Here is a 56,643-nt window from a genome sequence, read left to right on the forward strand (position 1 = left end):
ATGGGCTTCGTACCGTCGCTGTTTCTGGTGTCGCTGGTGGCGGCCTTCGCATCTTCGCGGATGAAGGTGCCGCTGGCGTTGGTGCTTGCGGTCGCGATAACCCTCTTCTCGGTCATTGTCTTCAGCTATGCGCTTGGCTTGCCGTTCGAGCGGTTCGGCCCTTGGGTTCGGTTCTAGGAGGCGGCGATGGATCTTGTCAGCAATCTCGCCTTGGGTTTCAGCACCGCGGCCTCACCAGAAAACCTTCTTTTCTGCCTCATCGGTGTGCTGCTGGGTACGTTGATCGGTGTCTTGCCAGGGATCGGGGCGACTGCGACGATCGCCATGCTGTTGCCGATCACCTTCCAGCTGGAGCCTGTCTCCTCGCTGATCATGCTGGCGGGCATCTACTACGGGGCACAGTATGGCGGCTCGACCACGGCGATCCTCATCAACATGCCCGGCGAGTCCTCCTCGGCGGTGACGGCGATTGACGGCTATCAGATGGCCCGTCGCGGCCGGGCAGGAGCGGCACTGTCGATTGCGGCGCTCGGCTCTTTCTTTGCCGGCACCGTCTCGACCTTCCTCGTCGCGATCTTCGCAATCCCCCTCACCGCACTTGCCCTGAAATTCGGTGCCGCCGAATACTTCTCACTGATGATCGTCGGCCTGGTGTCCTCGGTTGCCCTCGCCCACGGCTCGATTGTCAAAGCTCTCGCCATGGTCGCGCTAGGCCTGCTGCTTGGACTGGTCGGTACGGATATCTATACGGGAACGCCCCGCTTTACCCTCGGCATTCGCGAATATGCCGACGGACTGAATTTCGTTGCCGTTGCCGTTGGCGTGTTCGGTGTTGCGGAAATCCTGCGCAACCTGGAGGGAGAGAAGACCCGCACGGTGCTGATGGCCAAGGTTAGCGGCCTCTGGCCGACGCGCGAGGACTTCAGGCGGATGATCGCCCCGGTTCTGCGTGGCACGGCGATTGGCTCAGCACTCGGGATCCTGCCGGGTGGCGGCGCCATCCTTGCCGCCTTTGCCTCCTACACAGTGGAGAAGCGCATCTCCGACCGCCCGCAGGAGTTCGGTCACGGCGCCATCGCCGGTGTGGCCGGGCCGGAATCGGCCAACAACGCCGGTGCTCAGACCTCATTCATTCCGTTGCTGACGCTGGGCATTCCGGCAAATCCGGTGATGGCGCTGATGGTCGGCGCCATGATCATCCAGGGGATCGTGCCGGGTCCGAATGTGGCCACCGAGCAGCCGGCGCTGTTTTGGGGGATCATCGCATCCATGTGGATCGGCAACCTGATGCTGGTTGTGCTCAACCTGCCCCTGATCGGCCTTTGGGTTAAATTGCTGACAATTCCCTATTACGTACTTTTCCCGATTATCATGGCCTTCTGCTCGATCGGGGTCTACAGCGTTAACAGCAATGTCTACGACCTCTACGCGGTCGCCTTTTTCGGGTTAGCCGGCTACCTGTTGGTCAAATTGCGCTGCGAGCCGGCACCGTTGCTCCTGGGGTTCGTGCTGGGACCATTGCTGGAGGAAAATCTCCGGCGTGCGATGATCCTGTCGCGCGGCGATCCGATGACGTTTGTCACACGTCCAATCAGCGCCATTTTGCTTCTGATCGCCCTTGCCGTCCTGCTGGTGGTGTTCCTGCCTTCGGTGAAGGCGAAGCGTGAGGAGGTTTTCCAGGAAGAAGACTGAACCAACGAAATAGCATCGCGCCGACAAACAGACCGCAACGAGGAGGAATAAGGATGACGAAACTGAACCTGACCCGACGCAGCACGCTTGCTGCGGGCCTTGCTGTGGCCGCGGCGTTGGTCGCCGCATCACCATCGCGAGCGGCAGATTTTCCTGATCGGCAGGTGACGATGGTCGTCCCGTTTGCAGCCGGCGGATCGACTGACGTCGTTGCCCGCATCCTCGCGCAGAAGATGTCCGAGGATCTGGGCCAGCAGGTGATCGTGCAGAACGTCGCAGGCGCAGGCGGAAATCTCGGCGCAGGCAATGTTGCGCGCGCCGATGCTGACGGCTACACGATTCTGATGGGGACCGTCGCGACCCACGCGCTCAATCCGTTGATCCTGAAGTCAACCCCATACGATCCTGAAAGGGATTTTGCGCCGATCTCGCTGTTGGTCGTCGTTCCGAACGTTCTCGTCGTCAATCCCGAATTGCCGGCCAAAACGATCGCCGAACTGGTGGCGCTCCTCAAGGCCAATCCAGGCACATATAGTTATGCCTCCTCCGGCAATGGTACGCCGCTGCATCTATCCGGTGAGCTTTTCAAGGCAATGGCGGGAGTGGAAATGGAGCACATCCCGTACAAGGGGTCAGGCCCGGCGCTGAACGATGTCCTCGGCAATCAGGTTCCGATCATGTTTGACAACCTGCCGTCCTCGTCTGGCCACATCAAGAGCGGCACGCTGCGTGCACTTGCGGTCACCACCAAGGAACGCGCGCCATCCTTCCCCGATGTGCCGACCGTTGCCGAGACTGTTCCCGGCTACGAAACCTATACCTGGAACGCATTGTTCGCTCCCGCCGGCACCCCCGCGGATGTCGTAGCCCGTCTGAACTCGGCAGCCAACAAGGCGCTCGCCGATCCTGAAGTGGGCAAGCGAATGACCGAGTTCAGTGCCGTTATCGTGGGTTCCACACCGGAAGAGCTCGCTGCCCACGTCAAGGCGGAGATTGCCAAGTGGACACCTGTCGTGCGTGACGCCAAGATCGAGCTCGAATAGCCATCGCGAATCTTTTACGCCGTCTGCACAACGCGAACTGAATGTCGTGCGTTGGAAATCCGTCGCTTGTTGCTCGAAGGGTCGGAACTCCGAAAAGATCGTCGGTTGGCTGGTACTCTGCTCAGCGAATACCATTCTTCAGGCGTGCGTCAGCTTTGCGACCCAAAAGCAAACGCCACACCTGAGGGTTGGGACGGCGCCTTTGCCGACCGCCTGGAACATTTTATGGGGCTCAATACCGGCTAAACGTCGGCGGTTCGCGCAGGCAAGCACAATCGGTCAAAGTGCCTGAAGGCGCCGCTAGGAATTCCTTTCTGTTGCCGGAGTGGCGCGCTTGTTAACCTGAAAAATGAACTTGGAACACTCATGACAACCGTTACCAGTATATCGTCTACGATGACGGCCTCGTTCCTTGGTTCGCTGGTTGAAGTCGTAGAGGCTTTCACGATTATCCTGGCGGTTGGCGTGACGCAGGGTTGGCGGCCGGCTTTCCTCGGCACCGGCTTGGCGCTGGCGGTCCTGGCGATCCTTGTGCTCACGCTTGGACCACTTCTTGGGATGATTCCGATCGGGCTCATGCAGTTTGTGATCGGGACGTTGCTCATTCTGTTCGGAATGCGATGGCTACGGAAGGCGATCCTCAGGGCATCGGGCTTTATTGCTTTGCATGATGAGGAGAAAGCCTTCGCCCAAGAGACGAACAAACTTCGCATGCAGACCTCCGATCGCCGCGCAAATCTACTGGCTGCCATCACCGCCTTTAAGGCGGTTCTCCTCGAGGGGGTCGAGGTCGTGTTTATTGTCATTGCGACTGGCGCGGGCCGAGGAATGATCGGCTATGCAAGTGTTGGCGCCGTGGCGGCTTGTCTATTGGTTCTTGTCGTCGGTTTCGCTGTGCACAAACCCCTGTCGACTGTCCCGGAAAACAGCCTCAAGTTTGCTGTGGGAGTGCTCCTGAGTGCATTCGGAATTTTTTGGGCGGGCGAGGGGATCGGCGCGGAATGGCCGGGAGACGATCTGGCGCTGCTGCCAATCCTTTTGGTGCTCATCCTGGCCTCTTTCGCGTTGGTAAGAACGCTCCAACGCTATCATGCCTCTCACGTCAGGCAGGTCGTCAGATGAAAATCCTGAGGATGGCCATAAAAGAAATCGTCGGCATGTTCATCGATGACGGTGCCCTGGCGCTTCTGACGATCGCGCTGATCGCGTGCATCGGGTTAATGGTGAAGATCGAGGTGATCGGAGGACTGACAGGCGCCTGCCTGCTTTTCCTGGGATGCGTGTTTATTCTTGCTGAAAGTGTTGCTCGGGCGGCTCGACGCAAGGTGAAGGGGATGGTCCACACCCAAAGCCTCGATAGAAACCATGCGCCTGAGAGTGCGCGTCTACCTTGATTTTTAAGGAGACCCCGCTACGCGCCGCCTCTCCACTGTCAATCGTTGGTATCGGGATGCGTTGCTGCCTTCAGATCGGCAAGGCCACGATTGGCGTCCTTGTTGCCCGTCGCAGCCGCAGCCGTGAATATCCGCTCAGCGTCGCCGTACATACTCATACTCAAATAGGCATATCCGCGCAGCACCATCAGGTCGATCGGCTCCTGCCGGAGTTGTGCACGCTGATCGAGGTATATCAGGGTCTCGCGATAGCGCTTGGCGCCGAAGGCGGCGACGGCTCTGTCGGCCAAGATCGCGACCTGCAGTTCGGCCGCACGCTGTTGTGTCTGCGGCGCCTTCGTGGCCGCGACGGCGGCGTTGTTGGACAGACCGGCGCGTAAATACGCGAGGCTTTGGCCATAGGCTGCGTCTTCGCGTGTCTTGCGGTTCGGACTGGCCAGCGCCGCCTCGAACGCCTTTGCTGCCTCCATGGGGCGATTGATGTCCATCAGGCACCAGCCACGCGACAGCGCCGTTTCCGGATCGAGCAACTGCGCATTCACCGTGGTCGTGCATCCGCGCAGTTGCCGCGCGCCGCGGCGAACCGTTACCGTTTGCAGCGCGGGTTGGCGCGCGACCGGTGGGCTCGTGCCCTCAATTCGCTCGGTCGGGACCCTAACGATCTCCGGTGGCGAAACGGTTTCACCCTGCGGCACTGTCTCGCTGGGCGCTGGAAGCGGAGCTTGCGTGGCTGGCCGCTTGTTTGTTTCGCCCAGCTGCGCGATGCGCTCGGACTTGCCCGCCCACAGGCGCTGGATCTCAGCCACGCCCGCCCGATCCCGTAGCTGTTGGCGCGTGATGGCCAATCCGTAAGCAGACGGTTCGTCGTCCGGTTTCCAACGCAAGGCCGTCTCGAACCAGCGCGCCGCCGTCTGCGGTTGGTTGAGCGTACGGGCAAACCAGCCGAATTGCTGCGCCGTCGGGACGTATTTCTGCGCAATGACCTCTGCGGCGATACGCGAGAGCACCGCTTCGCTGAGGTTAGCCGGCGGCTGCAGGGCCATCAGGTTGGCTGTCGCTGCGAGATAGGTCGCGGTCGCGTCCTTGGAGGAGGCGCGCCACTTGTAGACCACTTCCTCCGCCTCCTGGGGCCTTTTCTCGGCGATTAACGCCAGCGCCAGGCCTTGGGAGGCAAGAGCCGTGTCGTCCTTCTCATGTGCTGCCCGGAACCATTTTTCCGCGTCCGCATAATTCTCCCGGCGAAGCTGGTACCAACCAAGCAGAAGGCTGTCGGCTGCAAGCCCTTCAGTTTCGGCGAGTCGTTGGACAATCTGGAGATAAGCCGGGGCCACGGCGAGATCGGGGTCGTCGTTACCAGCGGCGACAAAGCGGCGCGCCAAGTCGTTTCGAATGCTGTCGAATTCGCGGCCGCCGTTGCCGTCAGGACGTTCGAGCGCCAGGAGATCCTGCATTGTCGCGTAGGACAACAAAGCGGACGCTTTCTGGATGGTCGCCAGACGTTCCTGCGGATTGGTGCAGTTCTTCAGAATATAGACGTAGTCATCCCGGGCGCGGGGTGCGCGATCCGTCCTTGCAAACGCTTCTGCTACTCTCCAGAGCACGTCGATGTCGCTGCATGTCAGAAGGCTCGGCGTATTGGCGCCGATCTGAATGACGGTTGCGTATTGCTTCAGGTCGGAGGCATTGACGAGGCGCGCGCGGGCCTCGGCGACATCCAAGCGGTCAAGCAAATCCGGCGGCGGCTGCCATGCCGAGTCGGAGGCTTGCCGATCGGCAATGGCCTTGCGGAGTTCCGCATAGCGCCCCTCCGAGTACAGTTGCCACATTTGCTCCAACTGCGGGTCGCCTCCCTGGGGAACGGCCAGAGGATCGGCTGGCGGCACCCAGTTCGGGTAAAGCGCCTGCAGCCGCGCGATCTCCGCCTGCAGTCGCGCCTTGTCGCCGCGGCTGGCAAAATAGCGCAATGCGCTCTCGTCGACTTTTGGCTGCGCGGGCTTTGCTGGCGGGGCGGCGGTTGGCTGCTGCTGCGGTGCCTGGGCAACAACCAATAGGCCTCCGGTCACGCCGCTCTCTTGAGATGCCGGCGGCGGAACCGTGGTTGCTGCCTGCAACCGATCAGTAATGGCCTGGACGTCAATTTGCGGTTTTGAGCTGATCTCCGGCCCCTTGACGCGACCCATAAGCATGAATTGCGGTGCAGGCGCCTGCTCCGGTGCGAAGCCCAGCATCTCCTGTAGCGCTGCGCGATCCTTCAGGGCGGCCACCAGACCGGCCACCGCCACCGCAACAACAATTGCAACGGATGAGGATTTCACAGACACTCCGGATGCTTCTCCCCGATAAATGCCAACCCAAGTAGATGAAGGGTCGATGGATAGTAGAGCGATGGCTCAAATCGCTGCGACGACTCAGGCAGCTTCGTACCGTTTGTCACACAGGCCACGACATCGTTAACAATTCGATAACCGGGGTCCGGCAGCAGCGTTTTCGGCTTGCCGGACGCGAGGTCGATCGTCGCCGGCACGCCGTCCTCGGCGGTCATTCCCTCGCGTAATCTTGCCAGCAGAGCCTTGTCCGAAACTCCCGCGCGAACGAGGTAGAGCGGGATTCGCAGGCTATTGTATCCAAATTCAGCGTCGAAGCCGGCGGCGGGCTCCGGCATACGATTGAGGCTCACCCAGTCAGCGGGCAGCTTACGTGGGCCGAACTGCATAGCACGCAGCAGCGCCAGACCGTCGTCGGATAGTTTCTGCCAGGCGCTTGACGGCGCGAGCAGCGCCATCACCGGGATTGCTTCATAGACCCAGTAGGAGGGATTGATTATCGGGCCATCCTTGCGATCGGGAGAATCGAAACCGCTGGCGCCCGGCAGCAGCAGAGTGCGTCCACCCGAATTGATCACCAGGTGCGACAGTAGCGCCTGCGCCATCTTCGCTGCCGCCTCGATATATTCGCCCTTCTTCCAAGCTGACCCCGCAAGGGCCAAGGCATAGGCAATCAGGAGATCGCCATCCGACGCATTGTTGGTATCGGTGATGTGAGGCGTGACCGTGGGATCCCATTTCCAGGCGGCAAGGCCATCGTCGCGCAACAAGAGTTCGGTGCGGGTGAAATACCATATTTGCTCGAAGTCGGCGGGGCTGTTGGCAAGGTAAGCCAGGAGCAGACCATAGCCTTGACCTTCGCTGTGGCTGATATTGCCGTTTGCGTCATCGACAATGCGGCCGCTCGCATCGAGAAACTTCGCCTTGTACGCGCCCCATGCTTCCGGGGTGATCCCCGGACCTTGCGCCTGCGCGGACTGGCAGAAAGCGGCAACCGCAAAGCTTGCGGCACAGATCAGTTTTAGAAGTCTCTTCATTCGCGCCTACCCAGCCTGGAAAGCATGCCAGCCGTTGTCACTCCGATCAGCAGCGAAAGGACGACCAGGAGGAACGCGTAAGACAGGATGTTGGTCGACAACCAGTTTGCGGCAATCAGGCGGTAGTTTGAAATTGACCACGGCTGAGAGGTCACGAAGTCGAAGCGGCCAACCGGGACGCTGACGATCTTACCGGTCTTGCTGGAATAGGTGGTGATATGACCGGCGACCTGCGGCCAGTTGACTTGTGCGGTGAGTGCCTCGGCGCCTTCGCGCAGATCGGTGGCGGAGGGAGCCGTGACAACGGTCCAGGTCGATCCCCCTGCTGCGCTCTTGCCCTGAGCGATCAGGAAGCTCTCGGCGTTAGAAGGCGTGAAGACTTCTTCCGACCCTGGCACGAACTGCAGTGAGCTCAGCGAAATGTCGAAGTTGCGGCGTAGCCACTCCTGAAACGATGTGATTTGGCCGCGCCACACGCCGCCACTGACTTTCGAGCGCCAATCGTCGAAGCTCACCGAAGGTTCTGTCTGATTTGACTGCGTCGCTGCTGGAGGTTGCCAGGATGCCTGGCTGGTCGTCGCAATGTTCAGTTGCGTCAGCACGGCTGCCGGCATCTGCGAAATGGAGCCGATGAAAATTGCGTCCCGTTCGCCGATGGCACCCGGCGTCGCGGCCGGCTCCATGTCGAGCGGGCGGCCAGCAGCGACGGCCATTCGGCCGAGCAGCGTCGCGGTCGCAGACAAGGTGTCGCTATCAATCATGTCGATGAAAAGCGGCGTTGGCTGTGTCGCTCGATTATAAGGATATGCGGTACCGGACAGACCGGCAAGGTTCGGCCGCTGCCCGATCCGGGCAAAGTCCGGTATGTGAATCTCGCTGGTGTCGAAGAGTGCAAAACGCGGTGCTGCTCCAGCAGTCGTGCCAGGCACGCACACCTCGTCCTCCTTCGTCATCAGGATGGCTTCAAGCGACAACGTATTCAAGCCCGGCTTGAAATGCCGCATTGTCACGCGAATTGGCAGGTGCCGGAAGATGCCTCCACCTGTCGACGAGATCGGCACAGTCGAAGCAATGTTGCCATTGACATAGATGTCGATATGGCTGCCGGGCAGGATGTTTTGTGTGTAGGCTGCGTCCAGCAGGACGGTGGCATCGCCATAAGCGTTCGCATAGAAATCGGACGGCACGCCGATATTGAAATTGGTCCGGAAGCGGCGTCCGGAAAACTCCGCCGTCTTCACGCCGAGCTGCGAAAAGGTGAGGTTCGTGTCGGAGAGAACCAGCGGCGCATCCGGAGCACTCCAGCGCTGCGTTGCCAGCGTGTCGCGAACAGCCGTCGCGGGGCGGTCGGTAGGCGAAACGATCGTGTCGATCGCGGACGAAATTGCGGGCCAGGATGGGCCGCTGATCAAGAGAATCGGGGCCCCCGACTTCGGGTCCGTCACGAAAGAGGCCGACGGCGCCGTCTGGGCGGCCGGCGGCGGAGTGATGACTGGCTGGAGTTCGGCCGGCGTTCCCACGACAACGGTCATGCGCCCGGCTCCAGGCTGAGGAAGCGAGCTCGGGCTGAAGGAAAATGTCTGGTTCGGCATGCCGCTCAGAACCGCAAGTCCCTGCGCTAGGCGTAGCAGCGGCTTTGTTGTGCCTGGCTGCTGGAGCGCCGGCACGACGAGATTGAACTGCGTCCTGCCGGTTTCATCGACACCGATGGCGCGAATGGCATCCGTGCTGGAAAACTTGGCTGCCTCTTGCCCGCTGAAGCTTAGATAGGTCTTTGCGGGGTCGATGTCCGACCAAAGCTCATAGGTGGATTGAACAGTACAGTCAGTGCGGTGGCGCTGGGTTGCTTCAAATGTGAGGAGATTCGCGCCCGGTTGCAGCAGCCCTACGGGCACGTCGAAGGAAACGTTCGATGGTGCGTCCGAGGAGCCAATCTGCTGTTGTCCGACGATCCGATTGTTCAGAAGAACCGTCAGTTCAGACGCCTCCGGAGCAACGACGACAGCATTCTGATAGGAGAAATTGAACTTCGCCGGTGCTGCGGCCTGCTCCGGTGTGATGTAGACCGACCACGATTTGCGATCATACTCGCCATCCAACCCAAACTTGGTGAATGGAATAACAAATCTCCGGAGCGCATCGGCGGTTCGCTGGCGAACGGGTGGCGGCGCTTCTGCGGGCGCCGGGCCGACGGGTGCAGCAGATTGGGGGCGAGGTGGTTCCGCCTGCGCGGGCGACGCTGCCGGTGACGGCGCCGGAGATGGTGAGGCAGGTGCCATCGAGAACGGAGGAGTCGCGGGCGTCGCCGAGGGTGCCGGGCTCGTCGGTGCAACGGAGGTCTGTGGGACCGTCGCCGGTGCAGGCGCCGCCGGCAATGTCAATCTCGGCACCATTGGCGTGCTGCCTTGCTCGCGCTCGCCCGACATGTCGAAGGGCGCCGTCTGCGCATAGGCAATTGTTGAGGCGGCGAGAACGAACGCAGAGATCGATGCGATCTTCTTCATCAGCTGCCTGCCTTCGCGGCCTGATGTTGCCGCTCGCGCTCGGGCCTCATACTGCGGAAAAGATACACGAGGCCTCGGCTCGTCTGGTAGAGTGAAAGGCCGAGAAACCAGATCGTTCCGCGAATAAGACCAGGATTGTGGCGGCGTGCCTGCTGGAACTGCGTCCACTGGTCGGAGTTCGCAAATATCAGGTCGGCGATCAGCCGATGGTCGAGGGCATTCTTCGGAACATATTGGCAGCCAACGGCCAGAATCTCGCCGGAAGGCTGGATGTTTCGGACGATGAGCGGCAGCGTTTCGATGCTTGCGCCGCTGTGTGGCTGGAAACGAATTTCCCCCTCGGAGCCAATCACCATCGGGTCCAGCTGCTTGTTGAACACATGCAGCCGGGCGCCGTGTACCGACACATCCTCGATCGATGCAGTGTACCACTTACCGCCGACCCCGAATTCGCAGCGACGGTTCACCCGTACGCGGCGGGACGCGGCCCGCTCGCCACGTTCGGAAACGACTCCGAGGGCGCACCCGGCCATAATCAGGTTGATCACGTTCCAGCCGCCGACCACGAGGGTGACGTCTGCTTTGTACGGTTCGGCATAGATCCGATAGAATGTTACCGCCAGAGCGACCAGCTGTACGGCAAAGATGACGAAGAACGGTCGGCTGATCTCCGAGAGGCGGCTGACGGCAATGGACTCGTCCTTCGCCGTTACTTTGAAGGTTGGCTTTCGCGGATTGAGCATGACCGAAACCACCGCCGGGAGCAGGTGAACCGTCTGAACGTATTCGTAGAGTTCCGAGATCCACGGCCAGCGGAACGACCCATAGAGGTAGTTCTGCATCATCAGGTTCACCAGCATGTATGCCAACGTGTAGGCCAAGAACTCGCCGCCCGATGCCGTAAAGATCTCCAGATCAAAGAAGAGATAGAAAAGCGGTGCGAACAGGAAGATCGTGCGGGGAAACGGGAAGAGCCAGAAGAGCGTCGACGACATGTAGCAAAGGCGTTGGGGGACCGTCAGGCCGCGCTTCAGCAAGGGGAAGCGGAAGCGCAGAATTTGCATCATCCCCTGTGCCCAGCGGCTGCGTTGGCCAATGAAGCTTGCAAAGGTCGCCGGCTGCAGCCCGGCGATCAGCGGCTTGTCCACATAGATGCTGTTCCATCCGCTGCCATGAAGGGCAAGTGCGGTCTCGCAGTCCTCGGTGATGCTGATGCCGCTGAATCCCCCTTGGGATTCCAGTGCCCTCCGGCTGAGAACGGCGGCAGAGCCACAGAAGAACGCCGCATTCCATTTGTCGAGGCCACGCTGGATGATGCCGTAGAACATCTCGTTTTCGCTCGGCATTCTTTCGAAGGTTCGAAGATTGCGTTCTAGGGGATCCGGGTTGATGAAGAAATGCGGTGTCTGAACGAGGAACAGCTTCGGATCGTCATCGAAATAGCCAACAGTTTCGAGCAGAAAGTCGCGTGCTGGCGCGTGGTCGGCATCGAAGACGGCGATCAACTCGCCGCTCGAATGCTTCATTCCGTTGTTGAGGTTGCCGGCCTTGGCGTGTTCGTTTCGATCGCGCGTGAGGTAGCGAACGTCGAGATCCTCACAAAGCTTCCTGAGTTCGTTGTGACGCGCCACAGCCGCCTGGGCCTCGAGCAACTTGTTGGAGTTGCGCTTCTGTAAGGTTCCGCCGTCGTCCAGCAGCCAGACATGCAGTCTTTCGGCTGGATAATCCATGGCCTTCGCCGCGGCCAGCGTGTTGGCGAGGAGATGCGAATCCTCGTTGTAGGAAGGGACGAACACGTCGACATGCGGAAAACGCTCTTCCTTGCTCGCGCGCGATGGGCGCGGAGGCAAGGGCGTGGCTACGATGAACAGGCTGAGCGCCAGCATTGCCACACTGTACATTTCCGCAAGATAGAGCAGCAGACCGGGGATGAAGTTCTCCGGCTGGTTGATCGGCGGCAGTGTGTTGGTCGTGCGCCAATAGACATAGCGAAGAACAATTGAGGTGCCGAAGGCGAGGGCGATCAGCCTCCATGTGCCTTCAGCCTTCAACCCCTTGATGATCGCCATCACGGCGACAACGACAATGCTCGCGATCAGCTGGGTCTGCAGGTTCACTGGCAATGTGATCAACGCGATCACGCACAGAGAAACGATGGCCCACGTAATGATGCTTCGGGCTTTATGCATCAATATCCCTTTGACAATGCAGGCTGGGCGCTTGGGAACACCACAGCCCCTTCACGTCTATCTCTGGCACGCGGCCGTCATGGCCGAATCCCCTATACACTCTGGCAATGGCACAGTGACGCCGCTTGCCGTCACGGTTCTCTGTTGTGTCTGTTCGTTCGAAGGCGCTGCTGACATGTCTGGTTGCGGCTGACCGCTGGAGCCGTCCGGCAGTGGTACGCGAGGACCTGTCGGGGGCGGCAATTGCAGAGGGGCCTCTTCGGCTTTCGGCTGAACGCTGCGTACGCGAACGACACGAGATTGGATTTCCGGACGGGCAGGTTCATAGCCGAAGGCCATCGGTGTGTTCCTGTAGCCGCCCTCATCGGGATAGATCGGATTGCCGGGGCGCCCGAGTGTTGGATCAGCGCCATGCGGAAATCCAAACGGATTCCAGATTTCTCCATTGAGCGTCCCAACGATTGTGTAGCCGTACATGATGCCCAGCAACTGCCTTTCGGTTGCTCGTGCATCGCAAAGGCGCAATCGCACCTGGATCATTCCGAAGTTGCGCGCTTGTGTGTGGGCCGACCGGCTGGAGCGGATCTGCTGCCAGCCGTAAATGCACGTGTCGCCCGAACCGCTCTCGCCCGACGCGTAGCTGAACGGTCCATAGCTGTTTTGCAGATAGGTCGCCGATCGGGCCATCTGCACACCGGGCACGGCGGCAAATGCTTCGCGGATTATCCCGTTCTCACTGATCATCTGGTAGGAAGCGCTTCCGATGCCGGGATTGGCGCCCGACGCACCAAGGAACTGCACTTTAAGAAAATTCTGCCCGGACACGGAAGATGATGTGTAGAGCGAAATCATCTGCTCCGTGCCGTTGCCGCGCTTGTGTTCGACGACGCTGACAATCGAAGGGCCGCCTGGCGGAGGCAAGGCCAGTGCCCTTTCGGCGGGGACCGTTTCGGAAATGTTTGGTGAGCTAACATTTCCCGACGACTGACATCCGACCACGAGCCCGGCAAGCAATGCCAAGCCTAATGCCTTCAGCAGACTGAACGTTTTGGGTCGCCGCAATCGTCTTTCCTCACCTCCATACGCAAATTTCGCGCTGGACTTGCGAATCAACGACCCTTGGGGCCGCTACCTATGGTAAACGACGATTATGGTTAACCCAACGTTAATGTGCGGCGATAGTTGTCGGTAAGGTTGACTTCAACTCGACGGTGCAGTCAGTCCGGCGACAGGAAGGATACGAACTGTCACCGTTCTCGCGGGCGGACAACGGCCTTAGCGCCGCAACCTCAACTGAATGATAAAAGCGCGACCTCAAATTCAATTATAAGCTGTTGGCGACTTCTCTCAAGGTTGCAATAATATATACCCCTATTGTCGTAGTAAATGAATAACTATTAAGCATTTTACAACAAGAAGGCGCATGCTATTCTTAGAAATCTCTAGGTTTTTAGGGGTGATGTCGGGAATATTCTCGACATAACATACTTCGTTGCGTGCCGTTTTGTCTTAAGAGAGCCAAATGAGCGCGTTGCTTGTTTTTGGCGTGGGCCGCACGACTTGAAGACATAAAAACACAATCTGGAGGAGACATTCGATGTTTCGTACAGAGACGTGGCATCTCTTCGGCTTTTCCTAGAAGCCGCCGAGACATGGAGAGCAGGCAGTGGCTGGGAACCACCTTCGACCGCACGGTCGGACCGGGATGAAGGTAGCCTGAAACATTCATGAGAGGTGAAAACGCGGCAACAATGCCGCTGCATAGCTCAGGTGGACTGCGTTCTGAAAAATGACGCGGCCGGACGTGAAAGCTTTGGAAATTCGCCAAGCATTGGAGTGGGTCCGATGATCAATAGCTTTGGTGAAGATATCTGCTTGCCGTTGGTGCAGTTGATCTACGAAACCGTTGTGAGCCCGCCGGAGTGGGAAAAGGTCATAGCGGAGCTGATCGACATCACCAAGGCCGCGGCGGGAGCTGTCGTAGGCTTCAAGGGGGCGGAAGATCGGCGCGCGAGCGTGTTCGCAAAAGGCGTTCCGAAAAGCGCACTCTCCAATCCTCCGATGATTGCCGCATTGCATGCGGCAACGCTTGCCTTGGGGCAAGGAGCATTCCTGACGATCGATTTAAAGGCGAGGCTCAGTCCTCAATGGGAAGTACCCGTGCGAGACTGCTTTGGTACGGAAGGTTGCCTTCTGACGCTCGTTCTTGTCAAGGAAGGCGGACGCCGGATTACGCTGATGCTCCATTTCGATCGCCCAGGTCGAACCGAAACGGATAGAGCGGCCGAAATGCTGCAGAAATTGCTGCCGCATTTTCAGACGGCCTTTGCCATCCAAAAGGCGACCCTCCTGGAGCGGGAGAGGTCCGCGCATATGGAGAGCGCCTTCTTCAGTTCTTCCGCACCTTCGGCGATTATCACGGAAGACTATCAGGTGCGTCTCGCCAACGGTAGTTTCGAGAAATTTGTCGAGGCATCGCACCTGCTTGTCGAATACAGCGATTCGGCGATCGATTTCGTCGATACGGCCCTTCAGGATGAAGTTGCGCGTCTGATCGGCCTGGCGACATTGCACGGGCGTGTTCGGCACGTTGCCTGGGTCGAGGACAAGGTGAAGAATGTCAAATGGTTGGTAAGCGTCGATGCCCTGTCGGGGCGTGTAGGCCTCGGATCGCAATTCAAGAACGTCTTTGCCACCAACGAGCGTGTTTACATGCTGACGATACGCGAACTTGGTGGAAACAGTCTGTTGGCACCCGACACGATCAAGTCCATCTTTGGCCTGACCCCGACAGAGGCCGATCTCGCATATTGCCTTCTGAGGGGAGAAACGGCGTCGGAGATCGCGCGCCAACGTGGCGTCTCAAAGAATACGGTCCACAACCAGCTTGCCTCCGCGATGGCCCGCGTCGGGGTAAACCGGCAGACGCAATTTCTGCACTGCCTGTCGATGCTGTCCGCGATGTGCTGATCTCTGGCTCAGAAGCGCCAGGTCACGTTGACGGAGACGTTATAGTCGATCGCATGACTCATGCCGATCGTCGGCGATACACCGCCGCCGGCATCCGCGACATAGTCGATCGTCGGCACCTTGTTGACGAAGTTCACGCCGGTGTCCAAGCCGATCACGACGTTTTCCTTGGGTGCGTAGCGCAGCCCGGCGCCGAGGCCAGCAAGAAGACTGGCGTCGTCGCGTGTCTCGGAAATGAAGTCGAAGGGACCCGTCGTCATCGTTGGCAGAATTGCCGAATAGTGGCTTCGATAACGCGAATGCAGGTAGGCGCCGCCCAGCCTGGCGTCGAACGAAACACTGAGATCCGGCTGCAGGGCTTGGGTTACAGCCAGCTCGGCGATGGCACCGACATAGCGCGCGTCGAGTTCGTCGGTTTGCGTGAAGCCGACCTCAGGCACCACGATGCCCGGTTGATTGGCGGTTATACGGAGCGTTCTGCGAAAATCCACGTCGCGATCGATGGAGCGGTACATGGGGCCGAATTTAGGAGTAACCGTCCAGCCGCCCTGAAGATCGATCGGAGCGCCGAGAAGCAGTTCCTGATCGATCACGAAGGCATCCTCGCTGCGCTTGTCGATGAACGCGCTGCTGCTGAGGTCACCGGTCGCGGCCAGGGTAAAGCCGGTGTTGTCACCATAGGCTGCGTAGGCCGCGGCGCTCTGGGTCGAACCGTTAGTCAGGGTAGCTGCGAAAGACCCGCCGGTCACCCCCGTTTGGGATGCAAAGTGGGTCACACGCCCGCCCGCGGGCGACGAATCCGAGAGAAAGGTGTGACCCGTCGCGCTTGCACTGTCGGTAAACGTGACATCAGCGGTGGCGGTCGCGGGCAGCGTTCCTATAGGCGACGCGGTCAGTAGGCTCGGATCGATGCGACCGTTCGCCGAATTTCCTAAGCTGAAGTTCAGGGAATTTTGGCCGGCAAGGCTTGTTCGGTCGGTCGAGCTGGACGACAGGTCGGCGATACCGCCATTCCATTCCAGAAACAGGGGCTGCGAACCGATTTGCCCGAGCGGCAAATCGAGGCTGATGCCAAAGCCAATGCCATCGTCAATGACTCTGCTGTCGCCGGTTCCAAGAAAGTCGGGTCCCCGGGGAGCCCAGCTTGGCAAGCTGAACCAGTTGATACCGGTGCCGATCTGCACGCCTGTCGCGGGCTCGACACTCTGCGCCGTCGGCGCTGTTTTGATGTCATCGGCGACTGCAATCGATTCGCTGCTTGCAATGCTTGCCAGTGTCGCAACAAGGATAGCAGCCAGTTTGTGAGACTGAACGGCCCAACAAATCCGCATTCCCTATCACCTCGATATGGCCGCCGAAGCACGCCGGCACGACACACTGAGGTCTATTTCTATTATAATTTAGTATACAATCAATTAGCCTGGTTTCCTCCATTCGGAAGATCACCCGAACGGTGCATAAATGTCACGGCACCGACACGACGCAGAGTTTCTCGCCGCTCGGACCGTAAACCGTCAGCCGGGCGCTCCAGCCATTCGGCGACACGGAGACGGTTGAGCGCGAAAGCGCAAGCCGTCCCGGGTCATCCTTCTGGAAATCGCCGCCTTGAACGTTGCTTGAGGTGTTGCCATTGGCATTCGAGAAAATCTCGAACTGATAGCTTCCTTGGCCGCGACCGTCGCTTTCGATCGTCGGGACTAGGGTCATAGCGCCCCCTTTATCATGGTGCTCGATGATGCAATGGACGGGAGGGAGGGCAGCCATCATTGTAGGACTCCAAGGCAAAAGAGGCCAGCGGCGGCGCCGCTGACCTTCAAAGATACTCGACTAATGCTGGATGGTCACAGAGTTGTTGCCAACGCCGGACTGATAGGTCTGCGAGTTGTTGCCGCGGCCAAACTGCAGCGTACCAGAAACGTTTCCCAGGCCCTGTTGTACGGTAAGCGAGTCATTGCGGCGGCCGAACTGGGCTGTTCCGGATTCATTGAATGCGCCATGTTGAATGGTCGTCGAGTTGTTTCGAACGCCCACTTGGCCAGTACCGCTGAAGTTGCGGAAGCCACTCTGGAACGTACCGGCGCTGTTGCCCCAGCCGGTTTGGTCTGTGATGGATTCATTATCCGCTGCGAAGACAGCCGTAACTGATGAAAGCGCGAACACGGTTGCGATTACTAGGCCCTTGATTTTCATCGTATCTCTCCTCTTCCTCCCGTCGGGATTGACGGTTGAGAGACACTACCGCATCGCCAGTCGCGCGAGTGCTTCAAAGCTTACCTACCGGGAGAGGGAAGTCTCTAATTCAAGCAAGGCAATATGGTCCCTATTTGGCGAAACAGCGCAACCAATGATCTGTTGTGCCATCCCGATAGTGATCATCACCAGACGATTGGGACAGGAAGCAGCACGGAGATTTGAACCACAAATTGCAAACTCTGAGAACAGCGATCGGTTGGAACGTGTCCAATTCTTAGCTCCAACGTCGGAAGAGGGCGCTTGCGTTGACGCCACCAAAACCGAAGCCGTTAGTGATCGCATATTCCGTGACAAGTTCACGTCCCGACTTGCCGACAATGTCGAGCCCTTCGGCAGCGGGATCGGTTTCATCGAGATTGCGGGTGGGCGGCGCGATCTGGTCGCGCAATGCAAGGATCGTGAAGATCGCCTCAAGCCCACCCGCGGCGCCAAGCAGATGGCCGGTGGCGGACTTCGTCGCACTTATGGCAATCTCGCCGTTACGGCCGAAGACGGTGCCGATGGCCGCCATTTCGCCGCGGTCGCCGACGGGGGTGGATGTCGCATGAGCGTTGAGGTGCTTGATCTCCGACGGTGCTATCCGCGCCTGCCGGATTGCTGCCTCCATCGCCCGGCGCGCACCATCGCCGTCCTCCGGTCCCGCGGTCATATGGTAAGCGTCGGCCGCAGTGCCATATCCGACAAGCTCGGCCAGCGGCGTGGCGCCCCGGGCGAGAGCATGCTCCAGCGACTCGATAACCAGGATGCCCGCGCCTTCGCCCATGACAAAGCCATCGCGGCCGGTATCAAACGGACGCGAGGCAAGCTCCGGCCGATCGTTGAAGCCCGTCGAGAGTGCCCGCGCCGCAGCGAAGCCGCCGAGGCTGACTCTGTCGATGCAAGCCTCCGCGCCGCCGCAGATCGCAATATCCGCTTCGCCTGAGCGGATCAGCCGTGCGGCATCTCCGATCGCCTGCACACTGGCGGCACAGGCTGTGACGGGAGCGCCGAGCGGACCCTTGAAGCCATAGCGGATACTCACCTGGCCTGCTGCTAGGTTGACGAGGAACGACGGCACGATGAAGGGCGAGAGTCGACGAACGCCGCGCGTCTCAACTGTACGGACCGCATCCGTGATAGCGGGAAAGCCCCCGACGCCGGAGGCAATGATCGTCGCTGTGCGCTCCCGCGCGACCGTATCGTCAGGGGTCCATCCGGCCTGCCGGACTGCTTCGTCGGCAGCGCCCATCGCAAAGTGGATGAAGCGGTCCATTTTCTTCTGGTCCTTGGGCTGAATATAGCGGTCCGGATCGAATCCGCCTTCAGCGTCCTCTGCGGCCGATGGCACGACACCGCCGACCTTGGCGGAGAGGTCGCCGACGATGTCGTCGCTGAGAACCCTAAGCCCGGAGCCGCCGGCAAGCAGCCGTTGCCATGCCGTTTCAACGCCCGTGCCAAGCGGCGACACGAGTCCCATGCCAGTCACGACGATCCGATCCATCTGTCTTTTCCTTGTTAGGCATCGATGCCGAGATACCATGCCCTCGCGCGTGCAATGCGGTCGCGATCGCTTTCCGCAGCCGCCGGGCCGGGAAGCAGGCAGGTATTTCGAGGGGTAAGTTCTTCGCCGGTTTCGACGTCGACGAGTTTGGTATGCCGCTCCTTGCCGGAGGCAGAGTCGCCGAGCAAGAAGGCTAGATCTTCCTCCGGCACATGGCGGCGGCCCCACGAAAACAACGCCATCAGAACCGGAAAGAAATCTTGGCCCTTTTCCGTCAACACATATTCGTGCCGGGCGGGGCGATCGCTGTAGCGCCGTTTCTGGAGGAGGCCGGCCTCGACAAGATGTGCAAGCCGACGGGTGAGGATGTTCGGGGCAACGCCGAGGCTCTTCTGGAATTCGTCGAAGCGTGTGAGGCCCTGAAACGCATCGCGCAAGATCATAATACTCCACCAGTCGCCGACGCTGTCGAGCGCACGGGCCACCGGGCATTTGAAATTGGCAAAGCTTGTTCGTTGCATAATGCAAGCCACTATAAGAATGACTTCCATTATGCAAGTAACTTCTGGCGGAGCCGTCAGCGGTGTCGATCCCTCGGCGAAGCGCGGCAGGGCGGGCTTGCAATCAAAGGATTGAGAAAGCTACCCGGCAAGCCGGTGATTGGGGGACCCGTCGGCACCATCGATCAAGGTGATGTTCCTGCCCTTCGATTTGGCGCGAAGGAGCGCCGCGTCTGCCCTTTGCAGCAGCGTGGCGGCTGGTTTGTCATCATCCGCCAAGGCAATCCCGATCGATACAGTTACGGTCCCCAGCGGCCGCCCCTGATAGGTTATGGGTGCGGCCTCGACCGCGTTGCGAAGTTTTTCCCCAATATCGAATGCCGATTCCCGCGTCCCTTCGGGGAGAAGGACCGTGAACTCCTCGCCGCCGAACCTGTAAACGCAACCCGACTTGCCGGCCGTCTCGGCCATCAGGGTCGCAACTTGCCGCATGACGTGGTCGCCGGCATCATGGCCAAACTCGTCATTGAAGTGCTTGAAGTGATCGATGTCGACCATCAGGCAGGCCGTCGGGCGGTCAACGGTGTCTCGGCGCAGCCGGTTCATCTCGTCGTCCAGCGAGCGTCGATTGAGAAGCCCTGTCAGGGGATCGCGCACGGCAAGCTGCGTCAGCCGCTCCCTGAGCTGAAGATTGGCGATCGCCAGCCCGATATTCTCGGCGATGATCTCAATGTAGAGCCTTGCGGTCTCCATCGCCTTGCCGCCATCGGTGCCCTCGAAATACAACAGACCGACTGTGTCGCCATGGGCGGAGAGCGGTATGCAGATGCAGGCGTGTTCCCCTTCCTCAAGATGTTGGCAGGGCACATCGTCCCGCGAATGGTCGCTCACATGCGGCCTGCCGCGTCTCAATCCCCAGCATTCCGCCGGCGCCAGGACGTCATGCGACCGGTTCGGTTGAAGCCAGCGGCTGGCGGAGGTAAGGGCCGACCGGCCACCGTTCATGAGGTACAGGTGTCCGGCGAGATGTGGAAAGATCTGCGGCGCGAAAAGTGAAACGACATCGGCGAGTTCCTCCTGTTGCTGGCAGGCCTGAAGCCGATGCATCATCTGAAGAATGTGATCCTTCGTTTTCTGATCGCGCCGTCGCTCGGCATCCAGGCGCTCTCGCTCCAGGCCGTTGTCGCGGAAGATCTGGATCGCTTCGTTCATTTCGCCGATCTCGTCGTGCCGCCTGTCAGGCAGCACCTCGACGTCATAGTCCTGCTTTGCCAGTCGATTGACGATCCCAGTCATTCTGAGCAGCGGCGTTGCCACCCGACGCTTCAACACAAAATAAAGGACGCCGATGAAGACGGCCGCCGTCAGCCCCAACATCGACTTCGCTATATTGTCCCAGAGGTCGGTTCTTGCTTTTGCAGCAGCGAGTTCGTCGTCGGCACGGGTCGCCACGAGATCGGTAAAATGCTGAACGCTGGCGAGCAGATCAGTCTGCAAGCGCTCATGCTCGGGTCCAAAAAGGGTTTGCCTTGCACCGTCGCGATCGCCGTTCCCATAATCAGCAACGGCGCGTTCCTCGATTTGGTCCAATGCCTCCGCGTCACTTTCCAACCGGCGCAATGCGGCAAGTTCCGGCGATGACAGATCGGTCAACTTCAAGCCCTTGATGGCTTCCTCGCGAGCGCGTTCCTCTCCATCGGCGCTGCGGAAGGCCTGAAGGTGACGGTCCTCGCCGCGCATCACGTAGAGGCGGGCATCCTCCGTTGTCTGTTCGGCTGCTATTGCGAGCTGATCAGCAAGCTCGTCGAGTTGCTGGCGCATCTCCACCGCCGACCGTTCGCGCACGGCGCTGTAGGCAGACAGAATGAAGGCTCCGCCCGAGAGAACGGTGAGTACAACCGTCACGGCATAGGCCCAATTTGTAATCGTGCTGATCCGCATTCTGTCTCGTACCTTCGCCCCCTGGGTGGTCCTTCTGCGATGCTAAGATAGATGAATAAATGAGCACTTAATTGTATTTGCCGACCGAATTCTGGTAGCGCCAATCGATCTGCAACGGCAGTCTACCATGTTACGCGCGGAGCCGCCCTTTGTATGCTCGCGCGACGTGCTGCGCTTTCACCCGCCGAGTCGCCACCACTATTGACCACTACGCGAGAAAAAGTATTCCTTTTGTCGACAAAAGGATTCTTCAATGGCTGACACAGATTCGAACTCCACCCCAGAGCGCAAGCGCGGCTCCGGCGTCAAGATGGTCTACGACCTCTTGCGCGACGAGATCCTTGATCTTGTATTGCCGCCCGGCAGCCCCATCGATGAAGTGCAGTTGGCCGAGCGATTCAAGATGTCGCGTACGCCGATCCGCGAGGCATTGGTTCGGCTGGCGGGCGAGGGGCTGATTGAGACGCTGCCAAACCGTTCGACTATGGTATCGAATATCGACTTCCTGAATCTCAACACCTTCTTCGACGCGTTGGTCCTGATGTACCGCGTGACGACACGGCTTGCGGCGCGAAACCACCGCCCGGAGGATTTGGCGATTATCCGCGGCTTCCATGCAGACTATGCGGCGGCCGTTGAGGGACGCAATGCACTGACCATGATCTCCACCAATGCGGCTTTCCACGCAGCAATCGCCGAGGCGGGCCGCAATCCCTATTTCACCAGCCTGTTCCGTCGTTTGCTGGATGAGGGGAGACGCATTCTGCGACTTTACTACCGGTCTTACGACGAGCAGTTTCCGCAACGCTTCGTCGATGAGCATGCGGAAATCATCGCTGCTATCGAGGCACGCGACATCGAGGCGGCCGACCGCTTGGGCAAGGCGCACGCGGAGCAGATCGTTGCCCAGGTGCAGAAGCTTTTCAGCCGTGATGTCGGGATCGACATAGCGCTTTAAAGACTGCGGCGGCCTTTGCGTTTTTCTTGTCGACAAATAAAATACAAGATGATATATCACCTGACAAAGAGGGAGGCTCTGCACGTTTGTGTCGGCCGACTGATCAAACGGCCGAAAGGAGACCGATATGAAGGCTAAGATTTTCTCGGGCGTGATCCCCGCCCTGATGACCCCCTGCAAGCAGGATCGTACCCCCGATTTCGACGCCCTTGTCCGCAAGGGACAGGAACTGATCGTCCAGGGCATGTCGGCAGTCGTTTACTGCGGTTCGATGGGTGACTGGCCGCTCCTGACCGATGCGCAGCGCATGGAAGGCGTCGAGCGCCTGGTAAAGGCTGGCATCCCGGTCATCGTTGGGACCGGTGCCGTCAACAGCGCCTCGGCCGTTGCACATGCAGCGCACGCCCAGAAGGTAGGCGCCCAGGGCCTGATGGTCATCCCGCGTGTCCTGTCGCGTGGCTCGGTGATCGGCGCCCAGAAGGCGCACTTCAAGGCAATCCTTTCGGCTGCCCCCGATCTTCCTGCTGTCATCTACAACAGCCCCTATTATGGTTTTGCCACCCGCGCTGATCTGTTCTTTGCGCTCCGGGCCGAGCATCCTAACCTAGTCGGTTTCAAGGAATTCGGCGGCGCTGCCGATATGCGTTATGCGGCCGAGAACATCACCAGCCGCGATGATGGTGTTTCGCTGATGATCGGCGTCGACACGGCCGTCTTCCACGGCTTCGTGAACTGCGGTGCGACCGGCGCCATCACCGGCATCGGCAATGTGCTGCCCAAGGAAGTGCTGCACCTCTGCAACCTCTCGCAGGCAGCGGCTGAAGGCGATGCGGATGCCCGCCAGCGGGCGCTGGAGCTCGAGCAGGCACTGGCAGTGCTCTCCTCGTTCGACGAAGGCCCGGACCTCGTCCTGTTCTTCAAGCACATGATGGTGTTGAAGGGTGACAAGGAATACACGCTGCACTTCAACGAAACCGACGTCCTGACGGACAGTCAGCGCGGTTACGTCGAATCTCAGTTCAAGCTCTTCAACAACTGGTACGCAGAGTGGAGCAAGCTCCCCGGCGCAGTGGCGAAGTACAAGGCTTGATTTTCTAAAGCTCTCAGATCGAAAGGCCCTCCAACGGAGGGCCTTTTTGCGTTTCCGGCGGTCTCAGGTGGTGGCTCAGGCCACCGCCTCCAGGCCGAGTGCGAGCAACCGCTCGAGCTGCTTGATTTCGGCCTCGGTCAGCGTGACGCCATTGGCTTCCGATTTTGCACGCGCCACATACCGGCGCTGTGAGGGCAGGCGGGCGCCTTGGCCGACGATTGCCTCAAACAGCATCTCTGCACGCGCAAACTGATTGCCCGGCCGGCCGGCGGCGAAGGCCTCCGGCGAGAATGCAATGATCAACTCGCCGTGGAAGGGCGCAAGTGTTGTCGTGCCGAGATAGTCGAGCACCTCTGGGCTTGTCAGGTCGCCGATCATGATGCCGGCGAGCAGCTCGATCATCGTGCCGATGGCCGAGCCCTTGTGTCCGCCGAATGGCAGCATGGCGCCAGCAAGCGCAGCTTCCGGATCGGTCGTCGGGTTGCCGTCGGCATCGATCGCCCAGCCGTCCGGCAACGATTTTCCCGCCCGCCGATGCAGCTCGATTTCCCCGCGCGCGGCAACCGAGGTGGCGAAATCGAAGACATAGGGTGGCTGGCCGGCGCGCGGCCAGGCGAATGCAAAGGGGTTGGTGCCGAGCAGGGGTTTGTTGCCTCCTGTCGGTGCAACTGTCGCATAGCTCGGGCACATGACGAGACCCGCAAGTCCTTGTTCGGTAAGCGCTTCTGCTTCTGGCCACAGGGCGGAGAAGTGGGTGCAGTCGTTGATAACGAGTGCTGCCAGTCCGCATGCTCGAGCGCGCTCCGCGAGTGCCGGAAGGCCGAGTTCGAAGGCCGGATTGGCGAAGCCGCCCTTGGCGTTGACCTTTACAATCGCCAAACCCTCCTGCAGCAGCAATTCCGGAACCGCATCCGGCTTCACCTTGCCCGCTTTGACGGTACGCAACGCACCTTCGATCCGATAGATACCGTGCGACTTGCAGGCATCCCGCTCACCGGCGACAATTACGCGAGCGAGCGCACCGGCTTGGATCTCGTTGAGGCCTGCCTTGCGGAAAATTGCATCGACCCTCTCCTGCAGGGCCGCGACGGTCAGGGTGGTGTTCTCGCTCATCTTGTGTCTCTCATGGCTGGCCCGGCCGCCGAAGGCGATCGAGTGTTGAAGTTATAAATACATAGAGTATACAAAGATCCGGCATGCGCAATTCGCCTGCAGATGGATTTTCGCAAGGCGCCCCCGGCTTTCAAGGAAGGAATAGCAAATGGTCTTCACTCCCAATGGAAAACACCTCGTCGCGGGCGAATGGCTCGACGGAGCGGGTACTTTTGCATCCGCACCGGCGCATGGTCCAGTGCATCAGTTCGCCGTTGGCACGGTCGACCTGGTGAGCCGCGCCTGCGAGGCGGCCGAAGATGCCTTCTGGAGCTACGGCTACTCCACACGCGCAGAGCGGGCCGCGTTCCTTCGTGCGATCGCTGACGAGATCGAGGCGCGGGCCGAGGCAATCACGGAGATTGGTAGCCAGGAAACGGGTCTGCCGGAAGCGCGCCTGCAGGGCGAACGCGGCCGCACGACCGGCCAGTTGCGGCTCTTTGCCGATCACATCGAAAAGGGCGAATATCTTGACCGCCGCCGTGACGCGGCGCTGCCTGACCGTCAACCCGCGCCGCGGCCGGAGATCCGCCTCATTCAGCGCCCGATCGGCCCGGTGGCCGTCTTCGGTGCGTCGAACTTCCCGCTGGCCTTCTCGACTGCTGGCGGTGATACGGCCGCCGCACTAGCCGCGGGTTGCCCTGTCGTGGTCAAGGGTCACTCGGCGCATCCCGGCACCGGCGAAATCGTCGCCCAGGCGATCGAAGCTGCCATCCGCAAGACCGGTATTCATCCCGGCGTCTTCTCGCTGATCCAGGGCGGCAATCGCCAGGTCGGCGAAGCCCTGGTGCAGCATCCGCGTATCAAGGCTGTTGGCTTCACCGGCTCGCTCGCCGGCGGTCGCGCGCTCTTCAACCTATGTGCCGCACGGCCTGAGCCGATCCCGTTCTTCGGTGAACTCGGTTCTGTCAATCCGATGTTCCTTTTGCCCGAAGCGCTGAAGGCACGCGGCGAAACGCTCGGCCAGGGCTGGGCGGGATCGCTGACCATGGGTGCCGGGCAGTTCTGCACCAATCCCGGCATCGCCGTGGTGGCGGAAGGCGCCGAAGCCGATCGCTTCGTGGCCGCAACGGTTGAAGCACTGGGCAAGGTGGCGCCGCAGACCATGCTCACGGACGGCATCGCGAAGGCCTATCAGGATGGACAGGCGCGCTTTGCAACCCGCAATACGGTCAACCCGCTGTTCACCGGCGAGTCCTCCGGCCGGACGGCTGCACCCAACCTTTTTGAGACGACCGGTGCGCAGTTCCTGGCCGACCACGCCCTCGGTGAAGAGGTCTTCGGGCCGCTTGGCCTTGTGGTTCGCGTTAAGACGATTGATGAGATGGAGCAACTGGCGCGCGGCTTCGAAGGTCAGTTGACGGCGACGATCCACATGGATGCCGGCGACATCGCCGACGCCCGCCGTCTGCGCCCAGTGCTCGAGCGTAAGGCGGGGCGCGTCCTTGTCAACGGTTTCCCGACGGGCGTCGAGGTCGTCGATTCCATGGTCCATGGCGGCCCCTATCCGGCTTCGACGAACTTCGGAGCAACCAGCGTCGGCACGATGTCGATCCGCCGCTTCCTGCGGCCGGTCTCGTACCAGAATATGTCGGAAGATCTTCTGCCTGAGGATTTCCTCGGCTGATTTTCATCGAGAGGTAGAAAAGCAAAGGGCGGCCACTACTTGGCCGCCCTTTTTGTCGACATGATCGCTATTCGTCTTATACTTTTTGCATACTTGATGTATTTTAAGATTGATTTGCGCGCGCTGAAGAGGAATAGTGCGCCTCGCTGTCCATCGACAAATCCAACTCTGGGAGAGAGAAAAATGAAAACCTCGGTCCTCGCTTTCGGCCTTCTGGCCGCCGCCACCCTCCTGACCAGCCCGGCCAAAGCCGACAAGCTGGACGACATCATCGGTTCGGGCACGCTGCGCTGCGCCGTTGTGCTGGACTTCCCACCGATGGGTTCGCGCGACGAGAACAACAATCCGATCGGCTTCGACGTGGACTACTGCAACGATCTGGCCAAGGCGCTCGGCGTAACTGCCGAAATCGTCGAGACCCCGTTCCCTGAGCGTATTCCGGCGCTGATGTCCGGCCGCGTCGATGTCGGCGTCGCCTCCACCTCCGACACGCTGGAGCGTGCCAAGACCGTCGGCATGACCGTTCCCTACTTTGCCTTCGAGATGGCGGTTACCGCCAACGAGAAGTCGGGCGTGAAGTCCTTCGAAGACATGAAGGGCAAGGTTGTCGGCGCAACCGCTGGCACCTACGAAGCGATCGCGCTCGAACAGCAGGTGAAGGCTTGGGGTGTCGGCGAGTTCCGTCCTTACCAGACGCAGGCCGACGTGTTCCTCGCACTGAGCCAGGGCCAGCTTGACGCCACCGTCTCGACCTCGACCGTTGCTCAGGCCAACGTCAAGACCGGCAAGTTCCCGGGCATCGCAGTGGTCGGCAAGGCGCCGTTCGATATCGACTACGTCGCGCTCTTCACCAACCGTGAGGAGTACGGCCTGGTCAACTACCTGAACCTGTTCATCAACCAGCAGGTTCGCACCGGCCGCTACGCCGAGCTCTACAAGAAGTGGGTCGGCGGCGACGTCCCGTCGCTCGCGGTCAACGGCGTTTACCGCTAATCTGGACCGTTTCTCCCGCGGCGCGAGGTCATCCCTCGCGCCGTAGCTTTACGACAAGGTGAGACGGTCATGTTTAACTACACCTTCCACTGGAACCAAGCGCTCAAGGCATTGCCACAAATGCTCGACGGCGCGCTGGTCACGCTGCAGATCGCGCTCCTGTCCATGATTATCGGACTGGCGTGCGCGCTTGCACTGACCTTGTTCCGACTCTCCGGCAACCGCATTCTCGCTGGCTTTGCCACTGCCTGGGTCGAGATCGCGCGAAACACACCTGCGCTCTTCCAGATCTACATGGCCCATTTTGGCCTTGGCAATTTTGGCATTCACCTCACGCCGTTTACCGCGCTCCTGGTTGGCATTGCCTTTAACAACGCCGGTTACTTGGCAGAGAATTTCCGTGGCGCACTGAAGGCGATCCCGGACACACAGACACGCGCCGGGCGCTCGCTTGGCATGACGTCCATGCAGGCGTTTCGACTGATTGTCCTTCCGCAAATGCTGCGCGTGGCGTTCCTGCCGGCGACCAACCAGATGGTCTGGGCAGTTCTGATGACCTCGCTCGGCGTGACCGTCGGCATGAACACCGATCTCGCCGGCGTGACGCAGGAGCTGAATGCGCGCTCTTTCCGCACCTTTGAATTCTTCGCCTTGGCCGCGGTGATCTACTACGTCATCGCCAAAGTTCTGACCCTTGCCGCCCGGGCACTTGCCTGGCGCATGTTCCGCTACTGAGAGAGGTGAGAGATGTTTGGTACTGCCCTCACCTGGGGTGATCTGGCCTTCCTGGCGCAAGGCGCGGGGATGACGCTCGCGGTCACCGTTGTTTCGGTCGCGGCCGGAACCGTCCTCGGGATCCTCTTCGGGATGATCCGCGTCGAACTCGGACCCTACTGGTCCGCACCGCTGACCTTCGCTCTCGACGTCTTCCGCTCGGTGCCTTTGTTGATCCAGCTTGTGCTCGGCAATGCCTTGCAGTCGATCATGCGGCTTGGCTGGCCTCCGTTCACGACCTCCTGCGTTGTGCTGTCGCTCTATACGGCTGCCTACTGCACGGAAATCGTCCGCGGTGGAATTTCTTCGGTGCCGCCGACCACACGGCGTGCTGCCCGGTCGCTCGGCATGACCTGGTCGCAGGATATGCGCTACATTGTCATGCCGCTTGCGACACGCGTTTCGCTGCCGTCCTGGATCGGCCTGACGCTTGGCGTCATGAAGGATTCCGCGCTGGTACTTTGGCTCGGCCTGATCGAGCTGCTGCGCGCCTCGCAGATCCTCGTGACCCGGCTGCAGGAACCGTTGTTCATCCTGATGATCTGCGGCGCCGTCTACTTTATTATCAGCTTCCCCATCGCCCGGATTGGCGGGTATCTCGAAAAACGGTGGTCCCCCAATGATTGAGATTGAAAACGTCCGCAAATCCTTCGGCTCATTGGAGGTCCTGAAGGGCATCAACCTCACTGTCCCCAAGGGCGAGGTACTGACCATCATCGGTGGTTCCGGCTCGGGAAAGTCGACATTGCTCACCTGTATCAATGGTCTCGAAGCCATCGATAGCGGCCGTATCGTTGTTGACGGCACGGATGTCCATGCCAAGGCGACCGACCTGAACAGGCTCCGCCGCAAGCTCGGTATCGTCTTCCAGCAGTGGAACGCGTTCCCGCATCTGACGGTGCTGGAAAACGTCATGCTCGCGCCCAGAAAGGTGCTCGGCCTTCCCAAGGCAGAAGCCGAAGCGATGGCTGTAAAGCAGCTTACCCACGTCGGCCTGGGGGAGAAGCTGAAGGTCTATCCGAACCGCATGTCCGGTGGCCAGCAGCAGCGCATGGCGATTGCGCGCGCGCTCGCCATGTCGCCGGAATACATGCTGTTCGACGAGGTCACCTCGGCGCTCGACCCGCAGCTCGTCGGCGAAGTCCTCGACACGCTGCGCATGCTCGCCTCCGAAGGGATGACGATGATCTGCGTCACGCACGAAATGAAGTTTGCGCGTGAGGTTTCCGATCGCGTCGCTTTCTTCCACAAGGGTGTGATGGCTGAGATTGCTCCGCCGGAAGAGCTGTTCGGTGCGCCGAAGGATCCGGAGCTGCAGGCATTCCTCGCTGCCACTCACTGAGGCGATGATGAACGATCAAACCCAACCTGATGTGATCGTGATCGGCGCTGGAGTCGTTGGGCTTTCCGCGGCGATCGCAGCGCAGGCACGGGGCCTTTCCGTGGTCGTACTCGATCGCGAAGGTCCCGCTGCCGGAGCATCGGCAGGCAATGCCGGAGCCTTCGCCTTTACCGACATCCTGCCGCTCGCCTCACCCGGCATCCTGAAGAAGGCGCCGAAGTGGCTGCTCGACCCGCTCGGGCCGCTTTCGGTGCCGCCGGCCTATGCCTTGCAGATCGCACCATGGATGTTTCGGTTCTGGCGGGCCTGTGCGCCCAGTTGTGTTGCCCATTCGACCGCAGCGCAAACCGCGCTGATGGATCTTTCGAAAGCCGAGCTCGAACCGTTCCTGCAGCAGACCGGCACCGCCGCCATGCTGCGCAAGGACGGTAATCTTCAGGTCTATGAAGGCGGGGCCGAGTTCAAGGCCTCGCTTCCCGGCTGGAAGGCGCGCGAAGCGCACGGTGTCGAGTTCCACCACCTCGATGCGGCTGGGATCGCGGAGATCCAGCCCGGCCTCGCGACGCGTTTCACCCATGGGACCTTCACGCCCGGCTGGTACTCGATCGCCGATCCCAAACTCTATACCCTGGCTTTGGCAGATCACTTCCGTGCCATGGGCGGCACGATCGAGCGCGTCGAAGTTACAGCCTTGCGTCCCGCCGAGGGTGGTGTCGATGTTCTGAGCGTCGGCGGCAGTTTGCGACGGGCCGCACAGATCGTGTTGTCGGCAGGCGCCTTTTCCCATCAAGTGGCGCGCACGATCGGCGAGAAGATTCCGCTCGAAACCGAGCGTGGCTACAATACCACGCTTCCTCCCGAGGCTTTCGACCTGCGCACGCAGATTACCTTCGGCGGTCACGGTTTTGTCGTTACCCGGCTATCGACGGGGATTCGCGTTGGTGGCTCCGTCGAACTCGGAGGGCTGAAGCTGCCGCCGAATTTCCAACGCTCGGAAGCGATGCTGGAGAAAGCTCGCAGCTTCCTGCCCGGGTTGAAGCCGCACGGCGGTGTGCAATGGATGGGGTTCCGTCCGTCTTTGCCCGACAGCCTGCCCGCCATCGGCCACGCCCGCGATACGCAGCGGGTGATCCATGCTTTCGGCCACGGCCATCTCGGCCTCACGCAGTCGGCAGGCACCGCACGCATCGTCGCGGATCTGTTGACTGGCAAGAAGCCCGCGATCGACATCGCGCCCTTCTCGCCCCAAAGATTCTGACGGGGATCAAGGCGAGCGAACCGTGACGTTTGCTCGTAACATCCCCGTTGGTGAATGCCATCTCTCTCCTTGAGGCTTCGCCGACATGAAACACTCTGTACCCGATCGCAGCATTCTCGCTGGCTCTGCCCACGGTCCGGTTATCGCCACCGATGAGGCTCTGAGCTTCTGGGGTGGAGTCGACCCAGCGACCGGCTGTGTGATCGACGTACACCACCCGCTTCACGGGGCGTGCCTGACAGGCAGCATCTTGATGATGCCGTCGAGCCGTGGGTCCTGCACGGGCTCCGGCGTTCTCCTCGATCTTGTGCTGACAGGGCGCGCACCGGCCGCTCTGGTTTTTTCCGAGGCCGAGGATGTGCTGACGCTCGGTGCGCTGATCGCGTCTGAAATGTTCGGAAAGCCGCTGCCTGTCCTGCGGCTTGGGCCCGACGCCTTCTCCGCACTCTCCCGTGCGAAAACCGCCGAGATCAGCGATAAGGCCGTCGTGGCAGACGGGTTGGAGATTCCGATTGCATCTCCGGCAACCGCTGCACTCGATCTTAGCGAAGCCGACCGCGCCATGCTGAACGGACAGCAGGGCGTCGCCGTGCAGCAGGCCATGCGCATCATCAGCGCCATGGCAGCGCAGCAGGGCGCGCACGGACTTGTCGATGTCACGCAAGGCCACATCGACGGCTGCATTTATGCGAGCCCGGCCAATCTCACCTTCGCGGAAAAGATGGCCGACATGGGGGCGCAGGTTTGCGTGCCGACCACGATGAACGCCATTTCCGTCGATCGCGCCAATTGGCAGACGCAGGGCGTGCCGCAAGCCTTCGGCGACCCGGCGGCCCGGCTTGCCGATGCCTATGTCCGCATGGGCTGTCGACCGACCTTCACCTGCTCTCCTTACCTGCTTGACAGCGCGCCGCAGCCGGGCGAATCCATCGCCTGGGCGGAATCCAATGCGGTGATCTTCGCCAACACAGTGCTCGGAGCCAGAACGGCAAAGCACCCGGATTTCCTGGATCTCTGCATCGCGCTGACCGGTCGAGCGCCACTTTCCGGGGTCTATCTCGACGAGCACCGGAAGGCACGGCGGATCATCGATGTGGAGTTGCCGGCAGAGGTCGACGACGCCTTCTGGCCACTGATCGGCTATCTCGCCGGTCGCGCGGCGCCGGACCGCATTCCGCTTCTGCGCGGCCTTGGTCCCGCACAGCCGACGCTGGATGATCTCAAGGCCCTGTGCGCCGCCTTCGGCACCACCTCTGCTGCACCCATGCTGCATATCGAAGGCGTCACGCCCGAAGCTGCCGGCGCTGCCCGCGATAATGCCGACCATGCATCGATCTCCCGTGCCGACATGGCTGCGGCCTGGACCGCCCTGAACGGTGGGCCGGAGGAGGTGGAACTCATCGCTATCGGCAGTCCGCATGCCTCCTTGACCGAATGCCGCGCCTTGGCTGAAGTTCTGGCTGGTCGTCGCCGACATGCCAGCGTCGCGGTGATCGTCACTGCCGGTCGCCAGGTGATCAGTGATGCCCGCAACGAGGGTCTGCTCGGCAGGTTGGAGGATGCGGGCGTGCAGGTTCTCCCGGATCTTTGCTGGTGTTCGATTTCCGAGCCGCTGTTTCCGACGCGGACCCGTGCCCTGCTGACGAATTCCGGCAAGTACGCCCACTACGGCCCAGGGCTCTCCGGCCGCGCCGTTCGCTTCGGCAGCCTTGCTGATTGTGTCGAAGCGGCTCTAACGGGTCGCGTCCCCCCGCGGCTCCCCAATTGGCTTTCCTGAGGAGGTATCATGCGCAGTACCAAGACCATCCATGTCGTGTCCGCCCATGCCGAGGGCGAGGTGGGCGATGTCATCGTTGGCGGCGTCACGCCGCCGCCCGGCGAAACCATATGGGAACAAAGCCGCTGGATCGCCCGTGACGGGACGTTGCGCAACTTCGTGCTGAACGAACCGCGCGGCGGTGTCTTCCGCCACGTCAATCTGCTGGTGCCTCCGAAGCATCCCGATGCCGATGCCGCCTTCATCATCATGGAGCCCGAGGACACGCCTCCGATGTCCGGCTCGAACTCAATCTGCGTCTCCACGGTGTTGCTGGACAGCGGCATTCTGCCGATGCAGGAGCCCGTTACCGAGATCACCCTGGAAGCCCCCGGTGGCCTCGTTCGCGTGCGCGCCGAATGCCGGAACGGCAAGGCCGAGCGCATCTTCGTGCAGAACCTGCCGAGCTTTGCGGAACGACTCGATGCGAAGCTGGAGGTCGAGGGCCTGGGCACACTGACCGTCGATACTGCCTATGGCGGCGACAGCTTCGTCATCGTCGACGCCGCGGCGATGGGCTTCAGCCTGTCGCCCGACGAGGCGCATGACATTGCGAGGCTCGGCGTGCGTATCACCAACGCGGCCAACGCTGGGCTCGGATTCCACCACCCGGAAAATCCGGATTGGAAGCACTTCTCCTTCTGCCTCTTCGCAGGTCCGGTGGAGCGGACCGCCGAAGGTCTACGTGCGGGTGCAGCCGTCGCCATTCAGCCCGGAAAGGTCGACCGTTCGCCGACCGGAACCGCGCTTTCGGCGCGCATGGCGGTGTTGCATGCGCGTGGTCAGATGACGCCTGAAGATCGCCTGACGGCTGTCTCGCTGATCGGGTCGACCTTCTCCGGCCGCATTCTAGGCACCACGAAAGTCGGCGATCGCGCGGCAATCCTGCCGGAAATTTCCGGCCGCGCCTGGATCACCGGCACCCATCAGCACATGCTCGATCCGTCCGACCCCTGGCCGGAAGGGTATCGATTGACTGACACGTGGGGCGCCCGTTAACGGCTAGGCATCTCGCAGGCATGAATCCGGCAAATTGTCTTGAGCGGGAGATCTCGCTCAAGGTGTCGACCGAGTCCCACTCTGCCGCTTTGATTGTCTAATAAACGTGATAGGCTCTCGGCACCAGTTGGGGGCAGATCATGCGACATTTCCTTTTCAGCCTAGTGCTCGCAACTATGACCGTATTGTTCGGTCAGGTTGGTACGTTCGCCCAAACGAAAATCGAGATCGGCAAGATCATGCCGAAGCCGAATACAGGCGATCTCGACGCGATGACCAAGATCCGGCTTATCCGTATTCTGGTGCCGTATAGCAAGACCATCTATTTCATCGACAAGGGCCGCCAGTACGGAACGGCCGTGGAGTTCGGGACGGCCCTCGAGGCGGAGCTGAACAAGGGTAAGAAGAAGGAAATCGAGCGCATCCGCATCGCCTTCATCCCAACCGGTCGCGATCGACTGATTTCAGCCCTCAAGGAGGGCTCGGGCGACATCGTCATGGCCAATCTGACGGTGACGCCGGCGCGCCTCCAGGAGGTCGATTTCAGCGCGCCGCTCTACAGCGATGCCAGCGAGGTTTTGGTTTCCGGACCTTCTGCGGAACCGATTGCAAGCATCGATGACCTCGCCGGCAAGGAAATCCGCGTCCGCCAGACCAGCAGCTACTACGAGCATCTTCTGGCGCTCAATGAGCAATTCAAGAAAGATGGAAAGCCAGAGATTCAGGTCAAGCCGATCGACGAGAACCTCGAAGATGAAGATCTGATGGAAATGGTCAACGCCGGCCTGCTCGCCTGGACCGTTGTCGATGGATATAAGGCCGACATCTGGGCGAAGGTGTTCACGGACATGAAGGTGCATGCTGACGTCGCCGTGTCGGCGCATGGACAGATCGCCTGGGCAATCCGCAAGGGTAGCCCGCAGTTGAAAGCCGTCCTCGACAAGTTCGCCGAACAGCACAAGGTCGGCACAACGTTCGGCAACATGCTGCGCAATCGCTATTTCAAGAGCGATACGATGTTGCGGCGAGCCTATTCGCCGGCTGATGTCGAGCGCTTTAAGGACCTGGTCGAGATATTCCGCAAACACGCAGGGACGTATTCGTTCGATTATCTGATGCTCATGGCCCAGGGCTATCAGGAGTCGCAGCTCGATCAAGCGCGCCACAGCCCGAGGGGCGCCGTCGGCGTGATGCAACTGTTGCCAGCCACGGCGGCTGGCAAGGAGATCGGTATCACCGGCATCGCAAAGAGCGAGGATCGTAACGTCGAGGCCGGCGCGAAATATCTACGCTATCTGGTCAAGGTCTATATCAATGATCCCGGCATCTCAGCCCGTGATCAGCAGCTGATGGCATTCGCCGCCTACAATGCTGGTCCGGGGAATCTCCGGAAATTTCGTGCCAAGGCGAAGGATATGGGGCTCAACCCTGACATCTGGTTCGGAAACGTCGAAAACGCCGCTGCGGCCATTGTCGGGCGCGAAACGGTCCAGTACGTCAGCAATATATTCAAGTACTATGTCGCCTACAGCCTGCTGACGGAACGGGTCGAAGCGCAACGCGCTTCCATGACGGTAACGACACCAGTGAAAAACTAGCAGACTGAGCACCTCTTACGCCGGATAAAGAACAAAGGGGCCCGCGCGATGGCGGGCCGCTTGGCGTTTGTGTTAATGCCCTGTCAGCGGTCCATGTGATAACAGGCTGCTGTCTGCTCTGGCCGAACCAGCTCCGTCGGCGGCATTTCCTTGCGGCAGATATCCGTGGCCTTCCAGCAGCGCGGAGAAAACACGCAGCCTGGCGGGGGATTGAGCGGCGAGGGCGGGTCGCCTTGAAGCCGGATGCGTTGTCGGTTGCGTGCCAGCTTCGGATCAGGCACTGGTGCTGCCGAGAAGAGCGCCTGTGTGTAAGGATGCGCCGGCCGGTCAAAAACGGTGGCGCAATCGCCAGCTTCGACTACCTTTCCGAGATAGAGCACAAGCACATCGTCCGAGATCAGCCGCACAACCGAAAGGTCGTGGCTGATGAAGATCAGGGTCAGCCCGAACTCTTTGCGGAGTTTGCGCAGCAGGGTGATCACCTGCCCCTGGATCGACACGTCGAGTGCCGAGACCGGCTCATCGCAGATGATGAGCTTCGGCCGCGTCACGACAGCGCGGGCGATGCCGATACGCTGCGCCTGCCCGCCCGAGAATTCGTGCGGATAGCGGTTGATCATCTCCGGCACCAGGCCGACGGCACCCATGATTTCCCGGACGCGCGCCACGCGTTCCGCTTTGGTAAGCTTCGGCTCGAAGACGGTCAGCGGTTCGGCAATGATATCACCGACGGTCATGCGCGGGTCGAGGGAGGCGATCGGATCCTGGAAGATGATCTGCATGTCGCGGCGCGCTGCCCGCATCTCTTCGTCCGAAAGATCGAGGAGATTGCGTCCCTGCCACAGGATGCGGCCTTTCTGCGACTTCAAAAGACGCAGGATCGAGCGCCCAAGCGTGGACTTGCCGCAGCCCGACTCGCCGACGATCCCGAGCGTCCGACCTTCGCTCAGGTCAAAGCTGACATTGTTCACCGCAGTCAGCTTCATCGGTGGTCTGAAGAAGCTCTTCGACGGAATTTCAAACTGGGTGGTGAGGTTCTCGACCCTCAGAAGCGAACGGTCAGCCATGGCTCAGAACCTCCTCACGGCGCGGGAAAGGATGGAAGCAGGCCGCGGAATGGCCCTTCGCCAACATCTCAAGTTTCGGCGACGCGTCGATACAGTCGTTCTGGACCATGGGACAGCGCGGCGAGAAGCTGCAGCCCTTCGGCAGATGCTGCAGGTTGGGCGGGCGGCCGGGAATGACGGCGAGCTGATCGACGTCTTGGTCTGGCCGCGGGATGGAAGCGTGCAGCGCAGCCGTATAGGGATGCGCCGGTACCTCGAAGAGCTCGTCGACCGGTGCTTCCTCGACGATCCGCCCGGCATACATGACCGCAACGCGATCCGCGAGGCCGGCGACAACGCCCAGATCATGAGTGATCATGACAAGCGCCGTGTTCATTTCCGCGGTCAGGTCGTTGAAGAGATCAAGGATTTGGGCCTGGATCGTAACGTCGAGCGCGGTCGTCGGCTCGTCGGCAATGAGCAGCTTCGGTTTCGTCAGCAGTGCCATCGCAATGACGATGCGCTGGCGCATGCCGCCCGACAGTTCGTGTGGATAAAGGTTGAAGCGTCGCGTTGGATCAGGGATGCCGACCCGCTTCAGCATATCGAGCGCCTCGTTGGAGGCAGCGCGCGCCGTGAAGCCCCGGTGAACCTCAAGCTGCTCCGTCAATTGCCGGGAGATCCGCAGCGACGGATTGAGCGCGGTCATGGGGTCCTGGAACACCATGGCCATGTCCTTGCCGCGGACATGGTCGAGTTCCCGCGGCTTTAGCGCCAAGACGTCCTTGCCTTCCAGCAGTGCCTGGCCACTGGTGCGGCCGTTCTTGGCAAGCAGCCCCATCACGCCGAGGAAGGTCTGGCTCTTGCCCGACCCCGACTCGCCGACGATTGCGACACGCTCGCCGCGACGGATCGACAGGTTCATGTTGGATACGGCCTTTACCTCGCCATCCGGCGTCGCAAAGGTGATCGAATAGTCTCGCAGTTCGAGAAGCGTATCGTTTTTTATTTCTTGTTGCATTTATCGATCCTTCGGGTCGAACGCGTCGCGCAGACCGTCGCCGATGAAAAGCAGGCTCATCAGCAGGGCGACGAGGAAACAGGCCGGGAAGACCAACAGCCACGGCATGCTTTCCATGGCGTCGGTGCCCTCGGCAATCAGCGTGCCGAGCGATGTCAACGGTTCCTGAACACCGAAACCAAGATAGGACAGGAAGCTCTCCGTCGCGATGATTTCTGGGACCGTCAGCGCAGCAAAGATCACCACCGGCCCGACAAGGTTCGGGATGATGTGCTTGAGGATAATCTTGAAAGGCTTCTGGCCGGATGCCCGGGCCGCCTCGATGAACTCGCGGTGCTTGATTGACAGCGTCTGTCCGCGCACGATTCGGGCCATCGTCAGCCATTCCAGCGCACCGATTGCTGCAAACAGCAGGTAAACGTTGCGGCCAAACACGACCATCAGCAGGATGACGAAAAGGATGTAAGGCAGCGCATACATGATATCGACAAAGCGCATCATGATCGCGTCGAGCCTGCCGCCGATATAGCCGGAAATCGCGCCGTACAGCACCCCGATCACCACCGAAACGATGGTGGCGGTCGCCGCAACGGCAAGCGAAACACGGGTGCCGTAGAGCACGCGGGCCAGCAGGTCGCGGCCGTTCGGATCGGTTCCGAAATAGTGGCCGCTTTCCATATCAGGCGGCATCCGGAACGCCGCCCAATCCGGCTCCTCATAGTCGAACGGAATGAGGTATGGCCCAAGAAATGCTGCGAGGATGAGAAGCAGCAGCACAACGATGGCAACGACGGCCGCCTTGTTGCGGGAAAGACGACGCAGGGCATCGCCGGTGAGAGAGCGGCTCTTGTGCGAGAGCCCTTCGGCCTCGAGAAGTTCGGCCGCAAGCAGCTCTCTTTTTGCGGGATTGAGGATCATCGGTTTCTCACTTTCGGATCGAGCCACGCATAGGCGATGTCGACGAGAAGGTTCAGGATGACGATCAGCACCATGTAGAAGATGACCGTGCCGAGAACCATGCCGTAGTCGCGATTCAGCGCGGCGTTGACGAAATAGCGGCCGATGCCGGGCAATCCGAAGATGCTTTCAACGACGAGCGAGCCGGTGAGAAGGTAGCTGGCCGCCGGGCCGAGATAGGAAACAACCGGCATCATGGCGGGCTTGAGAGCGTGGCGCATGACGGTCAGCCGCGGGCCGATGCCCTTGGCTTTTGCCGTGCGGATGTAGTTCTGGTTCATCACTTCGATCATCGAGCCGCGGGTCATGCGCGAGATACGGCCCGCATGCGGCAATGCCAACACAACGATTGGGATGACGAGATATTTGAACGAGCCGTCGCCCCACCCGCCTACAGGCAACCAGCCGAGGTGGATGCCGAGAATCAGCTGCAGGATGGGCGCGATCAGAAAGTTCGGAAGAACCAGGCCGACGAGAATAAGCAGGCCGAGGACGTAGTCAGGCGCCTTATTCTGATAAAGCGCCCCAAGACAGCCGACTGTTACGCCGATGAGGATGGCAAGGATGAAGGCGAGGCCGCCGATCGTGAACGTGTAAGGCAGGCCGATCATGATCTGCTGGGCAACACTGAAGTCTTCGTTGGCAAAGGATGGGCCAAGATCGCCCTTCAGGACGTCGAAGACGTAGATCAGGTATTGTTCGATCAGCGGCTTATCGAGATTGTAGTGGGCCGCGAGGTTCTTCAGGATCACCGGCGGCAATGGCCGCTCGCCATCGAAGGGGCCGCCGGGAGCAAGGCGCAAGACAAAAAAGCTGAGTGTCACGGCGATCCACATCACGGGGATCGTCGACAGCAGGCGACGGAGTGCGTATTTGATCATGGTCGTGGATCGGCCCTTCCCACATCGAGCGGGAAGGGCCGGTGTTCCTTATTCTTTAACCGACAGCCAGCGCGTGCGATGGATGTCCTGAATGTTGTCGACGAAGCCCTGGACCTTCGGCGAAACGACGTTCTTGGAGACGTAATAGTAGAGCGGAATGGCGGCACTGTCATCGAGTGCCAGCTGTTCGGCCTGCTTGAAGATCTCCGCACGCTTCTTCAGGTCGGTCTGTGCGTTCGCTTCCTTGACCAGCTTGTCGTAGTCGGCGTTGCTCCAGCGGCCATAGTTCATCGAAACGCCGGAAACGAGCAGACCGAGGAAGTTGTCCGGATCGTTGTAGTCGGCGATCCAGCCAGCACGGCCGATTTCCACCTGGCCATGCTGCATTTCGTCGTAATGCACCTTGGTTTCGGTGTTGTAGAGCTCGATCTGGACGCCGAGCGGCTTCCACATCGAGGCGATCGCGACAGCCACGCGCTTGTGGTTGTCGTTGGTGTTGTAGCGGAGCTGTGCCTTCAGCGGGTGGTCAGGTCCGAAGCCTGCTTCCTTGAGCAGCTTCTTCGCCTCTTCCACCTTGTCCTTGTAAGGCATGTCCTTCCAGCTGACATAGGCCGGATCGCCGTAGTTCGACGTGCCCGGCGGGACCCAGGAATAGGCCGGCAGTTCGCCGGTGCCGAGGATCTTCGGGCCGATGACTTCGCGGTTGACGGCCATGGACAGGGCCTGGCGGACGCGCTTGTCGTTGAATGGCGGCTTGGTGGCATTGAGCACGTAGTAGTAGCTCGCCAGGAACGGCGTGACGTGCGCCTGACCCGGCAGGTTCTTCTTCATCCACTCGTACTGGTCGGTCGGGAAGTCGGTCATGATGTCGAATTCGCCGGCGCGATAGCGCTTCAGAGCCGCTTCCTGGTCTTCCAGCGTGAAGAACTTCACGCCGTCGATCTTCAGGTCCTTCTCGCCGTAATACTGGTCGTTCTTGACAGTCGTGACCGACGCACCCGGAATCCATTCGGTCGGCTTGTACGGGCCATTTGTGACGATGTTGCCGATCTTCACCCAGTCGGTGCCCTTTGCTTCGACCACGTGCTTTGGCAGCGGGTAGGCGGTGTAGTGCATCAGCGAGTTGATGAAGTAGGGCGTCGGGTTCTCGAGCGTGATCTCGAGCGTCTTGTCATCGATCGCCTTGACGCCGAGCTGGCTGAAATCGGTGATCTCGCCCTTGTTGATCTTTTCCGCGTTCTTGATGGTGAACTGCAGATAGGCGTATTCGGCGGCGTTCTTTGGGTCAACGAGGCGCTGGAAGGCGAAGACGAAGTCGCCCGCCGTTACCGGCTGTCCATCCGACCACTTGATGCCGTCGCGAAGCTTGAAGGTATAGACCTTGCCATCGGGGGAAACCGTCCAGCTTTCCGCCTGTCCCGGAACCGGATCATCCTTCGGATCTTCGGTGACGAGACCTTCGAAGATGTCGCCGGCAATGCGGTTTTCATAGTCGCTCGACAGCTTCTGTGGGTCGAGGGACTGCGGGTCGCCACCATTGTGGATGTTGAGTGTGGCCGCATGGGCCGAAACGGCCAGCAGCGAGCCAAACACTGCTGAAGCCAGGAATTTCTTCGTCAGAAAGTTCATATGGGGGCCACCTTTCTAGGCTTTGCGCCTTTTATTAGTCGTTTGTTCCCGTGACCAGTTTACGTTCAGGTCAGCGCGCAACCTATCGTAAAGGTCTGCCGTTGCAAGCCCCCAAATGAAATGGCGAGCGACGCCTTCTGTAGCCGTAATTTTTACGGCGCAGTCCCTCAGCCGGCTACAGAAAGAGGGATTTTGAGCCGTTCCGGCCGCGTTAATCAACAACGGCCATACTTCGGAAAATCAATCACTGGTTGAATAAGCTGACGCTAGCCGGCTCAACATTTTCTGCTGTTGCAGAGAATTGCACTGATAATTCAATGGCAAATGCGTCCCTTTGACATCTGTTTGCGACATGTAGTCGCCATTGTTTTTGAAATGTGGCGTTGTCTGAGGAGGTTCGGCGAAAGGCGCCACGCCAGAACATGCAAAAGGACTTCCGGAGGCGAAAAAGACAAACGGCGGAAACATGCCGCAGGCACGGCTGACTGCCCACTAGAGTTGCCCAGGCGATATCCACACCCGAAGAGGTTCGGCAATCTTTCGGACCTCAAAGTCCTAAGCGCAGGCGTGCGACAACAAGGGACAAGCGGTACCGTTCAGGCGCCGCTTTGCGCCGAAGGTCAAAGGATCCGCAGCGTCGGAATCGCGACGACGAAGCGTCCGCCCCGTTCCCGGATGTAGCCGTTCGACCTAACGATCTCCTCCGTCAGATTCCAGGGGAGGATGACGAGATAGTCCGGCTTTGCGGCTTCTAGGTGGCTCGGCGGATGGACAGGGATATGGCTCCCAGGCAGCAACTTGCCTTGCTTGATGTCGCTGCGGTCGACCACGAAGGCGATGTCGTCGGCGGTGACGCCGCAGACGTTGAGAAAGGTGTTGCCCTTGGCTGCGGCGCCATAGGCGGCGACCGTCTTCCCCTCGGCCTTGGCGCGAGCAAGGAAGGCCTTGAACTCCTGGCACACGCCTTCGATCCGCGATCCGAACCGCTCATACGTCGCCATCTGCTTGAGACCGAACGCCTCTTCCTTTTTCCGGAGGGCGACAAGTCTGTCCGTCACAGCACGTGTGCCCTCTGCCTTCTGTGCGAACACGCGCAATGAACCGCCGTGCGTTGGAATTTCTTCGACATCGAAGACCTTCAGTCCGCAAGCACCGAAAATGCGTTCGACGGCGAGCAGCGACATATAAGAGTAGTGCTCGTGGTAGATCGTATCGAACTGGATTCCATCGATCATCGTCAGAAGATGCGGGAATTCGAAGGTCGAGACGCCGTCGGGTTTCAACAGGATGGCGAAGCCGCCGACGAAGTCAGCGATATCAGGTACGTGCGCCAGGACATTGTTGGCGGCCGTGACGTTGGCGCGCACGCCGCTCGCGACCAGCGCCGTGGCAGTCTCCTTGCCGAAGAAAGCGACCTTGGTCGGCACGCCCCGGCTCTCGGCAATCTTTGCGGCATTTGCGGCCGGCTCCACGCCGAGCACGGTGATGCCCTTGGCGGCGAAGTATTGCAGGAGATAGCCGTCATTCGAGGCGACTTCGACCACCGTCGAATCCGCTGAGAGCCCGAAGCGCTCGGCCATCATCTCGGCATAACGCTTGGCATGCTCAAGCCAGCTCGTCGAGAACGAGGAGAGGTAAGCGTAGTCGGCATTGAAAATTTCGTCAGCCGGCACGTTCTCGGTTGTCTGAACCAGAAAGCACTCCGAGCAAACCATGACCTTCAGCGGAAAGGAGCGCTCCTTCGCAATCGCGGCCGCGTCGGGCAGAAAAGAGTTGGACCACGGTGTCGATCCAAGATCCGCGACAACGGTCGTCAGCGGCGCTGAGCAGAAACGGCATTGGTGAGACATGTGGTTAGGCGCCTTTCGTGAAAGCATCAATCTGGCCAGTGACGAGCGAGAGCGCATCTTCGCCCCGGCGCCACTGATCGTACCAGCGCGCGGCCCAGTCTATGGCTTCCGCTTGGCTCAGCCTTGCCCGCCAGGAAAGAGAACGGCTAGCCTCAGCGGGATCAAGGCCCAGCGCGTGCATCTCGCGCGGCTTGTCTGCCGCTGACGTATCCTGCCAGGTTTGCCCGAGCCCCATGGCTGTCTGGACGGATGACGCCACGACACCAACGGGGATTTGCGCTTCATCAGGCGAAGGCCCGAAATTCAGCGATTCCGCCGACGCGGCCCCGCTGTATAGCGCTTCGCAGAACAGGAAATAGCCGTTCAAGCAGTCGAGGACGTGTTGCCATGGGCGCGTCGCCAGCGGGCTGCGAATATCAAGAATCTTGCCGGCGATGGCGGCGCGGACGATGTCCGGAACCAGGCGGTCTTCCGAGAAGTCGCCGCCGCCGAGCACGTTTCCGCCGCGCGCGGTGCCGACATGCACGCCTTTTGAGCGGAAGAAGGAGTCCCTGTAGGTCGCGGCTGCAATCTCGGCCGCAGCCTTCGAGCCGGAGTAGGGGTCGTGCCCACCAAGCCGATCGGTTTCGACGAAATGCCGTCCGCTTTCGTCGTTGCTGTAGACCTTGTCGGTCGTAACAACCAGGACGGCCTTGAGCGCCTCAAGCGAACGCGCCGCCTCCAACAGGCGTACCGTCCCCATGACATTGACGTCGAAAGTGTCGACCGGCTCAAGATAACTGCGCCGAACCAGCGGCTGTGCCGCCATATGCAGGATGATATCGGGATTGCAATCGTTCAGTGCTTTGGTAAGCGTCGTTCCGTCGCGGATGTCGGCGATTGTCTCGGCGGTGAGACCAGCGCTGCCGGCAAGCCCATGCAGTGATGGCGTCGTTGCTGGTGAAAGCGCATAGCCGACCACCTCGGCGCCGAGCCGGGAAAGCCATAGCCGCGCCCACGTTCCCTTGAAGCCGGTGTGACCCGTGAGGAAGACACGCTTTCCCGACCAGAAGCGCTGATCCGGAAGCCTGCTCATGACCAGACTTTCCATGGGGCATGGCCGCTCTGCCACAGCTCTTCGAGCTGGTTCTTGTCGCGCAGCGTATCCATGGGCCGCCAGAACCCGTCATGCGGGAAGGCCATTAGTTGGCCGTCGGTGGCGAGGCTTTCGAGCGGCGCTGCCTCGAACGGCGTTAGGTCTCCCTCGATACGATCGAGCACGGACCGGTTGAGCACGAAGAAGCCGCCATTGATGCGCCCGTTATCGCCCGCAGGCTTTTCGGTGAAGCTCGTGACTTTTCCATCGTCGGTCAGCAGGGCGCCATACCTTCCCGGCGGCACGACGCTCGTCACCGTCGCCTCGCGTCCGTGCCTTAGATGAAATTCCGTCAGAGCCTTGATGTCGACGTCAGCCACGCCATCGCCGTAGGTGAGGCAGAATGTGTCATCGAGATAGTTCGCGACACGCTTCAGGCGCCCGCCGGTCATCGATCCCTCGCCTGTTTCGACAAGTGTCACGCGCCAGGGCTCGGCCTTGGTGGCGTGGTAGGTCGTCTCGCCGCGCTCCATGTCGAAGGTCACGTCTGCCGAATGCAGGATGTAGTTCGCGAAGTATTCCTTGATCATGTAGCCGCGGTAGCCAAGGCAGATCACGAAATCATTGAAGCCGTAGTGGCTATAGATCTTCATGATATGCCAGAGGATCGGACGACCTCCGATCTCGATCATCGGCTTGGGCCGCAGATGGCTCTCTTCGGAAATGCGGGTGCCGTAACCACCAGCGAGAATGACGATTTTCATGTAGGGTTCCTGGCCTGAGAACGCCGCCTCTGGGAGTTCTATCTGTGTCGCTTCAGAAAGCCGTCGGGGGCCACGGTGATCATAAGCTTCTGATCGATCGCCCGGTCGATCTCGAATTCAGGATGCGTTTCGAGATACTTCCACACAGCCGTTTTCGGATTGTCGCCCGGTCCCCAGGATCGGTCTGGATACGCGTCTTCAGGCATATCTTCGATTAGCGTGTCGAAGACGACGCAATAGCTGCCGACCGAGGTCAGGGGCGCATAGGCCTCGAGCTCCGCCAGCACGTGGTCATGGGTGTGGTTGCTGTCCAGGCACACAAGAACGCGCTTGAAGGGCTTGGCGATCCGATGGACCTCGTCGATGACGGTCTGGTCTATGCTCGACCCTTGAATCATCTGAATGCGCGACGCCATCGGATGCGCTTCGATTGCCGTCCGGTTGTGCGTGCGGATATCAATATCGATGCCGAGAACACGTCGGTTCGAAGCGCGTGGGTCAAAGCTGACGCCGGCTTCCATCGCATCGGTCATATCAAGGAGCGCAAGCATGGATGCGCTGAGGATCAGCGATCCGCCATGTGCGATCCCGGTTTCGATAATCAGGTCTGGACGCGTCTCCCAGATGATCTCCTGCATGGCGACCATGTCCTGGGGGTACTGGATAATTGGGCGACCCATCCAGAAGTAGTTATAGGAATATTTCGGCTCGACGGACTTGCGCAGGAAATCGGAAGCGCTTCGTTTGAAGTCCTCGTTGCCTTGGATCGCGACAATGCGGTCGGCGACTTCGCTCTTGAAATCAGCCACGGTCGACCTCGACATAGTTGTAGGCGTTGTTGGACATTTTCTTGATCTCTTCAGAGTAATTGCGATTCATCACGTAGATATCGGAGCCTGGCGGCAGTCCGGGCAGCACCGCGTTCGGGGATTGAACTTTCAAGCCGGTCAAAGGCAGGAACTTGCCTTGCTTTGAAGGGTTGATGTCAATCACGGCGGTGACGGGACGGCCTTTTCGCTCCCGCAAAAGCGAAAATATCACGCCCTTCGAAGCACCACCCCAGACCACCGCTGTTTGGGTTTCGCCGGGGCTGATGCTCTCCAGCTTCTCGACGAAGTCCGCGGGCATTTTTACGCGGTCGTTCTGGTCGATCATCGGTTGGCGCAAAGTTGCCAGGTCCGCGACGACGTAGAGATACTGGCCGCCGAAGATTCTTCCGCTTGCTACAACGGTCCCGAACATTCGGTGGAAATCCGAAAGTCTGAAATAGTTGACGTGTTCGTAGAAGACGTCAAACCATGCCCGCTGCTCGCAGATCCAATCAAAGCAGGGAACCTCGATGTAAATGTATCCGCGCCCGCCGTTGGCTTCCTTCAGTTGGCCGAGGAAAGCGACCGGGTCCGGAATGTGTTCCAGGACATGCCGGAGGATGAGGCCGTCGCTCTCAATACCGCTGCCGGGCTGGAAATACTCCTGGCGAATTCGGCTGTTGGTGCCTTCATACGCAGGATCGAAGCCGGTTATCTCGACCCCGCGCTCTTCCAGCATCTCAAGGAAAAGCCCCTTGCCGCAGCCGACCTCAACGAGGTTCTTCTCGCCCATGTTCGCGGTAATGATTGACGCGACTTCCTCCAGATGGCGACGAAACATTGGGCTCAGGCCCTGCTCGTTCTGGTAAGATGTGTCATAGACCATCAGGTCGGGTTGGAACGCTGCGTTGCGGACGAGACCCGTGCGCACATCTTCCACCAGGCAGATGTCACCTTTCGGCGAGCCGAGGGCATCCTCCAAGGTGTCGTACATTCTGTTCTGAAAGATCGGCAGACCCCGCTGCTCGTAAAGCACGCGGACATCCGTTGGTGCTGCATTCAAGGCTATGGCACTCCCAAGACGACGGGCGGATCGACAAGATTGTCGGGCCGCGCCCCAAAATTTAGTAGGTCTCGCCGACCATACTGATCGGCGATTCGTTCCGCGAGTTCCCGCACCGTCACAGGAACGCCGGAGCAGACGTTGATAGCGCCCGTGGCTTTTCCGAAGATGACGTCGCATATGCGTGCGGCAGCATCATGGACATCCATGAAGTCGCGGACCTGCCTTCCCTCTGTGAGGTCTGCCCGCTGCCCCGCCTCGAGCGATTTTTTGAGATATGGCACGAAGCGACGCTCATCTTCGCCGTCTCCATACAAATAGAACAGGCGACACCACGCAAACTCGACGCCTTGGGCCGGCAGCCACTGCGAGAGCGCCATGAACGCCGCCGCTTTGGCAGCCGCATAGGGCGTAAGCGGCTTCAATGGTGTGTCAATCGAAAGCTTGCCGAAGCTAACGTCATATTCAAAGCACGTGCCAATGCCGACAAATCGGCGCACGCCTACCCCGGCTGCGGCCCTTGCCATCGTCAGCGTGCCGGAAAGGCAGTCCAGATTTTCCGGCGCCGTGAGATATTTTCCAGGCTCCGCGTACCACGCCAGGTGAATGATCGTATCGATCCCGGCAAGGGTATCTTTCCACCAGCCTTCGCTCTCGGAAAAAGGAGACGGGCTTTCCACGATCTCAATCGCTTCGACGTCCCGCAGCTTTTCGACGGCTTTCGGTCGAAGGACCACACGCAAGTCGGTCCCCTGCGCGACAAGTGTGCGCAGGACGTGTTGGCCCACGAACCCGGAGGCTCCGGTGATAAGTACTTTGCCCAAATCAGTGCTCTCGAACAGTGGCTGCTAATGAGCCCTTTTTGGGTGTGAGGTCAAGTTTGCGCGGGTTGAAACAAGGCGATAAAGCATTCTGTCGGCTATCCTCAAACGTTCCGGTCGAGTTCCATGTCCCGTTTCAATCGCATCCCGACTGCCCTCAGCAATCTCCTCGTCGTCGAGCGTCAGCGGCTTGGCGATGAGCGCGGCTTTTTCTCGCGCTTCTTCTGTACCGAGGAGCTTTCGGATTTCGGCATCGGTCGCATCGCGCAGATCAATCACACGATGACGCAGGCGAAAGGGGCCATTCGCGGAATGCATTTCCAGCGTGCCCCGCACGACGAAGCGAAGTTCGTCTCCTGCCTCGCCGGGGCCGTCTTCGATGTCGCAGTCGATCTTAGGCCGCAGTCGCCAACCTATCTCATGTGGCATGGCGAGGTTCTCTCCGCCGAGAACGCGCGGTCAATGATGATCCCGCCGGGTTTTGCCCATGGTTTCCAGACGCTGACGGAAAACTGCGAACTGATTTACCTGCACGACAAGCCATACGCGCCGGGAGCCGAGGGCGGCGTCAACGCGCTCGATCCGAAGATCGCCATCGGCTGGCCGCTGCCGGTCGAGCAGATGTCCGAGAGGGATCGCAATTTCCCGATGCTCTAGGGGAGCATCTGCCGGTGCGTTTGTCGTTCGCGGTGGGCGGGTTTGACGCCGGACTGACTGCCGCTAGATTGAGCACGGCGAAAAAGGAGGACGTGATGAGTGAAGTCGATCTGCCTTGGGAGGGCGGCTGCCGATGTGGGCGCGTGCGATTGAAGATCAGCGCCAAGCCGCTTTTGACCATGGCCTGCCATTGCACGGGCTGCCAGAAGATGTCGTCGAGTGCCTATTCGCTGAGTGCCGCGATCCCGGCGGAAGGCTTCGCGATTACGGAAGGGGAGCCAGTGGTCGGCGGTTTGCACGGCGCCGAGGCGCACCATTATTTCTGCGGCCACTGCATGACCTGGATGTTCACGCGATCGGAAGGAATGGACTGGTTCGTCAACCTCCGCCCGACGATGTTGGACGATCCGCGCTGGTTCAAACCGTTTATTGAGACCTGGACGCGTGAAAAGCTGCCCTTTGCCGAAACCGGCGCAGCCCGCAGCTATGAGGCGCTACCGGAGATGGACGCCTATGAGGGATTGGTGAAGGAATACATGGCCTGCAGCTGAGGCATGTCGCAGCCCGGCCATGCGCGCCGGCCGGGCTGGATGTTGGTTCCTTACTCGTCGCCCATCTTGAGCGCGGCGATGAAGGCTTCCTGCGGAATCTCCACCTTGCCGAACTGGCGCATGCGCTTCTTGCCTTCCTTCTGCTTATCCAGAAGTTTGCGCTTGCGGGTGGCGTCACCGCCGTAGCACTTCGCCGTCACGTCCTTGCGCAACGCCGAGATCGTCTCGCGGGCAATGACGTTGCCGCCGATCGCGGCCTGGATCGGGATCTTGAACATGTGCTTCGGGATCAGCTCCTTCAGCCGCTCGCACATGTCGCGACCGCGCTTTTCGGCAGACGCGCGGTGGACGAGCATGGACAGCGCATCGACCGGCTCGCCGTTGACGAGGATCGACAGCTTCACGAGGTTGCCTTCGCGATAACCTTCGAGGTGATAATCGAACGACGCATAGCCCTTCGAGATCGACTTCAGGCGGTCGTAGAAGTCGAAGACGACTTCATTGAGCGGCAACTCATAGGTAACCATGGCGCGCGTGCCGACATAGGTGAGTTCGGTCTGGATGCCGCGACGGTCCTGGCAGAGCTTGAGAATGCCGCCGAGATAATCGTCCGGCGTCATGATCGTCGCCTTGATCCACGGCTCGCGGATCTCGTCGATCTTGACGACATCCGGCATGTCGGCCGGGTTGTGCAGTTCGCGCTCGCTGCCGTCGGTCATCGTCAGCTGGTAGACCACCGAAGGCGCAGTGGCGATCAGGTCGAGGTCGAATTCGCGCTCAAGGCGCTCCTGAATGATTTCAAGGTGCAGCAGGCCAAGGAAGCCGCAACGGAAGCCGAAGCCGAGAGCCGCGGACGATTCCATCTCGAAGGAGAAGGAGGCGTCGTTGAGGCGAAGCTTGCCCATCGCGGCGCGCAGATCTTCGAAGTCGGCGGCATCAACAGGGAAGAGACCGCAGAAGACGACCGGCTGTGCTGGCTTGAAGCCCGGCAAGGCCTGCGCGGTCGGGCGCTTGTCCTCGGTGATGGTGTCACCGACGCGCGTGTCGGCCACTTCCTTGATCGATGCGGTGATGAAGCCGATCTCGCCGGGGCCGAGGCTGTCGACATTGACCATCTTCGGTGTCAGCACGCCAACACGTTCCACCTGGTACTTGGCGTCCGTGCCCATCATGCGGATCGTCTGGCCCTTTGTCAGAACACCGTCGATAATGCGGACGAGAACCATGACGCCGAGATAGGTGTCATACCAGCTGTCGACGAGCAGTGCCTTCAGCGGAGCCTTCTCGCCGCCCGGGCTCTTCGGCGCCGGCAGCTTCGCAACGATGGCTTCGAGAACGTCGGGGATACCGAGACCAGTCTTGGCCGAAATCAGCACGGCCTCGGAGGCGTCGATGCCGATGACTTCCTCGATCTGTTCCTTGATGCGGTCCGGTTCGGCCGCCGGCAGGTCGATCTTGTTGAGGACGGTGACGAGCTCGTGATTGTTGTCGATCGCCTGATAGACGTTGGCAAGCGTCTGGGCTTCCACGCCCTGCGACGCATCGACGACCAGCAGCGAACCTTCGCAGGCCGACAGCGAGCGCGAGACTTCGTAGGCGAAGTCGACGTGGCCGGGCGTGTCGATCAGGTTCAGGATATAGGTCTCTCCATCCTTGGCCTTGTAGTGCAGGCGCACCGTCTGGGCCTTGATGGTGATGCCGCGCTCGCGCTCGATATCCATGTTGTCGAGCACCTGCTCGGACATCTCGCGCTCGGCGAGGCCGCCCGTCGATTGGATCAGGCGGTCGGCAAGTGTCGATTTGCCGTGGTCGATGTGGGCCACGATCGAGAAGTTGCGGATATGGGAAAGCGGAGTGGTCGGATTGGTGCTCATGCGCGCCATATAGCAGCGCCGCCCCTTGCCGCAAAGCGGAAAAGCAGGGGTTCGTTTACGATAACTCGCTGTTTCTCAGGCGGAAACTTGGCGCTTGATTCCATGATCAGACTATGTATTTCTATTATAGTAGAAATACTGGATCGAATAATGGAACAGGAACTGGAAAAGGCGATCGCCATTCGCATCCGCAAGCTGCGGGTGCAGAAGAATATGACGCTCGACGACCTCGCCAACGCCTCGGGTGTCAGCCGTGCGATGATCTCGCGGATCGAACGTGGTGAAGCTAGCCCGACAGCCTCGCTGCTCGCGAGAGTTTGCGCAGCGCTCGGTTTGTCGCTTTCGGCGTTCTTTGCCGAGGAGGGTGAGGCCTCGCCGCTGTCGCGCCGGCAGGAGCAGCAGGTCTGGAGGGATCCGGAGACGGGCTACCTCAGGCGCTCCGTCTCGCCGCCCGGCGCCGCGTCCGATGTCGACATCGTGGACGTCGAGTTTCCGCCAGGCGGTCGCGTCAGTTTTCCTCCGCACGCCGCAAGCAGCGGTATGGCCCAGCACATTTGGTTGTTCGATGGCGAGATGGAAATGACGACGGGTGACACGGTCTACCGGCTGCTGCCGGGCGACTGTCTTTTCATGCCGGTCGGTGAAGGCCATGTTTTCCATAACCCCGGCAACATTCCTGCCCGCTATTGCGTCGTGCTCGACCGGCGCGGGCGCTAATTCATTTCAGGAGAAAAAGTGATGACAGCAATGATCCGCCTTCTTGACGCGGCACAGGCCCGCATGGCGATACCAGACCTTTGCGAGGTGCTGACCGACTGCGTCAACGGCGGCGCCTCCGTCGGCTTCATGCAGCCCTACACCCATGCCGATGCGGAGCCCTATTGGCAGGGCGTTGCAGATGCCGTTGCTTCAGGCGCGACGCTGCTCTTCGTCGCCGAGATTGAAGGCCGGAGCGTCGGCACGGTGCAGGTCGGTGCGGCGCAGATGCCGAACCAGCCGCATCGCGGCGATCTGAAGAAACTGCTGGTGCATCGCTCCGCGCGCGGCAAGGGGTTGGCGCGCGTGCTGATGGTTGCGGCTGAACGCGAAGCGGCCGCGCGCGGCAAGACGCTTCTGGTGCTTGACACCGCAACCGGAAGCGACGCCGAGGCGATCTATCCACGGCTTGGCTGGGAGCGGGTGGGGGTCATCCCGGACTATGCGCTGTGGCCGGAAGGTGGCCTCTGCGCCACGACGTTTTTCTACAAGCGTGTTGCCTGAACTGGCTTAGGCGGGCTTCCGCTTCGGATCGTCGAGCGCCGGGTTGTAGAACAGCGATAGCGTCAGGCTACGGGCGATCCGCTCCGCGGTTGCCATGAACCAGGCTTTGGCCTCGGGGTTCGGGGCGATATCGCTAAGCGTCTCGGAAAACAGCGCCAGCCATTGGGGGAAAAGATCGGCAGACAGGTTCGCGACACCGGTATGCGCCTGCACTGGCTTGCCGCCATAGGCGCCGCTGCGCAAAGCGACCGACGACCAGAAACTCTTCATTTTCTGCATATGCTCCGGCCAGCGACCGGAGAGCCTGGCATCGAATACTGGCCCAAGCGTCGGATGCTGGAGCACCCGGCCGTAGAACGTCTCGACCAAGTGATCGATGAACGCATCATCGATCCCCATCGCCTTCATTTCGGCTTCTGCGCGCTCGCGGATGGCGGCCACATGCGCAGCACGGCCCTGTATTTCGGTATCCATCATGAACTCCGGCACGTCGCAACCCGCGACTCCGGACATATAGACGGTCGACGCCCCAAGATGAAGGCACTGCGACGCAATGCAGCATTGCGCGTCAATAGACGTTTCTGTTTTCGCTTCTGGGATCATCGACGATCTTCTCGCGATAGATGTCGCCCGCTCGCGCCTTCAGCCGCCAAGGCCGGGCCTTCCGCAGCGGGATGTCGTAGACAGGGTCGTCGCGATCGAGAACCGCCGTCACCAGGCACGGTTCGGGCGTTGCGGGACACTGCGCCACCCATTTTCCGTCCGGGCCGATGATGCCGGCCGGCCCTTTGGGTGCCTTCTGGACCGGCGTCGCAGCGCCGATCCAGATGCAGTTCAGCCCCGCATGAGCGCGAAGCGCGATCTGGAAGTACTCGGCAAGGCCATACGAGGAAAAAAGCACGGCATCGACGCCGAGCGTCTCATATTCTTGAAACACCTCCTGAAATTGAGATTCGATGCAGATAGCGCAGCCAAATCGATATTCGCCTACGGCGAAAGTGATGGGTGCGGTGCCTGGAGAATACCAACCGCCGAGTTCGCTGTTCGACAGGTACCTCTTGTCGTAGCGGGTGAGAAGCGCTCCTTCTTCGGAGAAGACGTAGAGGCTGTTGTGCGGCGGGCGGCCTTCCGCCAGCCGATGCGCTCCGCCGACGACCGCACAGATGCGAAGGTTGCCGCAGAGATCGGCGATCGCCCTCAGCTCCGCCTCCTGCCTGCTCCAATCGAAGCTCCTCCAGTCGTCGGGATGCATGATCTGGAACTTCGAGTAGCCCGAAAGTGAGCCCTCACAGAAGTTGATGACACGCACGCCGCCGGCGGCCGCGGCTGCTATCATGCTCCGGATTGCGCTGCCGTTCGCCGCAATGTCGGGAGAAACCAGGGTCTGTGCTGCGGCAATCTTCAACGGTCCGCCTCTCATGATTCGGCCCGCATCTTCCGCTGATTTGACGCAGCGTGGAAGCCGGCTATGGCGTGACGCCACGCAGCACGCCGATCAGTGCCTTTCCATCGGTGAAATAGGGATCGCCGCCGCCGTTGCGACCGGCCTTGGTGGCGCCGATCCCGGCAATCTCGTAGGTCGACGACACTTGCCCGGCCGTCTGAAGATCTCCAATAACAAGATTCCGCTCGGCATCGACATCAGGAGCGATGTGATGGGTGATCTGGCCGGTGTCATGGCTGAAACCAACACCGCGATCAAAGCTCGCCGAGCCGAGCCACACCGGGCGCCCATCTTCACCGCTCTTCTTGGTTTCCCAGAAACGGACGTGATGGCGTTCGTCGGCGCTCTTGCCGACGGCCTTTTCAAACGCCAGATCCTGTTGGCGTCCCTCGAACAGCAACGGGCTCACGGGAGCGTCGAGGTCGGGCCGATCGAGCACGACACTCAATCCAATTTCTGCCGATGTTCGTAGCGTGATCTTGTCAGCCGGATCCCATCCAGCCGACGCGAATGCCCGGAGCACGTCCTCCTTTGCGCCGACAAGCCCGACATTGATGGGATCGCCGGGAATGTCCTGTTTGGTGGTGGTCACCATTGGGCCAAATTCCGCGACGCGGCTGGCGTCGCGATGAATCCATATTTCAGGCATGAAGAAATAGGCGACGACCAGATACGCAACCAACAGGATCGCCACACCGCCGCCCACTATCCGCGTTTTCGTCAACTGTCTCATCGAAGTCCCCCCGGCCTCGGCGTTATCATACGACCCTCTGACGATGACGCCAACGTGCACTCTTCCGTCGCGTTGTATCTGTAGCGGCGTCGAACCCTTGCCATCCGCTCTCGTTGCGCTTAGCTCTCGGACACCACGAATCCGGATATCGAATGCCGCACAAGGTCTCCCTGTCCCGTCTGAAGTTGACCGACTTTCGCAATTACGCGTCTGTCTCGCTGTCGTTCGACGGTCGGCATGTGGTGCTGACTGGAGACAACGGCGCCGGCAAGACCAACCTGATGGAAGCCGTCTCGCTTCTGTCGCCGGGTCGCGGCCTGCGCCGCGCCACTTATGGCGACATCACCCGTGTTGGCGCGACCGCCGGCTTCTCGATCTTCGCGGAGCTCGCTGGCATGGACGGTGAGGTGGAGATCGGCACCGGCGTCGATACCACCGACGACAGCGCCTCCCGCCGGCTGCGGATTAACGGCACGCCGGCAAAATCAGCCGACGAACTGACCGATCACCTCCGCCTTCTATGGCTGACGCCCTCGATGGACGGGCTGTTCACTGGTGGCTCGTCCGAGCGCCGTCGTTTCCTTGATCGGCTCGTCCTGTCGCTCGATCCGGCCCACGGCCGCCGTGCCAGCGATTTCGAGCGCGCCATGCGCAGCCGCAACAAGCTGCTCGACGAACGCCGCTTCGATCCTGCCTGGCTTTCCGGCCTCGAGCAGCAGATGGCGAGCCTCGGCATTGCGATGGCGATGGCACGGCAGGAGATGTTGGGCCTTCTTGCACGCCTCATCGACGAAACGCACGAAACCTCGCCCTTTCCCGCCGCGACGCTGGAGCTTGCCGGCTTCATGGATGGCCAGTTCTCGCGCCCCGCCGTCGATCTTGAGGATGAGTATGCCGCCATGCTCGCGGAGAGCCGCTACCGCGACGCCGCGGCTGGTCGCACGCTCGACGGCCCCCATCGCGTCGATCTGCTTGTCCGCCACCAGCAGAAGCAGATGGAAGCATCGCGGTGTTCCACAGGCGAGCAGAAGGCCCTGCTGGTCGGGCTGATCCTCGCCCATGCCCGGCTGGTCGCCAATCTCACCGGCCACGCGCCGGTCCTGCTGCTTGATGAAATCGCCGCACATCTCGATGAAGGCCGGCGGGCCGCCCTCTTCGACCTCATTGACGCCCTCGGCGGTCAGGCTTTCATGACGGGAACCGACCGTGCCATGTTCTCGGCCCTTGGCGAGCGCGCGCAATTTTTCACCGTTGCTGACGGAAAGGTTTTCGAATGACCTGTGCCGCTTCCCCCTCAACCGAAGGCCGTGCTAGCATCGCGCCCATGGAGCCCCTAAGCCCGGAAGAAATCGCGCGATATCAGCGTCATATCCTGCTTCCCGAGATCGGCGGTGCAGGCCAGCAGAAACTGAAGGCCGCCCGCGTGCTCGTTATCGGTGCGGGCGGGCTCGGGGCGCCGGTCCTGCAATATCTCGCAGCCGCCGGCGTCGGCACGCTCGGCATTGCCGATGACGATCGGGTTTCGCTTTCCAACCTGCAGCGGCAGGTGATCCATGATTCGGGAACGGTGGGCGAGCTGAAGACAGACAGCGCCGCCTTCGCGATTGCCCGCTTGAACCCGCACGTCAACGTGATCCGTTTTGAGGAACGCTTTTCGCCGGATTCTGCGCGCCGCCATCTATCCGGCTTTGATCTCCTGATCGATGGCTCCGATAATTTCGATACGCGCTATACGGCAGCTGACGCTGCCGAGGCGGCGCAAATCCCGTTGGTGACCGGCGCTGTTGGTCGCTTCGATGGCTCCGTCACGGTTCTGAAGCCTTATGCGGTGGCCGAAGACGGGACGCCGAATCCGACCTATCGCGATCTCTTCCCCGAGAAGCCGCCCGCGGGACTGATCCCGGCCTGCGCCGAGACCGGAATTATCGGCGCGTTGACCGGAGTGATCGGCACGTTGATGGCGATGGAAGCGATCAAGCTCGTAACCGGCACCGGTGAGCCGTTGATCGGCCGGCTATTGCTCTACGATGCGCTTGCCGCCCGCTTCGACACGATCCGCTACAAGCGCCGCCGCTCAAGGCAGAGCCAGGCATCATGAACATCGTCCGCATCGATGAGGATTTTCAGCGTTGGGACGAGCTGCTGGCGCTGATCCTGTCGTCGTTCGCCTATATGAACGATCGCATCGATCCACCGTCCTCCGCCTCGAACCTCACGCGGGCGACGCTTGCCGACAAGGCCCGCGTTGAAATCGCCTATGTGGCGATGGAAGGCGAAACCTTGTCTGGCTGCGTCTTCTTGCGACCGGAAGAGGGCTGTCTTTACATCGGCAAACTGGCGATTGCTCCGGTTTCGCAAGGTCGAGGCATTGGCCGTAGGCTTTTGGCGGTCGCGGAGCAGACGGCACGAGACCGGGCACTGCCGTCACTCCGGCTCGAAACACGAATCGAACTCGTCGAGAATCATGACGTTTTCGCGCGCTGGGGATTCGAGAAGACCGCTGAAAATGCCCATCCAGGCTTCACAAGAACAACGTCGATCGAGATGCGCAAGGCGATCTCGGCTTAGCGGCCCGGCAGCACCCGGTTTGGCGGGCGGTGACCATCGATGAAGGTCCGTATATTGATGATGACCTTATCGCCCATGTCGATGCGGCCTTCGATCGTTGCCGAACTCATGTGCGGCAGAAGCACGACCTTGCCTTCGTTGGCCAGCTTGACGAGCTTCGGATTGACCGCAGGTTCGTTCTCGAAGACGTCGAGACCCGCACCGGCAAGCTTTCCTTCCCGCAAACTCTTGATCAGCGCCGCCTCGTCGATCACGTCGCCGCGGGCGGTGTTGACCAGGTAGGCGGTCGGTTGCAGCAAAGCCAGGCGGCGGGCCGACAGCAGGTGAAATGTTGCCGGAGTCGAGGGGCAGTTGATCGAAACGATGTCGACGCGGGCAAGCATCTGGTCGAGGCTCTCCCAGTACGTCGCTTCCAGCTCGTCTTCGGTCGCGGGGTTCACGCGCTTGCGGTTGTGATAGTGAATCGAAAGGCCGAAAGCCTTGGCGCGGCGGGCAACGGCGGTGCCAATTCGCCCCATCCCGACGATTCCGATGCGCTTGCCGTGAATACGTCGCCCAAGCATCCAGGTCGGCGACCATCCAGCCCATTCGCCCGGCTGATCGGTCAGCACGCGTGCACCTTCGCCAAGCCGGCGCGGCACCGCGAGAATGAGCGCCATCGTCATGTCTGCCGTGTCTTCAGTCAACACGTTCGGCGTGTTGGTCA

General features: G+C 60.5%; 52 protein-coding genes (2 of these 52 running past the window's edge). 24 read left to right on the forward strand and 28 right to left on the reverse strand.

All coding sequences use genetic code 11. The features are described from left to right. From FHT76_RS22645 to FHT76_RS22665, 5 genes are all read left to right on the forward strand, one after another. On the forward strand, positions 1 to 177 hold the 3' portion of the coding sequence (locus FHT76_RS22645; protein WP_183863118.1) for a tripartite tricarboxylate transporter TctB family protein. It extends 285 nt beyond the left edge of the window; the window shows 177 of its 462 coding nt (coding positions 286-462); its start codon lies off the left edge, out of view; its stop codon occupies positions 175 to 177. 9 nt (positions 178 to 186) lie between these two features. Continuing rightward, a complete protein-coding gene (locus FHT76_RS22650; protein ID WP_016552143.1) occupies positions 187 to 1,692 on the forward strand; it encodes a tripartite tricarboxylate transporter permease in 1,506 nt (501 codons plus the stop codon). Positions 1,693 to 1,745: 53 nt separating this feature from the next. Further along, positions 1,746 to 2,735 carry a tripartite tricarboxylate transporter substrate binding protein gene (locus FHT76_RS22655; RefSeq protein ID WP_183863120.1) on the forward strand — a complete coding sequence of 330 codons (990 nt, stop codon included), beginning with the start codon at positions 1,746 to 1,748 and terminating at the stop codon, positions 2,733 to 2,735. A gap of 366 nt (positions 2,736 to 3,101) precedes the next feature. Beyond that, positions 3,102 to 3,857 carry a COG4280 domain-containing protein gene (locus FHT76_RS22660; protein WP_183863122.1) on the forward strand — a complete coding sequence of 252 codons (756 nt, stop codon included), beginning with the start codon at positions 3,102 to 3,104 and terminating at the stop codon, positions 3,855 to 3,857. Between the two features lie 11 nt (positions 3,858 to 3,868). Then, the gene (locus FHT76_RS22665; RefSeq protein WP_310503123.1) at positions 3,869 to 4,129 is read left to right on the forward strand and encodes a hypothetical protein; all 261 of its coding nucleotides are present in this window, start codon (positions 3,869 to 3,871) and stop codon (positions 4,127 to 4,129) included. A 38-nt stretch (positions 4,130 to 4,167) separates the two neighbouring features. Here FHT76_RS22665 and FHT76_RS22670 read toward each other — a convergent pair whose 3' ends face one another. From FHT76_RS22670 to bcsN, 5 genes are read right to left on the reverse strand one after another with little or no spacing between them, the layout of a single operon-like run. After that, positions 4,168 to 6,444, reverse strand: a complete 2,277-nt coding sequence (locus tag FHT76_RS22670; RefSeq protein ID WP_183863126.1) for a cellulose synthase — start codon at positions 6,442 to 6,444, stop codon at positions 4,168 to 4,170. Continuing rightward, positions 6,441 to 7,490: a glycosyl hydrolase family 8 gene (locus tag FHT76_RS22675; protein WP_183863128.1), complete on the reverse strand. Its 1,050-nt coding sequence runs from the start codon at positions 7,488 to 7,490 to the stop codon at positions 6,441 to 6,443. The genes FHT76_RS22670 and FHT76_RS22675 overlap by 4 nt, the downstream gene beginning before the upstream one ends. Further along, positions 7,487 to 9,994, reverse strand: a complete 2,508-nt coding sequence (locus tag FHT76_RS22680) for a cellulose biosynthesis cyclic di-GMP-binding regulatory protein BcsB (RefSeq protein ID WP_183863130.1) — start codon at positions 9,992 to 9,994, stop codon at positions 7,487 to 7,489. The genes FHT76_RS22675 and FHT76_RS22680 overlap by 4 nt, the downstream gene beginning before the upstream one ends. Continuing rightward, positions 9,994 to 12,183 carry a UDP-forming cellulose synthase catalytic subunit gene (gene bcsA, locus FHT76_RS22685; RefSeq protein ID WP_183757715.1) on the reverse strand — a complete coding sequence of 730 codons (2,190 nt, stop codon included), beginning with the start codon at positions 12,181 to 12,183 and terminating at the stop codon, positions 9,994 to 9,996. The genes FHT76_RS22680 and bcsA overlap by 1 nt, the downstream gene beginning before the upstream one ends. Positions 12,184 to 12,240: 57 nt before the next feature. Then, the gene (bcsN, locus tag FHT76_RS22690) at positions 12,241 to 13,245 is read right to left on the reverse strand and encodes a cellulose biosynthesis protein BcsN (RefSeq protein ID WP_183757717.1); all 1,005 of its coding nucleotides are present in this window, start codon (positions 13,243 to 13,245) and stop codon (positions 12,241 to 12,243) included. Positions 13,246 to 14,028: 783 nt separating this feature from the next. Here bcsN and FHT76_RS22695 point away from each other — a divergent pair. Beyond that, positions 14,029 to 15,153, forward strand: a complete 1,125-nt coding sequence (locus tag FHT76_RS22695) for a helix-turn-helix transcriptional regulator (protein WP_183863132.1) — start codon at positions 14,029 to 14,031, stop codon at positions 15,151 to 15,153. Between the two features lie 8 nt (positions 15,154 to 15,161). On the opposite strand, the gene FHT76_RS22700 is transcribed toward FHT76_RS22695, so the two are convergent. The 6 genes from FHT76_RS22700 to FHT76_RS22725 all read right to left on the reverse strand — a co-directional run bounded on the left by FHT76_RS22700 (position 15,162) and on the right by FHT76_RS22725 (position 21,327). Next, positions 15,162 to 16,484 carry a hypothetical protein gene (locus tag FHT76_RS22700; protein WP_183863134.1) on the reverse strand — a complete coding sequence of 441 codons (1,323 nt, stop codon included), beginning with the start codon at positions 16,482 to 16,484 and terminating at the stop codon, positions 15,162 to 15,164. A 133-nt stretch (positions 16,485 to 16,617) separates the two neighbouring features. Continuing rightward, positions 16,618 to 16,920 carry a curli-like amyloid fiber formation chaperone CsgH gene (gene csgH, locus FHT76_RS22705; RefSeq protein ID WP_183863136.1) on the reverse strand — a complete coding sequence of 101 codons (303 nt, stop codon included), beginning with the start codon at positions 16,918 to 16,920 and terminating at the stop codon, positions 16,618 to 16,620. Between the two features lie 60 nt (positions 16,921 to 16,980). Further along, positions 16,981 to 17,343 carry a hypothetical protein gene (locus FHT76_RS22710; RefSeq protein ID WP_183863138.1) on the reverse strand — a complete coding sequence of 121 codons (363 nt, stop codon included), beginning with the start codon at positions 17,341 to 17,343 and terminating at the stop codon, positions 16,981 to 16,983. 277 nt (positions 17,344 to 17,620) lie between these two features. Beyond that, positions 17,621 to 18,886 (reverse strand): beta-ketoacyl-ACP synthase II, encoded by a 1,266-nt coding sequence (gene fabF / locus FHT76_RS22715; RefSeq protein WP_183863140.1) that lies wholly within the window; start codon positions 18,884 to 18,886, stop codon positions 17,621 to 17,623. Positions 18,887 to 18,900: 14 nt separating this feature from the next. Further along, positions 18,901 to 19,407: a helix-turn-helix domain-containing protein gene (locus FHT76_RS22720; protein WP_183863142.1), complete on the reverse strand. Its 507-nt coding sequence runs from the start codon at positions 19,405 to 19,407 to the stop codon at positions 18,901 to 18,903. Positions 19,408 to 19,527: 120 nt separating this feature from the next. Continuing rightward, positions 19,528 to 21,327 carry a diguanylate cyclase gene (locus tag FHT76_RS22725; protein WP_259185895.1) on the reverse strand — a complete coding sequence of 600 codons (1,800 nt, stop codon included), beginning with the start codon at positions 21,325 to 21,327 and terminating at the stop codon, positions 19,528 to 19,530. A gap of 253 nt (positions 21,328 to 21,580) precedes the next feature. Between FHT76_RS22725 and FHT76_RS22730 the strand changes: the two genes are divergently transcribed. Further along, positions 21,581 to 22,285, forward strand: coding sequence for a GntR family transcriptional regulator (locus FHT76_RS22730; protein WP_183863146.1), 705 nt, complete (start codon positions 21,581 to 21,583; stop codon positions 22,283 to 22,285). A gap of 127 nt (positions 22,286 to 22,412) precedes the next feature. Beyond that, positions 22,413 to 23,375, forward strand: coding sequence for a dihydrodipicolinate synthase family protein (locus FHT76_RS22735; protein WP_183863148.1), 963 nt, complete (start codon positions 22,413 to 22,415; stop codon positions 23,373 to 23,375). Positions 23,376 to 23,450: 75 nt separating this feature from the next. On the opposite strand, the gene FHT76_RS22740 is transcribed toward FHT76_RS22735, so the two are convergent. Beyond that, positions 23,451 to 24,488, reverse strand: coding sequence for an Ldh family oxidoreductase (locus FHT76_RS22740; RefSeq protein ID WP_183863150.1), 1,038 nt, complete (start codon positions 24,486 to 24,488; stop codon positions 23,451 to 23,453). Between the two features lie 148 nt (positions 24,489 to 24,636). On the opposite strand from FHT76_RS22740, the gene FHT76_RS22745 reads away from it, so the two are divergent. From FHT76_RS22745 to FHT76_RS22785, 9 genes are all read left to right on the forward strand, one after another. Further along, the gene (locus FHT76_RS22745; RefSeq protein WP_183863152.1) at positions 24,637 to 26,154 is read left to right on the forward strand and encodes an aldehyde dehydrogenase (NADP(+)); all 1,518 of its coding nucleotides are present in this window, start codon (positions 24,637 to 24,639) and stop codon (positions 26,152 to 26,154) included. 183 nt (positions 26,155 to 26,337) lie between these two features. Further along, positions 26,338 to 27,147 carry a transporter substrate-binding domain-containing protein gene (locus FHT76_RS22750; RefSeq protein ID WP_114710407.1) on the forward strand — a complete coding sequence of 270 codons (810 nt, stop codon included), beginning with the start codon at positions 26,338 to 26,340 and terminating at the stop codon, positions 27,145 to 27,147. A 69-nt stretch (positions 27,148 to 27,216) separates the two neighbouring features. Further along, positions 27,217 to 27,882, forward strand: a complete 666-nt coding sequence (locus tag FHT76_RS22755; protein ID WP_183863154.1) for an amino acid ABC transporter permease — start codon at positions 27,217 to 27,219, stop codon at positions 27,880 to 27,882. A 12-nt stretch (positions 27,883 to 27,894) separates the two neighbouring features. Next, complete coding sequence (locus tag FHT76_RS22760) at positions 27,895 to 28,548, forward strand: amino acid ABC transporter permease (RefSeq protein WP_183863156.1); 654 nt, start codon at positions 27,895 to 27,897, stop codon at positions 28,546 to 28,548. Continuing rightward, a complete protein-coding gene (locus tag FHT76_RS22765) occupies positions 28,541 to 29,263 on the forward strand; it encodes an amino acid ABC transporter ATP-binding protein (protein WP_183757742.1) in 723 nt (240 codons plus the stop codon). Before FHT76_RS22760 ends, FHT76_RS22765 begins: the two co-directional genes overlap by 8 nt. 7 nt (positions 29,264 to 29,270) lie before the next feature. Continuing rightward, on the forward strand, positions 29,271 to 30,521 hold the full coding sequence (locus FHT76_RS22770) for an FAD-binding oxidoreductase (protein ID WP_183863158.1): 1,251 nt from the start codon (positions 29,271 to 29,273) through the stop codon (positions 30,519 to 30,521). A gap of 85 nt (positions 30,522 to 30,606) precedes the next feature. Beyond that, positions 30,607 to 32,298, forward strand: a complete 1,692-nt coding sequence (locus FHT76_RS22775) for an aconitase X (protein ID WP_183863177.1) — start codon at positions 30,607 to 30,609, stop codon at positions 32,296 to 32,298. A gap of 9 nt (positions 32,299 to 32,307) precedes the next feature. Continuing rightward, complete coding sequence (locus tag FHT76_RS22780; RefSeq protein ID WP_183863179.1) at positions 32,308 to 33,336, forward strand: trans-3-hydroxy-L-proline dehydratase; 1,029 nt, start codon at positions 32,308 to 32,310, stop codon at positions 33,334 to 33,336. Between the two features lie 140 nt (positions 33,337 to 33,476). Beyond that, on the forward strand, positions 33,477 to 34,934 hold the full coding sequence (locus FHT76_RS22785) for a lytic transglycosylase F (protein WP_259126328.1): 1,458 nt from the start codon (positions 33,477 to 33,479) through the stop codon (positions 34,932 to 34,934). Positions 34,935 to 35,017: 83 nt separating this feature from the next. Here the strand turns inward: FHT76_RS22785 and FHT76_RS22790 are convergent, their stop codons facing one another. The 11 genes from FHT76_RS22790 to FHT76_RS22840 form a co-directional block, all read right to left on the reverse strand. Further along, complete coding sequence (locus FHT76_RS22790; RefSeq protein ID WP_183863183.1) at positions 35,018 to 36,001, reverse strand: ABC transporter ATP-binding protein; 984 nt, start codon at positions 35,999 to 36,001, stop codon at positions 35,018 to 35,020. Continuing rightward, a complete protein-coding gene (locus FHT76_RS22795; protein ID WP_183863185.1) occupies positions 35,994 to 37,001 on the reverse strand; it encodes an ABC transporter ATP-binding protein in 1,008 nt (335 codons plus the stop codon). The genes FHT76_RS22790 and FHT76_RS22795 overlap by 8 nt, the downstream gene beginning before the upstream one ends. After that, the gene (locus FHT76_RS22800; RefSeq protein WP_114710431.1) at positions 37,002 to 37,919 is read right to left on the reverse strand and encodes an ABC transporter permease; all 918 of its coding nucleotides are present in this window, start codon (positions 37,917 to 37,919) and stop codon (positions 37,002 to 37,004) included. After that, the gene (locus FHT76_RS22805; RefSeq protein WP_016552174.1) at positions 37,916 to 38,839 is read right to left on the reverse strand and encodes an ABC transporter permease subunit; all 924 of its coding nucleotides are present in this window, start codon (positions 38,837 to 38,839) and stop codon (positions 37,916 to 37,918) included. Before FHT76_RS22805 ends, FHT76_RS22800 begins: the two co-directional genes overlap by 4 nt. Before the next feature lie 48 nt (positions 38,840 to 38,887). Beyond that, positions 38,888 to 40,468, reverse strand: a complete 1,581-nt coding sequence (locus FHT76_RS22810; protein WP_183863187.1) for a peptide ABC transporter substrate-binding protein — start codon at positions 40,466 to 40,468, stop codon at positions 38,888 to 38,890. A gap of 620 nt (positions 40,469 to 41,088) precedes the next feature. Continuing rightward, entirely contained in the window at positions 41,089 to 42,318 is a 1,230-nt protein-coding gene (locus FHT76_RS22815) for a class I SAM-dependent methyltransferase (RefSeq protein ID WP_259126329.1), read from the reverse strand. A gap of 4 nt (positions 42,319 to 42,322) precedes the next feature. Then, a complete protein-coding gene (gene rfbG / locus FHT76_RS22820) occupies positions 42,323 to 43,393 on the reverse strand; it encodes a CDP-glucose 4,6-dehydratase (protein ID WP_183863191.1) in 1,071 nt (356 codons plus the stop codon). Continuing rightward, on the reverse strand, positions 43,390 to 44,157 hold the full coding sequence (rfbF, locus tag FHT76_RS22825) for a glucose-1-phosphate cytidylyltransferase (RefSeq protein ID WP_183757761.1): 768 nt from the start codon (positions 44,155 to 44,157) through the stop codon (positions 43,390 to 43,392). The genes rfbG and rfbF overlap by 4 nt, the downstream gene beginning before the upstream one ends. Before the next feature lie 38 nt (positions 44,158 to 44,195). Then, a complete protein-coding gene (locus FHT76_RS22830; RefSeq protein ID WP_210296709.1) occupies positions 44,196 to 44,981 on the reverse strand; it encodes a cephalosporin hydroxylase family protein in 786 nt (261 codons plus the stop codon). After that, positions 44,959 to 46,029 (reverse strand): class I SAM-dependent methyltransferase, encoded by a 1,071-nt coding sequence (locus tag FHT76_RS22835; protein ID WP_259126330.1) that lies wholly within the window; start codon positions 46,027 to 46,029, stop codon positions 44,959 to 44,961. Before FHT76_RS22835 ends, FHT76_RS22830 begins: the two co-directional genes overlap by 23 nt. Positions 46,030 to 46,031: 2 nt before the next feature. Continuing rightward, positions 46,032 to 46,853, reverse strand: a complete 822-nt coding sequence (locus FHT76_RS22840) for an NAD(P)-dependent oxidoreductase (protein ID WP_183863195.1) — start codon at positions 46,851 to 46,853, stop codon at positions 46,032 to 46,034. Between the two features lie 123 nt (positions 46,854 to 46,976). Here FHT76_RS22840 and rfbC point away from each other — a divergent pair, with 123 nt between their 5' ends. Continuing rightward, positions 46,977 to 47,507 (forward strand): dTDP-4-dehydrorhamnose 3,5-epimerase, encoded by a 531-nt coding sequence (gene rfbC / locus FHT76_RS22845; RefSeq protein WP_183757767.1) that lies wholly within the window; start codon positions 46,977 to 46,979, stop codon positions 47,505 to 47,507. Positions 47,508 to 47,602: 95 nt separating this feature from the next. Next, a complete protein-coding gene (locus tag FHT76_RS22850) occupies positions 47,603 to 48,058 on the forward strand; it encodes a GFA family protein (protein WP_183863197.1) in 456 nt (151 codons plus the stop codon). A gap of 50 nt (positions 48,059 to 48,108) precedes the next feature. Here the strand turns inward: FHT76_RS22850 and lepA are convergent, their stop codons facing one another. Then, a complete protein-coding gene (gene lepA / locus FHT76_RS22855) occupies positions 48,109 to 49,941 on the reverse strand; it encodes a translation elongation factor 4 (protein WP_183863198.1) in 1,833 nt (610 codons plus the stop codon). A gap of 141 nt (positions 49,942 to 50,082) precedes the next feature. On the opposite strand from lepA, the gene FHT76_RS22860 reads away from it, so the two are divergent. Beyond that, positions 50,083 to 50,649 carry an XRE family transcriptional regulator gene (locus FHT76_RS22860; RefSeq protein ID WP_183757772.1) on the forward strand — a complete coding sequence of 189 codons (567 nt, stop codon included), beginning with the start codon at positions 50,083 to 50,085 and terminating at the stop codon, positions 50,647 to 50,649. A 21-nt stretch (positions 50,650 to 50,670) separates the two neighbouring features. Continuing rightward, positions 50,671 to 51,192 (forward strand): GNAT family N-acetyltransferase, encoded by a 522-nt coding sequence (locus FHT76_RS22865; RefSeq protein ID WP_183863200.1) that lies wholly within the window; start codon positions 50,671 to 50,673, stop codon positions 51,190 to 51,192. 6 nt (positions 51,193 to 51,198) lie between these two features. On the opposite strand, the gene FHT76_RS22870 is transcribed toward FHT76_RS22865, so the two are convergent. The 3 genes from FHT76_RS22870 to FHT76_RS22880 all read right to left on the reverse strand — a co-directional run bounded on the left by FHT76_RS22870 (position 51,199) and on the right by FHT76_RS22880 (position 53,369). Then, positions 51,199 to 51,666 (reverse strand): group III truncated hemoglobin, encoded by a 468-nt coding sequence (locus tag FHT76_RS22870; RefSeq protein ID WP_183863542.1) that lies wholly within the window; start codon positions 51,664 to 51,666, stop codon positions 51,199 to 51,201. Positions 51,667 to 51,760: 94 nt separating this feature from the next. Continuing rightward, the gene (locus tag FHT76_RS22875) at positions 51,761 to 52,612 is read right to left on the reverse strand and encodes a carbon-nitrogen hydrolase family protein (RefSeq protein ID WP_259126334.1); all 852 of its coding nucleotides are present in this window, start codon (positions 52,610 to 52,612) and stop codon (positions 51,761 to 51,763) included. Positions 52,613 to 52,658: 46 nt separating this feature from the next. After that, on the reverse strand, positions 52,659 to 53,369 hold the full coding sequence (locus FHT76_RS22880) for an LssY C-terminal domain-containing protein (RefSeq protein WP_183753812.1): 711 nt from the start codon (positions 53,367 to 53,369) through the stop codon (positions 52,659 to 52,661). Positions 53,370 to 53,521: 152 nt separating this feature from the next. On the opposite strand from FHT76_RS22880, the gene recF reads away from it, so the two are divergent. From recF to FHT76_RS22895, 3 genes are read left to right on the forward strand one after another with little or no spacing between them, the layout of a single operon-like run. Continuing rightward, positions 53,522 to 54,646 (forward strand): DNA replication/repair protein RecF, encoded by a 1,125-nt coding sequence (recF, locus tag FHT76_RS22885; protein WP_183863202.1) that lies wholly within the window; start codon positions 53,522 to 53,524, stop codon positions 54,644 to 54,646. Further along, positions 54,643 to 55,467 (forward strand): molybdopterin-synthase adenylyltransferase MoeB, encoded by an 825-nt coding sequence (locus tag FHT76_RS22890; protein ID WP_183753808.1) that lies wholly within the window; start codon positions 54,643 to 54,645, stop codon positions 55,465 to 55,467. The genes recF and FHT76_RS22890 overlap by 4 nt, the downstream gene beginning before the upstream one ends. Beyond that, positions 55,464 to 55,937, forward strand: a complete 474-nt coding sequence (locus tag FHT76_RS22895; RefSeq protein ID WP_183863204.1) for a GNAT family N-acetyltransferase — start codon at positions 55,464 to 55,466, stop codon at positions 55,935 to 55,937. Before FHT76_RS22890 ends, FHT76_RS22895 begins: the two co-directional genes overlap by 4 nt. Here FHT76_RS22895 and FHT76_RS22900 read toward each other — a convergent pair. Then, on the reverse strand, positions 55,934 to 56,643 hold the 3' portion of the coding sequence (locus tag FHT76_RS22900) for a D-glycerate dehydrogenase (RefSeq protein ID WP_114710473.1). It continues 292 nt past the right edge of the window; the window shows 710 of its 1,002 coding nt (coding positions 293-1,002); its start codon lies beyond the right edge, outside the window — the gene reads right to left on this strand; its stop codon occupies positions 55,934 to 55,936. The genes FHT76_RS22895 and FHT76_RS22900 overlap by 4 nt on opposite strands.

It is taken from the genome of Rhizobium sp. BK176, assembly GCF_024808055.1.

Bases quoted from the DNA above. Each gene is read 5' to 3' on its own strand.
- csgH (WP_183863136.1), bottom strand. From the start codon at position 16,920: ATGATGGCTGCCCTCCCTCCCGTCCATTGCATCATCGAGCACCATGAT.
- FHT76_RS22730 (WP_183863146.1), top strand. From the start codon at position 21,581: ATGGCTGACACAGATTCGAACTCCACCCCAGAGCGCAAGCGCGGCTCC.
- FHT76_RS22795 (WP_183863185.1), bottom strand. From the start codon at position 37,001: ATGCAACAAGAAATAAAAAACGATACGCTTCTCGAACTGCGAGACTAT.
- FHT76_RS22740 (WP_183863150.1), bottom strand. From the start codon at position 24,488: ATGAGCGAGAACACCACCCTGACCGTCGCGGCCCTGCAGGAGAGGGTC.
- FHT76_RS22665 (WP_310503123.1), top strand. From the start codon at position 3,869: ATGGCCATAAAAGAAATCGTCGGCATGTTCATCGATGACGGTGCCCTG.
- FHT76_RS22815 (WP_259126329.1), bottom strand. From the start codon at position 42,318: ATGTCTCACCAATGCCGTTTCTGCTCAGCGCCGCTGACGACCGTTGTC.
- FHT76_RS22770 (WP_183863158.1), top strand. From the start codon at position 29,271: ATGAACGATCAAACCCAACCTGATGTGATCGTGATCGGCGCTGGAGTC.
- FHT76_RS22860 (WP_183757772.1), top strand. From the start codon at position 50,083: ATGGAACAGGAACTGGAAAAGGCGATCGCCATTCGCATCCGCAAGCTG.
- FHT76_RS22700 (WP_183863134.1), bottom strand. From the start codon at position 16,484: ATGCGGATTTGTTGGGCCGTTCAGTCTCACAAACTGGCTGCTATCCTT.
- lepA (WP_183863198.1), bottom strand. From the start codon at position 49,941: ATGGCGCGCATGAGCACCAATCCGACCACTCCGCTTTCCCATATCCGC.
- rfbC (WP_183757767.1), top strand. From the start codon at position 46,977: ATGTCCCGTTTCAATCGCATCCCGACTGCCCTCAGCAATCTCCTCGTC.
- FHT76_RS22675 (WP_183863128.1), bottom strand. From the start codon at position 7,490: ATGAAGAGACTTCTAAAACTGATCTGTGCCGCAAGCTTTGCGGTTGCC.
- FHT76_RS22765 (WP_183757742.1), top strand. From the start codon at position 28,541: ATGATTGAGATTGAAAACGTCCGCAAATCCTTCGGCTCATTGGAGGTC.
- FHT76_RS22725 (WP_259185895.1), bottom strand. From the start codon at position 21,327: ATGCGGATCAGCACGATTACAAATTGGGCCTATGCCGTGACGGTTGTA.
- FHT76_RS22735 (WP_183863148.1), top strand. From the start codon at position 22,413: ATGAAGGCTAAGATTTTCTCGGGCGTGATCCCCGCCCTGATGACCCCC.
- rfbF (WP_183757761.1), bottom strand. From the start codon at position 44,157: ATGAAAATCGTCATTCTCGCTGGTGGTTACGGCACCCGCATTTCCGAA.
- fabF (WP_183863140.1), bottom strand. From the start codon at position 18,886: ATGGATCGGATCGTCGTGACTGGCATGGGACTCGTGTCGCCGCTTGGC.
- FHT76_RS22680 (WP_183863130.1), bottom strand. From the start codon at position 9,994: ATGAAGAAGATCGCATCGATCTCTGCGTTCGTTCTCGCCGCCTCAACA.
- FHT76_RS22890 (WP_183753808.1), top strand. From the start codon at position 54,643: ATGACCTGTGCCGCTTCCCCCTCAACCGAAGGCCGTGCTAGCATCGCG.
- FHT76_RS22750 (WP_114710407.1), top strand. From the start codon at position 26,338: ATGAAAACCTCGGTCCTCGCTTTCGGCCTTCTGGCCGCCGCCACCCTC.
- FHT76_RS22850 (WP_183863197.1), top strand. From the start codon at position 47,603: ATGAGTGAAGTCGATCTGCCTTGGGAGGGCGGCTGCCGATGTGGGCGC.
- FHT76_RS22875 (WP_259126334.1), bottom strand. From the start codon at position 52,612: ATGAGAGGCGGACCGTTGAAGATTGCCGCAGCACAGACCCTGGTTTCT.
- FHT76_RS22830 (WP_210296709.1), bottom strand. From the start codon at position 44,981: ATGTCGAGGTCGACCGTGGCTGATTTCAAGAGCGAAGTCGCCGACCGC.
- bcsA (WP_183757715.1), bottom strand. From the start codon at position 12,183: ATGCATAAAGCCCGAAGCATCATTACGTGGGCCATCGTTTCTCTGTGC.
- rfbG (WP_183863191.1), bottom strand. From the start codon at position 43,393: ATGAGCAGGCTTCCGGATCAGCGCTTCTGGTCGGGAAAGCGTGTCTTC.
- FHT76_RS22655 (WP_183863120.1), top strand. From the start codon at position 1,746: ATGACGAAACTGAACCTGACCCGACGCAGCACGCTTGCTGCGGGCCTT.
- FHT76_RS22755 (WP_183863154.1), top strand. From the start codon at position 27,217: ATGTTTAACTACACCTTCCACTGGAACCAAGCGCTCAAGGCATTGCCA.
- FHT76_RS22785 (WP_259126328.1), top strand. From the start codon at position 33,477: ATGCGACATTTCCTTTTCAGCCTAGTGCTCGCAACTATGACCGTATTG.
- FHT76_RS22780 (WP_183863179.1), top strand. From the start codon at position 32,308: ATGCGCAGTACCAAGACCATCCATGTCGTGTCCGCCCATGCCGAGGGC.
- FHT76_RS22720 (WP_183863142.1), bottom strand. From the start codon at position 19,407: ATGCAACGAACAAGCTTTGCCAATTTCAAATGCCCGGTGGCCCGTGCG.
- FHT76_RS22650 (WP_016552143.1), top strand. From the start codon at position 187: ATGGATCTTGTCAGCAATCTCGCCTTGGGTTTCAGCACCGCGGCCTCA.
- recF (WP_183863202.1), top strand. From the start codon at position 53,522: ATGCCGCACAAGGTCTCCCTGTCCCGTCTGAAGTTGACCGACTTTCGC.
- FHT76_RS22745 (WP_183863152.1), top strand. From the start codon at position 24,637: ATGGTCTTCACTCCCAATGGAAAACACCTCGTCGCGGGCGAATGGCTC.
- FHT76_RS22790 (WP_183863183.1), bottom strand. From the start codon at position 36,001: ATGGCTGACCGTTCGCTTCTGAGGGTCGAGAACCTCACCACCCAGTTT.
- FHT76_RS22805 (WP_016552174.1), bottom strand. From the start codon at position 38,839: ATGATCAAATACGCACTCCGTCGCCTGCTGTCGACGATCCCCGTGATG.
- FHT76_RS22895 (WP_183863204.1), top strand. From the start codon at position 55,464: ATGAACATCGTCCGCATCGATGAGGATTTTCAGCGTTGGGACGAGCTG.
- FHT76_RS22775 (WP_183863177.1), top strand. From the start codon at position 30,607: ATGAAACACTCTGTACCCGATCGCAGCATTCTCGCTGGCTCTGCCCAC.
- FHT76_RS22870 (WP_183863542.1), bottom strand. From the start codon at position 51,666: ATGGATACCGAAATACAGGGCCGTGCTGCGCATGTGGCCGCCATCCGC.
- FHT76_RS22800 (WP_114710431.1), bottom strand. From the start codon at position 37,919: ATGATCCTCAATCCCGCAAAAAGAGAGCTGCTTGCGGCCGAACTTCTC.
- FHT76_RS22865 (WP_183863200.1), top strand. From the start codon at position 50,671: ATGACAGCAATGATCCGCCTTCTTGACGCGGCACAGGCCCGCATGGCG.
- FHT76_RS22880 (WP_183753812.1), bottom strand. From the start codon at position 53,369: ATGAGACAGTTGACGAAAACGCGGATAGTGGGCGGCGGTGTGGCGATC.
- FHT76_RS22660 (WP_183863122.1), top strand. From the start codon at position 3,102: ATGACAACCGTTACCAGTATATCGTCTACGATGACGGCCTCGTTCCTT.
- FHT76_RS22710 (WP_183863138.1), bottom strand. From the start codon at position 17,343: ATGAAAATCAAGGGCCTAGTAATCGCAACCGTGTTCGCGCTTTCATCA.
- FHT76_RS22810 (WP_183863187.1), bottom strand. From the start codon at position 40,468: ATGAACTTTCTGACGAAGAAATTCCTGGCTTCAGCAGTGTTTGGCTCG.
- FHT76_RS22760 (WP_183863156.1), top strand. From the start codon at position 27,895: ATGTTTGGTACTGCCCTCACCTGGGGTGATCTGGCCTTCCTGGCGCAA.
- FHT76_RS22695 (WP_183863132.1), top strand. From the start codon at position 14,029: ATGATCAATAGCTTTGGTGAAGATATCTGCTTGCCGTTGGTGCAGTTG.